General features: G+C 67.1%; 50 protein-coding genes and 2 pseudogenes (2 of these 52 only partly in view). 35 read left to right on the top strand and 17 right to left on the bottom strand.

Annotation, left to right across the window (positions count from 1 at the left end; translation table 11 throughout):
• Both IFT82_RS13925 and IFT82_RS13930 read left to right on the top strand, forming a co-directional pair.
• On the top strand, window position 1 holds a 1-nt sliver of the coding sequence (locus IFT82_RS13925) for a hypothetical protein (RefSeq protein WP_192127794.1). The gene continues 482 nt to the left of window position 1, outside the view; just 1 of its 483 coding nucleotides falls inside the window; the start codon falls outside the window, past its left edge; its stop codon straddles the left edge of the window (only 1 of its three bases is visible, at window position 1).
• 160 nt (window positions 2-161) lie between these two features.
• Window positions 162-1,325: an acyltransferase family protein gene (locus IFT82_RS13930; RefSeq protein WP_207105788.1), complete on the top strand. Its 1,164-nt coding sequence runs from the start codon at window positions 162-164 to the stop codon at window positions 1,323-1,325.
• Here the strand turns inward: IFT82_RS13930 and IFT82_RS13935 are convergent.
• A complete protein-coding gene (locus IFT82_RS13935) occupies window positions 1,297-2,664 on the bottom strand; it encodes a leucyl aminopeptidase family protein (protein WP_192127797.1) in 1,368 nt (455 codons plus the stop codon). The two genes, IFT82_RS13930 and IFT82_RS13935, sit on opposite strands and share 29 nt — an antisense overlap.
• Complete coding sequence (locus IFT82_RS13940) at window positions 2,661-4,067, bottom strand: serine hydrolase domain-containing protein (protein ID WP_192127799.1); 1,407 nt, start codon at window positions 4,065-4,067, stop codon at window positions 2,661-2,663. The genes IFT82_RS13935 and IFT82_RS13940 overlap by 4 nt, the downstream gene beginning before the upstream one ends.
• 562 nt (window positions 4,068-4,629) lie before the next feature.
• On the opposite strand from IFT82_RS13940, the gene IFT82_RS13945 reads away from it, so the two are divergent.
• Genes IFT82_RS13945 through IFT82_RS13955 form a run of 3 tightly spaced genes read left to right on the top strand, consistent with a single transcriptional unit; the run spans window position 4,630 to window position 7,071 of the window.
• A complete protein-coding gene (locus IFT82_RS13945; RefSeq protein ID WP_192127801.1) occupies window positions 4,630-5,880 on the top strand; it encodes a lipoprotein-releasing ABC transporter permease subunit in 1,251 nt (416 codons plus the stop codon).
• Window positions 5,873-6,601 carry an ABC transporter ATP-binding protein gene (locus IFT82_RS13950; RefSeq protein WP_192127804.1) on the top strand — a complete coding sequence of 243 codons (729 nt, stop codon included), beginning with the start codon at window positions 5,873-5,875 and terminating at the stop codon, window positions 6,599-6,601. Before IFT82_RS13945 ends, IFT82_RS13950 begins: the two co-directional genes overlap by 8 nt.
• Window positions 6,598-7,071: a glutathione peroxidase gene (locus IFT82_RS13955; protein ID WP_192127805.1), complete on the top strand. Its 474-nt coding sequence runs from the start codon at window positions 6,598-6,600 to the stop codon at window positions 7,069-7,071. Before IFT82_RS13950 ends, IFT82_RS13955 begins: the two co-directional genes overlap by 4 nt.
• A gap of 1 nt (window position 7,072) precedes the next feature.
• On the opposite strand, the gene IFT82_RS13960 is transcribed toward IFT82_RS13955, so the two are convergent.
• Window positions 7,073-7,657, bottom strand: coding sequence for an HdeD family acid-resistance protein (locus IFT82_RS13960; RefSeq protein ID WP_244646761.1), 585 nt, complete (start codon window positions 7,655-7,657; stop codon window positions 7,073-7,075).
• Between the two features lie 95 nt (window positions 7,658-7,752).
• Here IFT82_RS13960 and dnaE point away from each other — a divergent pair, with 95 nt between their 5' ends.
• Together dnaE and IFT82_RS13970 are read left to right on the top strand one after the other, a co-directional pair.
• Window positions 7,753-11,256, top strand: a complete 3,504-nt coding sequence (gene dnaE / locus IFT82_RS13965; protein WP_192127807.1) for a DNA polymerase III subunit alpha — start codon at window positions 7,753-7,755, stop codon at window positions 11,254-11,256.
• 35 nt (window positions 11,257-11,291) lie between these two features.
• A complete protein-coding gene (locus IFT82_RS13970) occupies window positions 11,292-12,872 on the top strand; it encodes a long-chain fatty acid--CoA ligase (protein ID WP_192127901.1) in 1,581 nt (526 codons plus the stop codon).
• A gap of 47 nt (window positions 12,873-12,919) precedes the next feature.
• Here IFT82_RS13970 and IFT82_RS13975 read toward each other — a convergent pair whose 3' ends face one another.
• Entirely contained in the window at window positions 12,920-13,135 is a 216-nt protein-coding gene (locus IFT82_RS13975; RefSeq protein ID WP_192127809.1) for a hypothetical protein, read from the bottom strand.
• Window positions 13,132-14,205 (bottom strand): PA0069 family radical SAM protein, encoded by a 1,074-nt coding sequence (locus tag IFT82_RS13980; RefSeq protein WP_192127811.1) that lies wholly within the window; start codon window positions 14,203-14,205, stop codon window positions 13,132-13,134. The genes IFT82_RS13975 and IFT82_RS13980 overlap by 4 nt, the downstream gene beginning before the upstream one ends.
• A 49-nt stretch (window positions 14,206-14,254) precedes the next feature.
• On the opposite strand from IFT82_RS13980, the gene IFT82_RS13985 reads away from it, so the two are divergent.
• Window positions 14,255-14,593: a VOC family protein gene (locus tag IFT82_RS13985; RefSeq protein WP_192127813.1), complete on the top strand. Its 339-nt coding sequence runs from the start codon at window positions 14,255-14,257 to the stop codon at window positions 14,591-14,593.
• Window positions 14,594-15,072: 479 nt separating this feature from the next.
• On the opposite strand, the gene moaB is transcribed toward IFT82_RS13985, so the two are convergent.
• The 3 genes from moaB to IFT82_RS14000 are packed head-to-tail and all read right to left on the bottom strand — an operon-like array spanning window position 15,073 to window position 18,586.
• Complete coding sequence (moaB, locus tag IFT82_RS13990; protein ID WP_192127815.1) at window positions 15,073-15,600, bottom strand: molybdenum cofactor biosynthesis protein B; 528 nt, start codon at window positions 15,598-15,600, stop codon at window positions 15,073-15,075.
• Window positions 15,600-17,786 carry a transglycosylase SLT domain-containing protein gene (locus IFT82_RS13995; protein ID WP_192127824.1) on the bottom strand — a complete coding sequence of 729 codons (2,187 nt, stop codon included), beginning with the start codon at window positions 17,784-17,786 and terminating at the stop codon, window positions 15,600-15,602. Before IFT82_RS13995 ends, moaB begins: the two co-directional genes overlap by 1 nt.
• On the bottom strand, window positions 17,783-18,586 hold the full coding sequence (locus tag IFT82_RS14000; protein WP_192127903.1) for a uracil-DNA glycosylase family protein: 804 nt from the start codon (window positions 18,584-18,586) through the stop codon (window positions 17,783-17,785). Before IFT82_RS14000 ends, IFT82_RS13995 begins: the two co-directional genes overlap by 4 nt.
• Window positions 18,587-18,684: 98 nt before the next feature.
• Here IFT82_RS14000 and IFT82_RS14005 point away from each other — a divergent pair, with 98 nt between their 5' ends.
• The 6 genes from IFT82_RS14005 (at window position 18,685) to IFT82_RS14030 (ending at window position 25,667) form a co-directional block, all read left to right on the top strand.
• Window positions 18,685-20,340: an electron transfer flavoprotein-ubiquinone oxidoreductase gene (locus tag IFT82_RS14005; protein ID WP_192127826.1), complete on the top strand. Its 1,656-nt coding sequence runs from the start codon at window positions 18,685-18,687 to the stop codon at window positions 20,338-20,340.
• Window position 20,341: 1 nt separating this feature from the next.
• Window positions 20,342-21,913, top strand: coding sequence for a tetratricopeptide repeat protein (locus IFT82_RS14010; RefSeq protein WP_342355117.1), 1,572 nt, complete (start codon window positions 20,342-20,344; stop codon window positions 21,911-21,913).
• Window positions 21,910-22,761: a 4-(cytidine 5'-diphospho)-2-C-methyl-D-erythritol kinase gene (locus IFT82_RS14015; RefSeq protein WP_192127828.1), complete on the top strand. Its 852-nt coding sequence runs from the start codon at window positions 21,910-21,912 to the stop codon at window positions 22,759-22,761. Before IFT82_RS14010 ends, IFT82_RS14015 begins: the two co-directional genes overlap by 4 nt.
• Before the next feature lie 111 nt (window positions 22,762-22,872).
• Complete coding sequence (recA, locus tag IFT82_RS14020; RefSeq protein WP_192127830.1) at window positions 22,873-23,943, top strand: recombinase RecA; 1,071 nt, start codon at window positions 22,873-22,875, stop codon at window positions 23,941-23,943.
• Window positions 23,944-24,204: 261 nt separating this feature from the next.
• Complete coding sequence (locus IFT82_RS14025; protein WP_192127833.1) at window positions 24,205-25,032, top strand: class I SAM-dependent methyltransferase; 828 nt, start codon at window positions 24,205-24,207, stop codon at window positions 25,030-25,032.
• Entirely contained in the window at window positions 25,029-25,667 is a 639-nt protein-coding gene (locus IFT82_RS14030; RefSeq protein ID WP_192127835.1) for a glutathione S-transferase family protein, read from the top strand. Before IFT82_RS14025 ends, IFT82_RS14030 begins: the two co-directional genes overlap by 4 nt.
• Before the next feature lie 4 nt (window positions 25,668-25,671).
• On the opposite strand, the gene IFT82_RS14035 is transcribed toward IFT82_RS14030, so the two are convergent.
• On the bottom strand, window positions 25,672-27,039 hold the full coding sequence (locus IFT82_RS14035) for a dicarboxylate/amino acid:cation symporter (RefSeq protein WP_192127837.1): 1,368 nt from the start codon (window positions 27,037-27,039) through the stop codon (window positions 25,672-25,674).
• A 229-nt stretch (window positions 27,040-27,268) separates the two neighbouring features.
• Here IFT82_RS14035 and IFT82_RS14040 point away from each other — a divergent pair, with 229 nt between their 5' ends.
• The gene (locus tag IFT82_RS14040) at window positions 27,269-28,510 is read left to right on the top strand and encodes a M24 family metallopeptidase (RefSeq protein WP_192127906.1); all 1,242 of its coding nucleotides are present in this window, start codon (window positions 27,269-27,271) and stop codon (window positions 28,508-28,510) included.
• A 22-nt stretch (window positions 28,511-28,532) separates the two neighbouring features.
• Here the strand turns inward: IFT82_RS14040 and IFT82_RS14045 are convergent, their stop codons facing one another.
• Entirely contained in the window at window positions 28,533-30,206 is a 1,674-nt protein-coding gene (locus IFT82_RS14045) for a hypothetical protein (protein ID WP_192127839.1), read from the bottom strand.
• A 96-nt stretch (window positions 30,207-30,302) separates the two neighbouring features.
• Between IFT82_RS14045 and alaS the strand changes: the two genes are divergently transcribed.
• Together alaS and IFT82_RS14055 are read left to right on the top strand one after the other, a co-directional pair.
• On the top strand, window positions 30,303-32,960 hold the full coding sequence (gene alaS / locus IFT82_RS14050; protein ID WP_192127841.1) for an alanine--tRNA ligase: 2,658 nt from the start codon (window positions 30,303-30,305) through the stop codon (window positions 32,958-32,960).
• Between the two features lie 88 nt (window positions 32,961-33,048).
• Window positions 33,049-33,723 carry a hypothetical protein gene (locus IFT82_RS14055; RefSeq protein WP_207105789.1) on the top strand — a complete coding sequence of 225 codons (675 nt, stop codon included), beginning with the start codon at window positions 33,049-33,051 and terminating at the stop codon, window positions 33,721-33,723.
• A gap of 3 nt (window positions 33,724-33,726) precedes the next feature.
• Here the strand turns inward: IFT82_RS14055 and IFT82_RS14060 are convergent, their stop codons facing one another.
• Window positions 33,727-35,505: a cation:proton antiporter domain-containing protein gene (locus tag IFT82_RS14060; RefSeq protein ID WP_192127846.1), complete on the bottom strand. Its 1,779-nt coding sequence runs from the start codon at window positions 35,503-35,505 to the stop codon at window positions 33,727-33,729.
• Between the two features lie 113 nt (window positions 35,506-35,618).
• Between IFT82_RS14060 and IFT82_RS14065 the strand changes: the two genes are divergently transcribed.
• Window positions 35,619-36,068 carry a c-type cytochrome gene (locus IFT82_RS14065; protein ID WP_192127847.1) on the top strand — a complete coding sequence of 150 codons (450 nt, stop codon included), beginning with the start codon at window positions 35,619-35,621 and terminating at the stop codon, window positions 36,066-36,068.
• Window positions 36,069-36,149: 81 nt separating this feature from the next.
• On the opposite strand, the gene IFT82_RS14070 is transcribed toward IFT82_RS14065, so the two are convergent.
• Window positions 36,150-37,370 carry an NADP-dependent isocitrate dehydrogenase gene (locus IFT82_RS14070; protein WP_192127849.1) on the bottom strand — a complete coding sequence of 407 codons (1,221 nt, stop codon included), beginning with the start codon at window positions 37,368-37,370 and terminating at the stop codon, window positions 36,150-36,152.
• A gap of 212 nt (window positions 37,371-37,582) precedes the next feature.
• Here IFT82_RS14070 and IFT82_RS14075 point away from each other — a divergent pair.
• The 4 genes and pseudogenes from IFT82_RS14075 to IFT82_RS14085 all read left to right on the top strand — a co-directional run.
• A pseudogene (locus tag IFT82_RS14075) lies at window positions 37,583-38,467 on the top strand (SGNH/GDSL hydrolase family protein); the annotation flags it as partial.
• Window positions 38,468-38,497: 30 nt separating this feature from the next.
• A pseudogene (locus IFT82_RS21495) lies at window positions 38,498-38,608 on the top strand (PEPxxWA-CTERM sorting domain-containing protein); the annotation flags it as partial.
• 70 nt (window positions 38,609-38,678) lie between these two features.
• A complete protein-coding gene (locus IFT82_RS14080) occupies window positions 38,679-39,416 on the top strand; it encodes a phosphatidylserine decarboxylase (RefSeq protein WP_192127910.1) in 738 nt (245 codons plus the stop codon).
• Window positions 39,417-39,496: 80 nt separating this feature from the next.
• Entirely contained in the window at window positions 39,497-40,291 is a 795-nt protein-coding gene (locus IFT82_RS14085; RefSeq protein ID WP_446740976.1) for a CDP-alcohol phosphatidyltransferase family protein, read from the top strand.
• Here IFT82_RS14085 and IFT82_RS14090 read toward each other — a convergent pair.
• Entirely contained in the window at window positions 40,236-40,466 is a 231-nt protein-coding gene (locus tag IFT82_RS14090; RefSeq protein ID WP_192127853.1) for a hypothetical protein, read from the bottom strand. The genes IFT82_RS14085 and IFT82_RS14090 overlap by 56 nt on opposite strands.
• A 343-nt stretch (window positions 40,467-40,809) precedes the next feature.
• On the opposite strand from IFT82_RS14090, the gene rpsB reads away from it, so the two are divergent.
• From rpsB to rpmE, 12 genes are all read left to right on the top strand, one after another.
• A complete protein-coding gene (rpsB, locus tag IFT82_RS14095; protein WP_192127912.1) occupies window positions 40,810-41,661 on the top strand; it encodes a 30S ribosomal protein S2 in 852 nt (283 codons plus the stop codon).
• A gap of 88 nt (window positions 41,662-41,749) precedes the next feature.
• The gene (gene tsf / locus IFT82_RS14100; RefSeq protein ID WP_192127854.1) at window positions 41,750-42,685 is read left to right on the top strand and encodes a translation elongation factor Ts; all 936 of its coding nucleotides are present in this window, start codon (window positions 41,750-41,752) and stop codon (window positions 42,683-42,685) included.
• A 293-nt stretch (window positions 42,686-42,978) separates the two neighbouring features.
• Complete coding sequence (gene pyrH, locus IFT82_RS14105; RefSeq protein ID WP_192127856.1) at window positions 42,979-43,719, top strand: UMP kinase; 741 nt, start codon at window positions 42,979-42,981, stop codon at window positions 43,717-43,719.
• Window positions 43,706-44,263 carry a ribosome recycling factor gene (frr, locus tag IFT82_RS14110; RefSeq protein WP_192127858.1) on the top strand — a complete coding sequence of 186 codons (558 nt, stop codon included), beginning with the start codon at window positions 43,706-43,708 and terminating at the stop codon, window positions 44,261-44,263. Before pyrH ends, frr begins: the two co-directional genes overlap by 14 nt.
• A 61-nt stretch (window positions 44,264-44,324) precedes the next feature.
• A complete protein-coding gene (uppS, locus tag IFT82_RS14115) occupies window positions 44,325-45,047 on the top strand; it encodes a polyprenyl diphosphate synthase (RefSeq protein WP_192127860.1) in 723 nt (240 codons plus the stop codon).
• A gap of 62 nt (window positions 45,048-45,109) precedes the next feature.
• Window positions 45,110-45,856: a phosphatidate cytidylyltransferase gene (locus IFT82_RS14120; protein ID WP_192127914.1), complete on the top strand. Its 747-nt coding sequence runs from the start codon at window positions 45,110-45,112 to the stop codon at window positions 45,854-45,856.
• Window positions 45,853-47,010, top strand: a complete 1,158-nt coding sequence (gene dxr / locus IFT82_RS14125; RefSeq protein WP_192127862.1) for a 1-deoxy-D-xylulose-5-phosphate reductoisomerase — start codon at window positions 45,853-45,855, stop codon at window positions 47,008-47,010. Before IFT82_RS14120 ends, dxr begins: the two co-directional genes overlap by 4 nt.
• Complete coding sequence (locus tag IFT82_RS14130) at window positions 47,007-48,140, top strand: M50 family metallopeptidase (RefSeq protein ID WP_192127864.1); 1,134 nt, start codon at window positions 47,007-47,009, stop codon at window positions 48,138-48,140. Before dxr ends, IFT82_RS14130 begins: the two co-directional genes overlap by 4 nt.
• A 121-nt stretch (window positions 48,141-48,261) precedes the next feature.
• On the top strand, window positions 48,262-51,000 hold the full coding sequence (gene bamA / locus IFT82_RS14135) for an outer membrane protein assembly factor BamA (RefSeq protein WP_192127916.1): 2,739 nt from the start codon (window positions 48,262-48,264) through the stop codon (window positions 50,998-51,000).
• Window positions 51,000-51,650 carry an OmpH family outer membrane protein gene (locus IFT82_RS14140; protein WP_199860502.1) on the top strand — a complete coding sequence of 217 codons (651 nt, stop codon included), beginning with the start codon at window positions 51,000-51,002 and terminating at the stop codon, window positions 51,648-51,650. Before bamA ends, IFT82_RS14140 begins: the two co-directional genes overlap by 1 nt.
• A gap of 14 nt (window positions 51,651-51,664) precedes the next feature.
• A complete protein-coding gene (gene fabZ, locus IFT82_RS14145) occupies window positions 51,665-52,147 on the top strand; it encodes a 3-hydroxyacyl-ACP dehydratase FabZ (RefSeq protein WP_192127920.1) in 483 nt (160 codons plus the stop codon).
• A gap of 111 nt (window positions 52,148-52,258) precedes the next feature.
• Window positions 52,259-52,489, top strand: coding sequence for a 50S ribosomal protein L31 (gene rpmE / locus IFT82_RS14150; protein ID WP_192127866.1), 231 nt, complete (start codon window positions 52,259-52,261; stop codon window positions 52,487-52,489).
• A gap of 56 nt (window positions 52,490-52,545) precedes the next feature.
• Here the strand turns inward: rpmE and IFT82_RS14155 are convergent, their stop codons facing one another.
• The 4 genes from IFT82_RS14155 to IFT82_RS21340 are packed head-to-tail and all read right to left on the bottom strand — an operon-like array spanning window position 52,546 to window position 56,723.
• Window positions 52,546-52,944: a ribosomal maturation YjgA family protein gene (locus IFT82_RS14155; protein ID WP_192127868.1), complete on the bottom strand. Its 399-nt coding sequence runs from the start codon at window positions 52,942-52,944 to the stop codon at window positions 52,546-52,548.
• Complete coding sequence (locus IFT82_RS14160; protein WP_192127870.1) at window positions 52,937-54,505, bottom strand: sensor histidine kinase; 1,569 nt, start codon at window positions 54,503-54,505, stop codon at window positions 52,937-52,939. The genes IFT82_RS14155 and IFT82_RS14160 overlap by 8 nt, the downstream gene beginning before the upstream one ends.
• Window positions 54,502-55,200 carry a response regulator transcription factor gene (locus tag IFT82_RS14165; protein ID WP_244646763.1) on the bottom strand — a complete coding sequence of 233 codons (699 nt, stop codon included), beginning with the start codon at window positions 55,198-55,200 and terminating at the stop codon, window positions 54,502-54,504. The genes IFT82_RS14160 and IFT82_RS14165 overlap by 4 nt, the downstream gene beginning before the upstream one ends.
• Before the next feature lie 32 nt (window positions 55,201-55,232).
• Entirely contained in the window at window positions 55,233-56,723 is a 1,491-nt protein-coding gene (locus IFT82_RS21340) for a DUF4153 domain-containing protein (protein WP_192127874.1), read from the bottom strand.
• Here IFT82_RS21340 and IFT82_RS14175 point away from each other — a divergent pair.
• Window positions 56,692-57,288: the 5' portion of an energy transducer TonB gene (locus tag IFT82_RS14175; RefSeq protein WP_244646764.1), read on the top strand. The gene runs 333 nt beyond the window's last position; only the first 597 of its 930 coding nucleotides appear in the window; it begins with the start codon at window positions 56,692-56,694; its stop codon lies off the right edge, out of view. The two genes, IFT82_RS21340 and IFT82_RS14175, sit on opposite strands and share 32 nt — an antisense overlap.

Here is a 57,288-nt window from a genome sequence, read left to right on the forward strand (position 1 = left end):
ACGGGCGCGGGCTCAACTTTCATAAGACAGCAATATCGGTTGCTGTAAGGGGCGCGGGCGGGGGATCGGCACCCTCCGCCCGTGGCCGTCGTGCCGCGCGATGCATCGAGCGGGGATATGATGGCCGTTGTAATTTTCCGAGTGGCGGACGTCCGCGCGCCGTGCCTGTCGCAAACCCCTTTGTTATCCGGGATATACGCCGCTGTACGACAGGGCGGGCGAGCATGATCGAGGCGCCAGTCCCGGTCCGGCATGATCGTGGCAACAGCCTGGGTTTTCTGCGCCTGCTGTTCGCGTCGCTCGTCATCGTCTCGCATACGACGGAGCTTTTGAGCGGGGACCGGAGCAGCGAGCCCCTGTCCATGATCTTCGGCACGCTCAGCCTCGGCGATCTGGCGGTGAACGGGTTCTTCATCATCAGCGGCTATCTGATTACCAAGAGCTATCTCGGCACGCGATCCGTTCATGATTATCTGATCAAGCGTATCGCGCGAATCCTTCCGGGCTTCGTCGTTGCCTGGCTGATCGTCGCCACGATCGTCGCGCCCCTTGCCGGCGGGCAGGAGGGAATGTCGATCCTTGCCGGGGCCGGATGGTCGTTGCTGCTGCAGGCGCCGTATTCCGCCCACGCCTTTGCCGGCACCTATCATAACAGTCTGAACGCCCCGCTATGGACGATACCATGGGAGTTCGCCTGTTATATCCTGGTCATCGGGCTGGCTTATGCCAAGGCGATATCAAAGCCGGTCGTGCTTGGATGTGCCGCCGCCTTTCTGCTGATCGTGCCTCACCTTCTGTTGCGCCTGCCGCCGTCGATGGCGCTGGGTGACAGCTATGCGTTCATGCTGAACGGCGGGCGGCTGATCGGCATGTTCCTGGCCGGCGCGACATTCATGCTGATCGAGCACGATCGGATCTATTCCCGCAGGAATGCCATCCTGGCGTCGATCATCATGATCGCGACCCTGCCATTCGCGTCGCTGGCCTCGGTCGGGGTGGCGATCGGAGGGACCTATCTGGTATTCATGGTCGGCTTCAGATCGCGCAGCACGATATTGCGTAATATCAACGCGCGAAACGACATCTCTTACGGCGTATATCTATATGCCTGGCCGATCGAGAAACTGCTGGTCATGTATGTCGGCTTCACGTCGATGTTCGTACTTGGCGCCGTGACGCTCGCACTGGCGTTCGTGGCGGGGTACCTGAGCTGGATCATCGTCGAGAAGCCGGCCGTCAACGTGGCCAGGGGCTTTATGAAACGGCAGCATCGCCTCTGGCCCCGCGCGCGGAAGGTCAGCGATAGCGCTGCCGAAGCACGGTGAAGGCGGCGCGCAGGCCATAGGCGTCGCCACCCTTCGGCCGTCCCGGCTTTGACGTCGGGCGCCACGCGAATACATCCAGATGCGCCCAGGGGATGCCGGCCGGGACGAAGCGGCGCAGGAACAGCGCGGCGGTGATCGCCCCGGCGAAGCCGCCATCCGGTGCGTTGACCATGTCCGCGATGTCCGATTTCAGCAGTTCGTCGTAACCATCCCACAACGGCAGCCGCCACAGCGGATCGTGCGTCGTCACACCCGCGGCCAGCAGATCGCGTGCCAGCGCCTCGTCGTCGCTGAACAGCGGCGGCAGATCGGGGCCGAGCGCGACCCGCGCCGCACCGGTCAGCGTGGCGAAATCGAGGATCAGTTCGGGCTTTTCCTCGACGGCGCGGGTCAGGGCGTCGGCCAGGATCAGCCGCCCCTCGGCATCGGTGTTGGTGTTCTCCACCGTCAGCCCCTTGCGGCTGCGCAGCACGTCGCCGGGGCGGAAGGCGTCGCCCGAAATCGCATTCTCCACGGCCGGGATCAACAGGTGGAGCCTGACCGGCAGTTTGGCCGCCATCACCAGTTCCGCCAGCGCCAGCGCGTGCGCCGCGCCGCCCATGTCCTTTTTCATCAGCCGCATTCCTGACGAGGGCTTGATATCCAGTCCGCCGGTATCGAAGCTCACGCCCTTGCCGACCAGCGCGATGCGCGGTGCGGCCTGATCGCCCCAGACTAGCTCGATCAGTCGCGGCGCCCGGTCCCGCGCCGCGGCATGGCCGACCGCGTGGATCATCGGATAGCCCTGTTCCAGTTCGTCGCCACGCCGTACCGTCACCGTGCCGCCATGCCGCTTCGCCAGCGCCGCCGCCGCCGCTTCCAGATCGGCGGGACCGCAGTCGGAGGCAGGGGTGTTGACCAGATCGCGGACCTGCGCCGTCGCCCCTGCCAGCGCGATCGTGTCCGCGATCCCGGCGGCATTGCGGGTCAGCAGGATGCGTGCGCCATCCTCGTCCGCGCGGCGGTACCGGTCGAACCGGTACTGCCCGAGCAGCCAGCCGAGTCCGCCACCCTCATGCCCCCCGACGCGGTAGGTGCCGGCAGGCAAGGCCGCGCTCAATCCCGCCAGCGACCACGGCGTTTCGCCATCGGCCACCGCGACCACGTGCCAGTCGTCGCCTTCACCGGGCAGGACGGCATGATGGCCGTGCTTGCCGCGAAAGCCCTGCGCCGCCACCATGCCCCGCGTTCTGGGGGACTGGCGCGCCAGCCAACCGGCATGGTCGTCAGGCGCGATCATCTCGATCGCATGGGCAGGCTGGCCGCGATCGGGCTGGAGCAGGTCGTCGAAACGGATCATTGGGCGGGGCTCACCAGGAATTGCTCGAAACGGCCATCGCGGCCGGGTTCGGAAAAGGTCGAGATCGACAGGGGGCGTCCACCGGCAACGATCCGGTAGCGGCGCAGCACGTATCCGCCACGCAGCCGTGTTGACCCGACCTGCGCGAAGCTGTCCGGCACGCCGAGCGATCCGAGGCTGCGCGCATAGTCGCCCTGCGCGACGTCGGTGAAATAGTAATTCGCATCGTCGGTCAGCAACGCCCGGTCGAGCCGGCCGCTCCGCAACTGATCGTAAACCGTGCGCGCCCGCGCCAATGCCGCCGCATCCTCCGCCTTGTTCGCGGGGGCGGCAGAAGCGGGCAGGATGATCGCGGCCACCCCGTTCGCGATCCGGTCGGTCGCATCGCCGAACCAGCTGTTGGTCAGCACGACGATCGCCGCCCTGTCATCGGGATAGACGATATTCTCCGACAGGAACCCCACCGCCTCGCCGCTATGCTCGACGATGCGGCGGCCGTCATGCTGCGTGACGGCGACGCCCAGCCCGTAACTCGTCGTACCGCCGCCGGTCAGCGTCGTCGGGGTTTCCTGCGTCGCCCAGTCGTCGGCGGGCAGCAGCGTCCGGTTCAGCCGGGCGATGTCCCACCGCGCCAGATCGGCCGCCGACATCGACAGCTCCCCCGCGGCATAGAGCCAGCCGGGTGCCGCGGGCGTCTCCACGCGCACCGGGCCGAGCGCGAAGCGCTTGTATCCTTGCGGGAACCCCGGCCCGACCGCCTTGTCCTGATCGATCGCCCGGATGCCCAGCGGCGCGAAGATCCGCTTCTGCAGGAAGTCGAGCAGCGGCACCCCCGCCACCTTCTCGACGATCAACCCGGCCACGACATAGCCGGTATTGGAATATTGCCACTGCGTGCCGGGCGCGAAGTCGAGCGGCTTCTTGCCCCAGCGATCGACGATCGCCTGCGGCGTCACCGGTGTCGCCATCGCGTGGAAACTGTAATCCTGCGGCCAGTAATCCTGCAAACCGGACGTATGGTCGAGCAACTGGCGGATCGTGATCCGGTCGCCGCCGGTGACGCCGGGAACATATCGCGCCACCACATCGTCCAGCTTCAGCTTGCCCTCGTCTTCCAGCAACAGGATCGCCGCCGCCGTGAACTGCTTGGAGATCGAGGCGATCTGATAGGGCAGGCGCGGATCGGCGGCGCCGCCCGCCTCCGATTGCCTGCCATAGGCCTTGGCCAGCACGATCCGCCCGTCACGCACGACCGCGATCGATGCCGATGGCGTGCCCGTCTCGGCCAGTGCCTGACCGACCAGCCGGTCGATCGCCGTGGCCTCTGTCGGCGACAGCGTCTGCGCGATGACGGGGGAGGGGAACGCCAGGGCCAGCGCCGACAGCAACAGGGAAAACCGCATTGGGCCGATCCAAGCAGATGCTCCGCATCGGCGCAACGTCCCGGCGCATATCGTATCGTATTCACCGGCGATCCGGTGATTCGGTCACGTATTGTTAACCAAGCGGCGGCATAACCAGCCTGTGCCGGCGGAAGCTCGAAGTCTGGAAGCTCCCGATCCTCCGCCGGTATCGCCCGCTTCGCGGATGGCGAAGAGATGGCGAGGCGGGGATTATGGCGTGGCCGGTGCCGGATAGGATACGATCCGACCGCGAACGGCAAACGCCCGGACCGTTGCCGGCCCGGGCGCCTGCGTGACGATCGCTCGTCAGCCCCCGATCTTTCCCGCTCTCGCTCCGAACCTCTGTTGGGTGGGCGTTAGAGCATCCCCGAACCCAGGCCGTTGCCTTACGTTCCAGTGGGATAATTGCTAGGCGGGCGCCGCCGCTTTGTCACGGGGTTCACAACCGGAAGGACACGATTGCCGGGCGGCTGTGGATTTCCGGCAACATGCTGGTCTCCGGTCGATCGCGCCGGGGCGATGGTTGCGTCCCACGCCAGCCCCGCCTAAGCCCGCCGACGACATGCTCCTATCTCGCTACGAACGGATGATCGCCCGCCGCTATCTGCTGCCGGGCAAGGGCGAGGCGTTCATCTTCCTCGTCGCCTCGATCAGCCTCGTCGCGGTGATGCTCGGCGTCGCCGCGCTCGTCATCGTCATGAGCGTGATGAACGGCTTCCGCGCCGAACTCTTCGACAAGATCGTCGGGCTGAACGGCCATGCCGTCGTGCAGGGCTATGGCGGCCGCCTGCCGGACTGGCGCCAGATCGTGGCTGAGGCACGGGCCACCCCCGGCGTCACCTCGGCGGTGCCGCTGATCGAACAGCCGCTCGCCGCCACCTATAACGGCCGGTCGGAGGCGGTGCTGGTCCGCGGGATGCGCGTCGCCGACATCCGCTCCAACGCCACGCTGGGGGGCAAGGTGGTCGTCGGTTCATTGGGCGGCATCGTGCCGGGCAGCGGCACGATCGCGATCGGCAGCCGTCTGGCCGAGGCACTGGGCGCGCAGGTCGGCAGCGAGGTCGCGCTGTTCAGCCCGCAGGGCCAGTCGACGCCGTTCGGCACCGTGCCGCGCATCGTCAGCTACCGCGTCGGCGCGATCTTCGAGATCGGGATCTACGACTACGACAAGGCGTATGTCGTCATGCCGATCGAGGATGCGCAGACGCTGCTCCTGATGGGCGATGCCGCCGGAATGGTCGAGGTGAAGACAGTGGATGCCGACCGGGTCGGCGAGATTCTGAAACCGCTGGCGGATAAGGTCGGGGGCGGCGCGGTCATCAGCGACTGGCGGTCGATGAACGCGCAATTGTTCGAGGCGCTGGCGGTGGAACGCGTCGCGATGTTCACCGTGCTGTCGATCATCATCCTGGTCGCGGTGTTCAACATCCTGTCCTCGCTCATCATGCTGGTCCGTGCCAAGACGCGCGACATCGCGATCCTGCGCACGATGGGGGCGACGCGCAGCGGGCTGATGAAGATCTTCATGGTCGTCGGCACCACGATCGGGGCGCTGGGCACGATCGCCGGGCTGGGGCTGGGCTTCGTGTTCCTGTTCTACCGGCAGGCGGTGGTGAACTTCGTCCAACTCGTCACCGGGCAGAATCTCTGGGACCCGTCGATCCGCTATCTCACCACGCTGCCCTCGAAGACCGATCCCGTCGAGATTTTCGTGATCGCCGCGATGGCCCTGGTGTTCAGCTTCCTCGCCACGCTCTACCCGGCATGGAAGGCGGCGAGCACGGACCCGGTACAGGTGTTGCGCTATGAATGAACCCGCAGGCATCGCCGAAGACGGCCGGCGCGGCCCTGCCGCGTCCGACGCCGCGCCGGTCCTCCAGACGACGGGGCTGGCCCGCAGCTTCACGCAGGGCGGGGAGACTATCCACGTCCTGCGCGGGGTCGACCTGTCGATCCGCCCCGGTGAGATCGTCGCGCTGCTCGGCCCCTCCGGCTCCGGCAAGTCGACCCTGCTACAGGCGGTCGGCCTGTTGGAGGGCGGGTTCGAAGGCTCGATCCGCATCGCCGGTGAGGAGGCGGCGAAGCTCGACGCGCATGGTCGCACCATCGTGCGTCGCGACCAGCTCGGCTTCGTCTATCAGTTCCACCACCTGCTGCCCGATTTCAACGCGACCGAGAATGTCGTCCTGCCACAACTCGTCCACGGCGCCACCCGCGCCGTCGCCGACGAGCGGGCCGCGTCGCTCCTGACCGTCCTCGGTCTCGGCCATCGGCTGACGCATCGGCCCAGCCAGTTGTCGGGTGGCGAGCAGCAGCGCGTCGCCGTCGCCCGCGCGCTCGCCAACCGGCCCGCGCTGGTGCTGGCGGACGAGCCGACCGGCAATCTTGACGAACATACCGCCGACCGGGTGCTGGGCGAATTCCTGCGGCTGGTGCGAGAGGAGGGGTCGGCGGCGCTGATCGCCACCCATAACGAACGTCTCGCTACCCGCATGGACCGCGTCGTCCGCCTGCACGAGGGGGTGCTGTCATGACCGTCACCGATTTCACGGTCCGCACCGCCGAGGGCGAACGGTCGCTGTCCGATCATGCCGGGCAGGTGCTGTTGATCGTCAACGTCGCATCGAAATGTGGCTTCACCCCGCAATATGCCGGGCTGGAGGCGCTGTACCGGCAATATGGACCACGTGGCTTCACGGTGTTGGGCTTTTCCTGCAACCAGTTCGGTGCGCAGGAACCCGGCGACGCGGCCGAGATCGCGAATTTCTGCACCACTAGCTACGACGTGACCTTCCCGATATTCGCCAAGGTCGAGGTCAACGGGGCGGACGCCGACCCGCTTTACGACCATTTGAAGGCCGGGGCGCCGGGCGTCCTCGGTTCGAAGGCGATCAAGTGGAACTTCACCAAGTTCCTCGTCGACAGTACCGGCCGCCCGGTCCGGCGCTACGCCCCGACCACCAAACCCGAGGAGCTGGCGGCCGAGATCGAGGCGTTGCTGTAGGTCAGGTGGCCGAAAAGGCCGGCGCGCCCTTGCGATGGGCCAGTGCGGAGGCGATCGCCGTCACGCCGCCGAACAGGAAGCTGATGCCCAGGATGTAGCCCGGCAGCGTCAGTGCTGAAAAGGGCAGCGTCGCCAGCACGACGCCCGCCAGCACGATGTTCACCACGCCCAGCACGATCATCATCGCCTTGCCCCGCCGCATCCGCGTGCCGAACGCGATCTCCATCACCCCGCGCACCGCCAGCCACGCGGTCACCATCAGCGTCAGCGAAAAGGCGCCCGACATCGGCTCCAGCGCCATGACGAGTCCGATCAGCAGCGACACGATCCCGAATCCGATCGCGTAGCCGCGCCCGTCATGCCCGCGGCCCCGGATGCCCGCCACGATCGACACGATCCCCGCCGCGGTGAAGAACGCGCCCACCACCAGGGTCGCGGCCAGCGTCGCGGCGAAGGGCCAGGCAAAGGCGGCGATCCCCAGCACCACCGACAGGATGCCATAGCCCAGCATCCATCCCCAGCCGGCGCCGGCCAGCGGCGCGGACATGGCGGGGCGTGCTCCTTCGTCCCGGAAGGTATCGGTCATCGCGGCTGCTCCTGTTGCTGCTGCGCGCCGAACGGCCCGTCGCAAGCGCGGTTCCGGTGCTGGCGAAATCATGCGGTCACGCCTAGGTTGGCCGGATGCATTCAGGGTTCGTGCCGCTTCGTATCTTTTCCTCGTTCACCATGCTCGACGGCGCGATCGAGCCGAAGGCGATCGCCGCCCAGGCCCGCAAACAGGGTTTCCCCGCCGCCGCGCTCACCGATCGCAACGGGCTGTACGCGGCGATGGCCTATTCCGACGCTGCGAAGAAAAGCGGCGTGCAGCCGATCATCGGCACGATGCTGGGCGTCTGCCGCCCCGACATGCCCGATGGCGTCACCGTCCCGCTCGACTGGATCGCGCTCTATGCGCAGGACAAGGCCGGATACGACAATCTCTGCGCGCTGGTGTCGCACGCGCATCTCGGCCGCCCGATCGAACTGGCCGCCCACGTCTCGATGGAGACGCTGGCCCGTCACACCGATGGCCTGATCGCACTGACCGCGGGTGGGGAGGGTGCGCTCGCCCGCCTGTTCGCGGAAGGCCAGCCGGACCGTGCCCGCGCCTATTGCGACCGGTTGCAGGCGATGTTCGGCGACCGGCTCTATATCGAACTCAGCCGTCGCAACGATGCGACCGAACAGGCGGCGGAGGCGGAACTGATCGACCTCGCCTATGATCGCGATCTGCCGCTGGTCGCCACCAACCCCTGCTGCTTCGCCGAGTCGGCGTTCGGCGACGCGCATGACGCGATGCTGTGCATCGCCCATTCGACCTATGTCGAAACCGAGGATCGCCCGCGCAGCTGCCCCGACGCCTGGCTGAAGCCCGCCGAGACGATGAAGGCGCTGTTCGAGGATCTGCCGGAGGCGATCGCGAACACGCTGATCGTCGCGCAACGCTGTGCGGTGATGGCGCCGTATCGCAAGCCGATCCTGCCGACGCTGGCGGGCGATCTGGCGGGCGAGGCGCAGATGCTGCGCGACGATGCCGCCGCCGGGCTGGAAGCGCGGCTGGACCGGATCGCCGAACTGCGCGTGCAGAAGGGCGAGCCGGAGGGTGAACCCGGCTGGCGCGACGTCTATCGCGAACGACTGAAGTTCGAGGTCGACGTGATCGTCCAGATGGGCTTCCCCGGCTATTTCCTGATCGTCGCCGATTTCATCAAATGGGCGAAGGATCACGATATTCCGGTCGGTCCCGGCCGTGGTTCCGGCGCCGGCTCGGTGGTCGCCTGGGCGCTGACCATCACCGATCTCGATCCGTTGAAACTGGGCCTGCTGTTCGAGCGGTTCCTGAACCCCGAACGCGTGTCGATGCCCGATTTCGACATCGACTTCTGCGAAACTCGCCGCGGCGAGGTGATCCGCTACGTGCAGGAGAAATACGGCCGCGATCAGGTCGCGCAGATCATCACCTTCGGAAAGCTGAAGGCGCGCGCCGTGCTGAAGGACACCGGCCGCGTGCTCCAGATGAGCTACGGGCAGGTCGATCGCCTCGCCAAGCTGGTGCCCAACCACCCGACCGATCCCTGGGACCTGAAGCGCGCGCTGAACGGCGTGCCCGAACTGGCCAAGGAATATTCCAACGACAATCAGGTCCGCCGCCTGTGGGATCTTGCCACCAAGCTGGAGGGGTTGCCGCGCCATTCCTCCACCCACGCCGCCGGCGTGGTGATCGGCGACCGGCCGCTGGCGCAACTGGTGCCGCTCTACCGCGATCCCCGCTCGGACATGCCCGTCACCCAGTTCGACATGAAATATGTCGAGGGCGCGGGGCTGGTGAAGTTCGACTTCCTTGGGTTGAAGACGCTGTCGGTCCTGCAGAAGGCGGTGCAACTGCTCGCCAAGCGCGGCATCACCATCGCACTCGACGCGCTCGAATGGGATGATCCGAAGGTCTACGAACTGCTCCAGCGCGGTGACACCGTCGGCGTGTTCCAGCTTGAATCGGAAGGGATGCGCCGCACGCTGTCCGCCGTCCGTCCCAGCAATTTCGGCGACATCATCGCGCTCGTCTCGCTCTACCGCCCCGGCCCGATGGACAACATTCCCTCGTTCGGCCGCCGCAAGCAGGGGACCGAGGAGATCGTCTATCCGCACGCGTTGCTGGAGCCGATCCTGTCCGAAACCTACGGCATCTTCGTCTATCAGGAACAGGTGATGCAGGCCGCCCAGGTGCTGGCCGGCTTCTCGCTGGGCGGCGCCGATCTGCTGCGCCGCGCGATGGGCAAGAAGGTGAAGGCGGAGATGGACGCGCAGCGCGCCGGCTTCGTCGAAGGCTGCCTGTCCGTCAACGGCATCAAGAAAGCCGAGGCGAACGCACTGTTCGATTTGATCGACAAGTTCGCCGGCTACGGCTTCAACAAGTCGCACGCCGCCGCCTATGCCCTGCTCGCCTACCAGACCGCATGGCTGAAGGCGCACCACCCGCACGAATTCTACGCCGCGTCGATGTGCTACGACATGGCGCTGACCGACAAGCTGGCGATCTTCGTCGACGATGCCCGCCGCGCCGGCGTCGCGTTGCTGCCACCCTGCGTGAACGCCAGTCTCGCCGATTTTGATGTTCAGGTGAATGGAGAGGAACTTGGCGTAAGATACGCATTGGGCGCGCTTAAATCGGTGGGCGAAGGCGCGATGGAAAAGCTGGTCGCCGAACGCGCCGCCGGTCGCTTCGCCTCGCTCGACGATATCGCCACCCGTGTCGATCCGCGTCTGCTCAACAAACGCCAGCTCGAAACGCTGGCGGCGGCGGGCGGGTTCGACGGCATCGATCCCAACCGGGCCGGCGTCCATGCCGTCGCCGAAACCATCCTGGCGGTCGCCGCCCGTACCCACAGCCAGAAGATCAGCGGGCAGGGTGGCCTGTTCGGTGATGCGAGCCATGCCGGCGACACGATCAAGCTGCCCGCCTCGGCGCGGTGGACGCTGTCGCAGCGGATGGATCAGGAAAAGGAGGCGTTCGGCTTCTACTTCTCCGCCCATCCGGTCGATCGTCACGCCCATCTGGCCCGCAACCACGGTGCGCTCAATTTCGGCAGCCTGACCGAGCTGACCATTCCCGACGACGGCACCCGCGCCGGCGCGACGATGGCGGTGCTGGTCGAGGATGCGCGCTGGCGCACCTCCGCACGCGGCAAGCGCTACATGATGGCGCAGCTGTCCGATCCGTCCGGGCAGTTCACGGCCACCTGTTTCGACGATGCCGTCGCCGCCGATCTGGAGGAAGCGGCGCGCGTCGGCGGCTGCGGCCTCATCACCGTCGAACTGGATCGACGGCCGGGCGAGGAGGCGCCGCGCATCTCGGTCAAGCGCATCCAGCCGTTCGAGACGCTCGCCACTACCGCGCGGTTCGTGCTGGAGGTGACGGTGGCCGATCCCGCCGCCTTCGCGCCGCTTGCCGCCCTGCTTGCCGACCATCGTGGCGCGCGGGGCGAGGTGCGCGCAACACTGACGACGCCGGACGGGGAGGCGACGATCCTGCTCGGTCGCGACTTCCTGCTCGACGCGGAGCTTGCAGGCCATGTCGAGACGTTGCACGGTATCGCCGCGGCCACGCTGAAGACCTCGGACATAACGAGGCTCGCGCTGGTCGGCTGATGGGGCCAAAGGGGAGAGGATCGTTGTTGAACACCATGCAGGACGTGGAACTGCGCGTTCCCCGTATCCTTGATCACGCAGCGCGCGAACACGCTACCCGTCCGATCGTCACGCGCTGGGCCGATGGTCGCGAGACGCGAACCGACTGGGCCGGTATCGCGCATGATGCCCGCCGGCTGGCGCAGGCGCTGGAGCGGCTGGGGATGCGGCCGGGCGACCGGATCGCCACGCTGGCGATGAACCACGCGCATCATCTGGTGGCATGGTACGGCGCGATGGGGATGGGCGGCATCATCCATACGCTCAACCCGCGCCTGTTCGAGGATCAGCTCGCCTTCATCATCGGCCATGCCGACGATCGCATCCTGCTCTACGATCGCGCGTTCCAGCCGCTGGTCGATCGCCTCCGCCCGCGTTGCCCGACGATCGAGCATTATGTCGTGATGGACGGGGAGGGGGCCGGTACCCTCCCCGACCTGATCGCGGGCGAGGATGGCGATTACGCCTGGGTGGAAGGGGGGGAGCGCGATCCCTGCATGCTCGCCTATACCAGCGGCACGACCGGCGATCCCAAGGGCGTGCTGTACACGCACCGGTCGTCGGTGATCCACGCGCTGACGGTCATCACCCCGGCGATCTTCAACCTGTCGTCGCGCGGGATCGTGTTGCCGGTGGTGCCGATGTTCCATGCCGCCGGCTGGGGTCTGCCGTTGGCGGTGCCGATCGCGGGCGCCAGCTTCGTCTTCTCTGCGGTCAACGAGCCGGCGGTGCTGTGCGATCTGATGAACCGTGAGCGGGTGACGCATTCCGCCGGGGTGCCGACCGTGTGGCTGGGCATGTTCGCGCATATCGATGCCGGCAATCCGCCGCCAGCGCATCTGCAACTCGCCAGCATCGGCGGGTCGGCCGCGCCGCGTGCGATGATCGAGCGGTTGATGGGGATGGGCATGGACGTGTCGCATCTGTGGGGCATGACCGAAACTTCCCCGGTCGGCACCGCCGGCCAGCGCCCGCCCGAATGGGACGACATGCCCCGCGCCGCGCAACTCGACCGCACCGAGAAACAGGGGCAGATCCCCTTCGGCATCGAACTGCGCATCGTCGACGATGCCGGCGTCGAACTGCCCCGTGACGGCACCAGCGCCGGCCGGCTCCAGTGCCGTGGCCCATGGGTCGTCCGCCGTTATTACCGGGCGGAAGCGGATGCGATCGATGCGGAGGGGTGGTTCGACACCGGCGACGTCGCGGTGCTCCACCCCGACGGCACCATGCAGATCACCGACCGGATCAAGGATGTCATCAAGTCGGGTGGCGAATGGATCAGTTCGGTCGATCTTGAAAATGCCGCGATCGGCTGTCCCGGCGTGGCGGAGGCGGCGGCGATCGGCATTCCCCATCCGCATTGGGACGAACGCCCGCTGCTGCTGGTCGTCCGGAAGCCCGGTGCCACCGTCGATGGCGATGCGATCCGTGACCATCTCGCCACGCAGGTCGCGAAATGGTGGCTGCCCGATGCCATCGTCTTCGTCGACGACCTGCCGCATACCGCCACCGGCAAGCTGCTCAAGACCGAACTGCGCCGTCGGTTCCGGGATCATGCGGCGGTGATCCCCTGAATGGGGGAGGGGGCGGAGCGTCGCGAACGATACCCGCCCCCAGAGGATTACTCCTCGTCCTTGCCGGCCTCGCCCTGCGTGCCGGCATTGTTGCCATAACCCGCGCCCGATTCTTCCACCGTGGCATCGTCGGCATCCGTCTTCACCGGCTGCGGCGTCTGCTCATCCTTGTCCTGATCCGGCATGATCGTCTCCATCGTCATGACCCCGGCATCGTCCGGGTCCGGCATGTCAACGCCCGCGCCCTGCGGGAATATCCTCACCCGAACAACTCTCCCTGCGGCCCGGCGGGTGGACGGAACAGGTCGCAGCGCAGCGCGATCCGTTCCCGGTTCAGCCCGTGCCGCCGGACCGCGATGGCGAAGCGGGTCCGCATCAGGTCCGCCCATGGCCCGCGCCCCTGCATCCGCGTGAAGAAGCCGGGGTCGTTGTCCCGCCCGCCCCGCAAACTCTGGATCGTCGCCATCACCTTGCCCGCGCGATCGGGAAAATGCTCGTCCAGCCACGCGCGGAACAGCGGCGCCACCTCCCACGGCAATCGCACCGGGATGAAGAACACGCGGGTCGCGCCCACCATCGCCGCCCGCTCGACCAGGTGCTCCAGTTCGTGGTCGGTGATCGCCGGGATCACCGGCGCGACCGAGACATAGGTCGGCACCCCCGCCTTGCTCAGCCGCCGCACCGCCGCCAGCCGCCGCTCGGGTGTCGGCGCACGCGGCTCCAGCGTCGCGGCGATCGTCGGATCGAGCGAGGTGATCGACACGCACACCGCCGCCAGCCCGCGCGCCGCCATCGGGGCCAACAGATCGAGATCGCGCACCACCCGGTCCGACTTGGTGGTGATCGTCACCGGATGGCCAGTTTCGGCCAGCACCTCCAGCACGGTGCGCGTGATCCGCCAGTCGCGTTCGATCGGCTGATAGGGATCGGTGTTCGTCCCCAGCGCCATCGGCCGCACCTCATATCCCGGCTTGCGCAGTTCCTCCCGCAGCAGCGCCGCCGCATCGGGCTTGGCGAACAGCCGGCTTTCGAAATCCAGCCCCGGCGACAGGTCGTGGAACGCATGGCTGGGCCGGGCGAAGCAATAGATGCAACCATGCTCGCACCCCCGATACGGATTGATCGAGCGATCGAACGGTACGTCGGGCGACGCGTTGCGGTTGATGATCGTCCTTGGCCGCTCGATCGTGACGGTGGTGCGCAGCGGTGCCGGCGCCTCGTCAAGATCGCCGCGCAGGTCCAGCCAGTCCCCATCCGCCTCGGTAACAGGCAGGTTGAACCGCCTGCTTTCTGCGTTCAGTGTAGCCCCACGCGATGATCGAATCATGGCCATTGCGAAATGCTATCCGCCGTGTCAGAACATAGCAAGAACAATGGGGGCGATGAGGGCGCGGATAAATTATCTCGAACTGCCGGTGACGGACACCGAAAGCGCCAAGCGTTTCTATGCGGCGGCGTTCGGCTGGCGCTTTACCGATTTTGGTGGGACCTACGCCGCGACGACGACCGGCAACACCGATATCGGTTTTCAGGCCGACCCGGTGGAAAAGACTGCTGCCCTGCTGCCGGTCATCGATGTCACCGACCTCAATGCGACCCTCGCCGCCGTGGCACAGGCCGGCGGCACGATCACGCTGCCCATCTTCGCCTTTCCCGGCGGCCACCGTTTCCACTTCCGTGATACTGACGGGCATGAACTGGCGGTAATGCAGGCAGGGTGAAAATTTGCCGGTGTAAGGCGGGCAGCGCCGATGAGTGCTGAAGGCGTCGGATCAAACCAGCGCCGAATGCAAAAAAATCCGCATAATATCGCGATGCGCAGGCTTTGGTGGAATGTCTTGATAGCGAATTGACCATCAGGAAAATTCGGTTCGGTATGGGCATAACCCAAGGTCAAGCCCGCTTGGACGATGTAAACTCATATGGGAAGATTGATGCTTCCTGACACAAAGCTGGAGTCAGATGGCATCAGAGTGATCCGTCATTGCGAGCGTAGCGAAGCAATCCAGTGCCAGACCAGGACGCCCTGGATTGCTTCGCTGCGCTCGCAATGACGAACATCTGGATCAACCTCATGTCATTCCGCGTTAGGTTGGCCGTTTTACAACCCATTTAATGAGGCGGCCTGTGGTAATGAACGTCTGCAACCAGCGAAGACGCAGCAACCTCAAACGTGCCCAAGTGAATGCGTCTTGTTGCTCTATCGCTCCATCAACCGCGGCATGAGTTCCACGAAATTGCAGGGGCGGTGGCGGCTGTCGAGCTGGTCCTGCAATATGCCATCCCACCCGTCCTTCACCGCGCCGGTCGATCCCGGCAACGCGAAGATATAGGTGCCGCCCGCCACCGCCGCACAGGCGCGCGACTGGACGGTGCTGGTGCCGATCTTGGCATAGGACAACCAGCGGAACAGTTCGCCGAAGCCGGGGATCATCTTGTCGGCGACCCGCTCCACCGCCTCCGGCGTCACGTCGCGGCCGGTCACGCCGGTGCCGCCGGTGGTGACGATCACATCGATCGTCGCCGACGCGATCCAGCCGCGCAGGCGGACGACGATCGTGTCGACATCGTCGCGCTCGATCGCCCGGTCCGCCAGCACATGCCCCGCCGCCGTCAGCCGTGCGACCAGCGTGTCGCCCGACCGGTCCTCGGCCAGTCCGCGCGTGTCGGATACGGTCAGCACCGCGATGTTGACCGGGCGGAACGTCCGGCTTTCGTCGATCGGCATCAGTCGATCGACGCCTGGCCGATTGCGCTGACCGCCGCACCGACGATCGCCTGCGGCTGCATCGCCATCGCCGCGCCCGCCTGCCGGAGCAGATCGGTATCGACCATCGCCCCCGCCGCCGCCGCGACCGCGCCAGGGATCGCCTTCATCATCGATGCCACGCGCTGCACGGACGTCTGGCGGGCGGCCTTCGCGACGACCGGCGCCGCCTGCGCCGTCATCGGCGGCACCGTCGTCACGGGTGCGCCCTTCATCGGCACGGGCAGGCCGATCGCGGGCATCCTGGCCGCCGCCACCTGCGTTGCCGTCGCGACCTGCGCCGCCGGTGCGACCGTGCGCGCCACCAGCGCCGCCGGCGCACGTACCCGCACCGCCGGAGTGCGCGGGATCGCCGCCAGCATCGTCGGCCCGTTGCCGCCGGTGCCCGCCGGGGTCATCCGCACCGCCGTCGCCCCGGACAGGCCGGGGAAGCGCGGCCACAGCCCCTGCGCCAGCGCGTTGCGGCTGGCCGGCGCGGCCTTGCCCGCGCGCGTTTCGTACATCCAGTAATTGCGCAGCACCGTCGTCACATAACCGCGCGTCTCCCAATAGGGGATGCTTTCGATATACAGCAGCGGATCGCCGCCATCATGGACGATCGCGTTCCATTCGCCGACCGGCTTCGGCCCGGCATTGTACGCGGCGATCACCTTGGGCAACAGCCCGCCGGTCAACCCCATGTCGCGCAGCCGCTCCAGATGGCGCTGGCCGATATCCATGTTGGTGGAGGGTCGGGACAGCGCCGCCTTGTCGATGCTGGTCCCGCGTTCGCGCGCGAAATCGGTCGCCGCGGCGGGCATGATCTGCATCAGGCCGTACGCCCCCGCCTGGCTGGTCACCTTCGATCGGAACCGCGATTCCTCCAGCGCATGGGCATAGACCAGCGCCTTGTCGACCCGCCAGCCGCTGTCCGGCGTCCAGTTCGGCGCCGGATAGCGTGCCTCGGCCGCCGTCGTCACGCCGGCGGGCGTGTTGTGGGCGAGGAAGATGGTGGTGGCCGGCAGATCGAGCGTCTCGGCCAGCCGGACGAGGCTGCCGAACTCGGCCGGATTGCCGATCTTTGCCTGTTGCCGGATCACGTCGTCGGCCAGGTCGCTTTCGCCGATTTCGGCCAGCGCCGCCGCGACGCGGATATTGGGTCGCTTGTCGAGCGTGGCCCAGTCCGCCGCGCGCAGTCGCTGCGCATGGTCGGCCCCGTCGTGCAGACCCAGTGCCTGCCGCGCGAGCTGGCCGTAGAAGCTCTCGCCGAACTGCGCCGCCGCCTTCAGCCGGCCTTCGATCCGGTCGGGCCGCGCGCACACCATGTCGGCGCGCGATGCCCAGTAGAGCCCGGCCGCGCGCAGATCGACGTCGCTCGCCCGCGCCGCCACGCCCTCGAACCCGGCTTCCGCCGCCGCGCAGTCCCGCTGCCGCCACGCCGCCAGCGAAGCCATCCAGCGGCCCTGTACCGCCCAGTCGCCGACGCCGCCTGCGGCCAGATCGCCCAGCTCGCGGGTCTTGGCGTCCTCGCCGCGCAGGAAATACATCCACGCCACCCGCGCCCGCCACTCGGTCGTCGCCTCGGCCGACAGGCCGCCGGTCGACACCAGCAGCGCCTCCGCCGATACGCCGTCGTCCGCCTTCACGAAGGGCTGCATCCGCTGCGCCAGATCGGCGGCGACCATGTCGCTGGCGGTCGCCTTGGTCCGCACCCGGCGGGGGGCGCCATCCTGCCAGATCAGCCGCTGCGCGCTCGGCAGCGGGGGCAGGCCGGTGGCGCCGCGTGCGGTCGCGATCCGGCGCAGCGCCTCCGCCTGCGGCAGTTCGGGGGCCTGGTTGATGAGGTCGGTCAGCGGTTGCAGGTCGACGCGCGGCGATCCCTTGGCGGTGTAGAGTTCGGCGCGGGCCACCGTGTGGAGCGGGCCGGGGGGCATCGCGTCCAGCCCGATCTGCGCATCCTGCCAGCGCTTTTCCCGGATCGCGGCGAACACCGCGCGATATCCGTCGCGCTGCGCGGTGTTCAACTGCGCCGGCACGCTGGCCGCCGCCGCCGCCGCGCTGCGGGTTTCGCCGGACGGTGCGGCCCCGCCGTTCACGCCCGCCGCCGCCGCCAGTGCGGGGCACGGGAGGGTGGCCAACACCGCCACGATCGCCAGAGTGCGCATCATTGCTTCCAGTCCTTCACCAGCAATTGCAGGTCGCGCCAGCTTTCCGCCTTCATCGCCGGCCGCTCGATCAACAGGCGCGGGTGCAGGCTGGCGACTACCCCCGTCGTGCCGGCCCCCGTCGTGCCGGCCCCCGTCGTGCCGGACTCATGGTTGAAGGCGCGTAAATCACCTTTTGCGGCCTGCCGGTCCATCCCCAAAACCGCCCGCGCGGTCGCATCGCCCAGCAGCAGCAGCCGTTCCGGCGCGACGAGGCCGATATGGTGCCGGGCCACCTCGCCCAGCCGTGCCTCGATCTCGCGCGGCATCCGCCCGGCGGCGGGGCGACGCGCGCAGACCGCCGCGACATGCACCGTCTCGCGCGACAGCCCGATCGCGGCCAGCATCCGGTCGAACAGCCTGCCGGTCGTGCCCGACAACAGCGCGCCGGCATCGCCGTCCTCGCGGTCCGGGCAATCGACCAGCACCATTATTTTCGCATCCGCCGGTCCGCTCGCCGCCAGCGACACGCCGCTCCATGCCGCTTCCGGCGCGTCCGCCCCCAGCCGCCATGCGGCGAAGGCTTCCAGCGTCGCAGGCAGGGCGGCCGGGGCGGTGGCGGCCGGGGCTGCGATCGTGCCGGCCGTTACGGCAACCGGGGCCGGCGGCGCGGCGAACCAGTCGCGCACCCCGTCGTCGACCAGCACGTCGACGCCCGCCTCCCGCCACCAGTCGAGCGCGCTCGCCCAGTCGTCGGCGGTCAGGCCGGTGGCATTGTCCCTGTCGAGTTTGCTGATCGCCCCCACCGCGTAGTCATGCTGCATGGTTGACGTGGCGGTCAACTTGTCGGATCGCCTTACCGGACAGGATGTTGCCGACCCGCGCCCAACCGGGACGATCGCGAGGCGGCTGGAGAGCGAGCATGAACGAACGCGAGTCGATGCCCTATGACGTGGTGATCGTCGGCGCCGGCCCGGCCGGACTGTCGGCGGCTATCCGCCTCAAACAGCTGGCGAACGAAGCGGGCAGCGAACTGGCGGTCTGCGTCCTCGAAAAGGGGTCGGAGGTCGGCGCGCATATCCTGTCGGGCGCGGTCATCGATCCCCGCGCGATGGACGAACTGCTCCCCGACTGGCGCGACACCGATTGTCCTCTCGCCGAGACGCCCGTCACCCAGAACCACCACTGGGTGCTGACCGCGACGAAGAAATACAACCTGCCGCACCTATGGACGCCGCCCTTCCTCCACAACAAGGGCACCTACACCTGTTCGCTGGGCAATCTGTGCCGCTGGCTGGCCGGCCGGGCGGAGGAACTGGGGGTCGAGATCTTCCCCGGTTTCGCCGCCGCCGAAATCCTGTTCGACGATGACGGCCGGGTGAAGGGCGTCGCCACCGGCGACATGGGCGTCGCCCGCGACGGTACGCACAAGGGCGATTACACGCCGGGGCTGGAAATCCACGCGAAATACACCTTCTTCGCGGAGGGCGTGCGTGGCCACCTGACCAAGGAGGTGATCCGCACCTTCGACTTGGCGAAAGACGCGCAGCCGCAGGTTTACGGCCTCGGCGTCAAGGAATTGTGGGATATCGAGCCAGGCAAGCACGAACCCGGCAAGGTGGTCCACACCCAGGGCTTCCCGCTCGGCGACGATGCGAATGGCGGCGGCTGGATCTATCATCAGGCCGGCGGTCAGGTGTCGATCGGCTTCGTCACGTGGCTCGGCTACACCAATCCGCATATCTCCCCCTTCCATGAGATGCAGAAGTGGAAGACGCATCCGGCGGTCGCCGATCTGCTGAAGGGCGGCAAGCGCGTGTCCTACGGCGCACGGGCGATCAACGACGGCGGGCTGCAATCCATTCCGAAGCTGGTCTTCCCCGGCGGCGCGCTGATCGGCTGTTCGGCGGGCTTCCTCAACGTGCCGCGCATCAAGGGCACGCACGGCGCGCAGAAATCGGCGATGATGGCCGCCGAGGCCGCGTTCGAGGCGATCGCCGCCGGCCGCGAGCATGATGAACTGTCCGCCTATCCGGCCGCGTTCGAGGGATCGTGGCTGCACAAGGAACTGTCGGTCGTCCGCAACGTCGTGCCGCTGGTCAAGAAGTTCGGCGACTTCCTCGGCTCCGGCCTGTCGGGCATCACCATGTGGGCGGAGCATCTCGGCCTGAAGATGCCCTTCACCATGAAGCATCATCCCGATCACGAAAGCCTGTGGCGCGCCGATCTGGTCAAGCCGCCCGTCTATCCCAAGGCGGACGGCGTGCTGACCTTCGATCGTCTGTCCTCGGTGTTCCTGTCGAACACCAATCACGAGGAGGATCAGCCCGTCCACCTGACGCTGCGCGATCCGGCGATCCCGATCGAACACAACCTGCCCTTGTACGACGAGCCCGCGCAACGCTATTGTCCGGCGGGCGTGTACGAAGTGGTGGGGGCGGAGACGGACGATCCCCGGTTCGTCATCAACGCCCAGAACTGCGTCCACTGCAAGACGTGCGATATCAAGGACCCGACCCAGAACATCAACTGGGTCGTCCCGGAAGGTGGCGGTGGCCCGAATTACCCGAACATGTAGCGTGATCGCCGCCCTGCTCGCCGCCGCCACCGCCTCGGTCGGTGTCGCGCGGGCCGATACCGGGCGGCCGGACGGCGATCTCGGCGCCTATCTGCGGGCGCGGGTCGCGGAGGATGCGGGGCAGGGGGATGATGCCGTCGCCGGCTATGCGGCCGCGCTGGCCCATGCGCCGCGCAACCCGGTGATCGCGATCCGGGCGTGGCGCGCCGCGCTGGCGGTGGGGGATGTGGCCCTGGCCCGACAGGCGGCCGCTGCGCTCACCGCCGCCGGCCTCGCGCCCGACGATGCCGCGCTGCTGCCGCTGGCCGATGCCGCCCGCGCCGGTGATCCTGCCGCCGCCACCCGCGCGCTGGCGGCGATCCAGGCGGGGCGGCTGCGCATCCTCGTCCCCGCGCTGCGTGCGTGGATCGCCGCGACGACCGGCGGCGACGGCCTCGCAGTCGAGGCACCGCAGGACGACGCCATCAGCCGCCGGCTGCTGGGCGAAACCCGTGCGCTGCTGCTGATCGCCGATGGCCGCCGGGCAGAGGGGATCGCCGCGATCGGGGCGATCGGCGGCCCCGTGCCGAACGGCCTCCACCTCGCCGCCGCCGAACTGCTCTACGGCGCGGGGCAGGACGAGGCGGCGGCGACGCTGCTCGGCCGTCGCAACGGCCAGATCGCCGCCGCGCGCGCCGGCGCCACGGGCAGGCCGACGCTGGCGTTTGCAGTATCACGTCTGTTGATGCGCCTGGCCGACGATCTGGGCGGCGACCAGCCGAGCGGCCTCGCACTGGCGCTTTCCCGCCTCTCGTTGCAGGCGGACCCCGGCTATGCCCGTGCCCGTCTGTCGCTGGCGGAACAGCTGGCGCTCGCCGACGATCGCGACCGCGCGCTGGCCGAACTGGCGCTGGTCCCGGCCGATGGCCCGCTCGGCGCGACCGCCGCGGGCCGCCGCATCGCCCTGCTCGACGACGCCGACCGGACCGACGACGCGCTGGCCGCCGCCCGCGTCCGGGCGACCTCGCCGGACGCCGTGCCGGTCGATCGTGCCCGCTATGCCGACCTGCTGGTCGCCGCCGACCGCCCCGCCGAATCGCTGCTCTTCTATGCCGCGATCCTGAAGGGGGACGAGGGCAACGGCGCGGCATGGTTCCGCTATGGCATCGCGCTGGACGAGGCGGGGCGCTGGCCGGCGGCGCGCAAGGCATTGCGCCGCGCGCTTGCGCTCGCGCCGGACCAGCCGACCACGCTCAACTATCTCGGCTATGCACAGGTTGAACGCGGCGAGGATCTCGCCGCCGCCACCCGCCTGCTCGAACGCGCCCATGCGCTCGGCCCCGACGACGCCTCGATCGCCGATTCGCTGGGCTGGGCCTATCACCGTCGCGGCGAAACCGTGCGCGCGCTGCCCCTGCTCGAACGCGCCGCCGCCGGCGAGCCGGCCAATGCCGAGATCGCCGAACATCTCGGCGACGCCTATTGGACGCTCGGTCGCCGGTACGAGGCGCGCTATGCCTGGGCCGCCGCCGCCGTCACCGCCGATCCCGCCGCCACCGCGCGCCTGACCACCAAATCCGAGAACGGCCTGTGATCGTCGAACCCGCCCCCGCCAAGATCAACCTGGCGCTTCATGTCCGCCACCGCCGGCCGGATGGCTATCACGAACTCGAAACCCTGTTCGCCTTCGCCACCGATGGCGATCTGCTGACGGTGGACCATGCCGGTGCCGATGATTTCCGGATCGACGGTCCCTTCGCCAGCGCCCTGACGTCCTCCCCTGTTCAGGGGGAAGGGGCGGTTTCCGACGACAACCTCGTGACGCAGGCCCGCGACGCCTTCCGCCGTGCCTTCGGCATCGATCGTCATTACGTCATCCGCCTGACCAAGAACCTCCCCGTCGCCGCCGGGATCGGCGGCGGATCGGCGGATGCGGCCGCCACCTTGCGCGCGCTTGCCCGGCTGGGTGGCATCGCCCTCGCCGATCCCCGCCTCCACGCGATCGCCGCCACGCTGGGGGCCGATGTGCCGCCCTGCCTGATCGGGCGGACTGCGCTCGGCACCGGCCGGGGCGACGATCTTGCGACCCTCACCGGCCTGGCCGGCACGCCGCTGCTGCTGGTCAATCCCGGCGTCGGCGTATCGACCGCGGCGGTGTTCGCGGGCTGGGACGGGGTCGATCGCGGCGCGCTGCCCGGTGGCGATCTGCTCGCGCGGGCACGGGCCGGCCGCAACGATCTGGAGGTGCCCGCCACCGCACTCGCCCCGGTCATCGCCGAAGTCCGGGCGCTGCTGGATGCCGCGCCGGGCATGATCCTGTCGCGCATGTCCGGTTCGGGCGCGACCTGTTTCGCGCTGTTCGCCGACTCCGCTGCCTGCAATGACGCCGCTTCCGCGGCCGGCGCGCGGGGGTGGTGGAAGCTGGCGACGACGATGGCCTGACCCAGCCTCGATTCCGCCGAGTTCCCCTCTTGTTCCAGAAGAACAAAGCATATACATGGAACATCGACGCGTTGCTCCGGCAATGCAGATGCTCTAGCGATGGGACCTTCGATGGCCGCTAATCTGAAAGTGATCGACTCCGTGGCAGCAGCAGCAACCGACCGGCAGAAGGCGCTCGACGCCGCGCTGGCCCAGATCGACCGTGCCTTCGGCAAGGGGTCGGCGATGAAGCTCGGCTCGAAACAGTCGATGGAGGTCGAGACAATCTCGACCGGGTCGCTCGGCCTCGATATCGCGCTCGGCGTCGGCGGCCTGCCGCGCGGCCGCGTGATCGAGGTATACGGCCCTGAATCCTCGGGCAAGACCACGCTGGCGCTGCACGTGATCGCCGAGGCGCAGAAGACCGGCGGCACCGCCGCCTTCGTCGACGCCGAACACGCGCTTGACCCGGTCTATGCCAAGAAACTGGGCGTCAATATCGACGAACTGATCGTGTCGCAGCCCGACACCGGCGAACAGGCGCTGGAGATCGTCGACACGCTGGTCCGCTCCAATGCGATCGACGTGCTGGTAGTCGATTCGGTCGCCGCACTGGTGCCGCGCGCCGAGATCGAGGGCGAGATGGGCGACAGCCATGTCGGCCTGCAGGCCCGCCTGATGTCGCAGAGCTTGCGCAAGCTGACCGGTTCGATCAGCCGTTCGCGCTGCATGGTGATCTTCATCAACCAGCTGCGCATGAAGATCGGCGTGATGTACGGCAACCCGGAGACGACGACGGGCGGCAATGCGCTGAAATTCTACGCATCGGTCCGCCTCGACATCCGCCGCACCGGCGCGATCAAGGCGGGTGAGGAGGTCACCGGCAACGCCACCCGCGTCAAGGTGGTGAAGAATAAGGTTGCGCCGCCGTTCAAGCAGGTCGAATTCGACATCATGTATGGCGAGGGCATCTCGAAGATCGGCGAGATCCTCGACCTCGGCGTCAAGGCCGGGCTGGTCGAGAAGTCGGGATCGTGGTTCTCCTACGACTCGGTTCGCATCGGGCAGGGGCGTGAGAATGCGAAGACCTATCTCCGCGACAATCGCGAGATGGCCGACCGCCTCGAACGCGCCATCCGTCAGCGCACCGAAAAGGTCGCCGAGGAACTGATGGTCGGCCCCAGCGAGGAAGACGACGTCTGATCCCGTTATCTGATGACGGTCAGTAGACCATGACGACGACGAAGGGCCTGCCGGCAACGGTGGGCCCTTCTGGTTTTGGCCCCCTGCCGAAAAGTACCTGTAGGATGCGACTTTCGTGACTTTCCACCGGGTACCCTGCATCGTCTTGCGTCATGGCAGGGAGCGAAACGATGCGGCAATCGGGAGCCTGTACCCGCCTCCGTCCGGACAGCGTGGCTACACCGGCTATGGAACCCACAGCTTCGATAAGGCCCGCATGCGATGACCCCCACCGATTGGCAGACCCGCATCGGCGATATGTGGGCGGCGGAGTGGCCCCGCACCGACCGCAGCTTCACCCACCTGTCGCCGATCCTGAACGCCGCCATCCTCGCCGCCGCCCCGGCCCATGCGGCCACCGCGCTCGATATCGGCTGCGGGGCAGGGGGCACCAGTCTGGGCGTCGTCACCGCGCGGCCCGATCTGGCCGTCACCGGTATCGACCTGTCGCCCGCCCTTGTCGCGGTCGCGCGCGACCGGGTGCCGCAGGCGCGCTTCCACGTCGCCGATGCCGCGCGTGATCCGATCCGGGGGCAACCGGACCTGATCTTTTCGCGACACGGCGTGATGTTCTTCACCGATCCCGTCGCCGCTTTCGCCCATGTGCGCATGCAGGCGCGGCCGGGCGCGTCGCTGGTCTTTTCATGCTTCCGCGATCGTCGCCATAATCATTGGGCCGGCGATCTGGTCGCCGCCGTCATCGGCGTCGCCCCTGCCGTATCCGGCGGCTATGGCCCCGGTCCCTTCGGGTTCGCCGATCCCCTGCTGGTGAAGGATATCCTGACGCGGGCGGGCTGGTCCGCCATCCGCGCCGACGTCGCCGATTTTGCCTATGTCGCGGGCGCGGGCGACGATCCCGTCGCCGATGCCATCTCCTATTTCACCCGGATCGGCCCGCTGGCCTCGACGCTGGCGGCGGCCGATCCCGCCGACCGTCTTCGCCTGCTCGATCGGCTCGCCGCCGTGCTGGCGCGCCATTCCGATGGCTCGTGCGTTCAGTTTCCCGCGTCGGCTTGGCTGTGGCGCGCTCAAGCAGGGGAATGCGCATGATCGTCGTCCATCACCTCGAAAACTCCCGGTCGCAGCGGATATTGTGGATGCTGGAGGAACTGGGCCTTCCGTACGAAATCCGTCGCTACGACCGCGACAAGGAGACGATGCTCGCCCCGCCGGAATTGCGCGCCGTCCACCCGCTCGGCAAGTCGCCGGTGATCGAGGACCTGGACGCCGCCGGCACCACCCGCACCGTCGCCGAAACCGGCGCGATCGTCGAATATCTGGTCGAGAAGGCGGATGGCCGGCTCGGTCCCCCCGCGCACCGCGACGCCGCGCTGCGCTATCGCTTCTGGCTCCATTATGCCGAAGGGTCGATGATGCCGCCCCTGTTGCTCAAGCTGGTGATCGCTCGCATCCCCGTCCTCGGCGGGCAGGTGGCGAAACGTATCCAGCCGATGATCGACCGGCATCTCGACTATGTCGAATCGGAACTGGCGCAGCGGCCGTGGTTCGCCGGCGACGCGATGACCGCCGCCGATATCATGATGAGTTTCCCGCTGGAGGCCGCACGCAGCCGTGGCGGGCTGGACGGCAGCCGTCCCGCCACGATCGCGTGGCTGGACAAGGTCCATGCCCGCCCCGCCTATCAGGCCGCGCTCGCGAAGGGCGGCCCCTACGCCTATGCCTGACGGGTCATGACGACGACTGGTGCTGGCCCTGCGCGGCGGTCTGCCCCGGCCGCACGTCGTCGAAACTGTCGACCGCCACCGCGGGCCCGTGGCCGCTCGGCGCGGTGGCGGCGATGACGTCGGGGTCCTCGCGCGGGTCCAGCCCGCCTTCCCATTTCGCCACCACCGATGCCGCGATCACGTTGCCGACGACGTTGGTCGCGGAGCGGCCCATGTCGAGGAAATGGTCCACCGCCAGGATCAGCAGCAGCCCCGCCTCCGGAATCTTGAACATCGACAGCGTGCCCGCGATCACCACCAGCGAGGCGCGCGGCACCCCGGCGATCCCCTTCGACGTCACCATCAGCACCAGCAGCATCGTGATCTGCTCGCCCAGCGACAGGTCGACGCCGTAAGCCTGCGCGATGAACAGCGACGCGAACGTCATGTACATCATCGACCCGTCGAGGTTGAATGAATAGCCCAGTGGCAGCACGAAGCTGGCGATGCGCGGCGGCACCCCGAACTTGTCGAGCGCCTCCAGCGTTCGGGGATAGGCGGCTTCCGAAGAGGCGGTGGAAAAGGCGAGGATCAGCGGATCGCGGACGTAGCGGATCAGCAACCAGGTGCGCGGCCCGATGATCGCGAAGGCGATCGCGATCAGCGCCAGCCACAGCACGCCCATGCCCAGATAGAAGCTGCCCATGAAATAGGCCAGGTCGCCCAGCACCCCCGGTCCCCGCTCCGCCAGCGTCGAGGCGACGGCGGCGAACACCGCCACGGGGGCGAAGCGCATCACGTAATTGGTGATCTGCAGCATCACCGCGACCAGCCCCTCGATCCCGCGCACCAGCGGCGCGGCCTTTTCGCCGACGGCGGTGATCGCGACGCCGACGAACAGCGAGAAGACGACGATCTGCAATATCTCGTTGGTCGCCATCGCCTCGATACCCGACGCGGGCACGATGTGGCTGATGAAGTTCTTCAGGTCGAACGCGGTCCGCGCCACGCCGCTGTCCGCCGTCGCCGCCGGGATCGCCAGCGCCAGCCCGACGCCGGGTTGCAGCAGGTTGACCAGGATCAGCCCCAGCGTCAGCGACAACAGGCTGGCCGACACGAACCACGCCAGGCTTTTCATCCCCACCCGTCCCAGCGCGGCGGTGTCGCCCATGTGCGCGATGCCGACGACCAGCGTGGAAAAGACCAGCGGCGCGATGATCATCTTGATCAGCCGCAGGAACAGCGTCGTCAGGATCGAGAAATACCCCGCGATCGTCTCCAGCCGCGCCGCCGCGGCGGGCGTGCCGTCATCGATCGATGAATTGATCGCCCAGCCGACGACGAGGCCCGCGACCAGCGCGGCGATGATCCAGTAGGTCAGACGCTTGGCCAACAGGCATTTCCTCGATCGCGAAACTATGGTCGCCCATGAACGCAACAATTGCCCGCCGGTCAAGCGATGGCGTGTTGTCGGCCCGTGCCGGCGGGATTAGCCTGCGCGTCCTATCGAAAGGGAACGGGGCAATGAACGGGTCGATGTGGCTGATCGCGCTTGCGTTTGCGACGGGGCGGGCCGATGCGGTCGAAAAACCGCCCGCGACGCCTGAGATGACGGCGCGATGATGTCGCCCAGCCGTCGCACCCTGCTCGGTGCCGCCATCGCCCTGCCGCTGTCGGGGCTGCTCCGCGCCGCCGAGCCGGACCTGTCGGCGCTGGCGGACATCACCACCGGCGCGGTGCCGATCGACGCGGCCGAGCGGGCGCGTCGCCTGTCGCGGGCGCAGGCGCTGATGCGGGCGAACGGGATCGGTGCGGTGCTGATCGAACCGGGATCGTCGCTCGTCTATTTCACCGGCATCCGCTGGGGTCGCAGCGAGCGGCTGACCGCGGCGATCCTGCCGGTGGAGGGCGAACCGTGCATCGTCACCCCCTTCTTCGAGGAACCGTCGATCCGCGAGACGCTGGCGATCCCGGCCGAGGTGCGGGTGTGGCAGGAGGATCAGGACCCGCTGGCCATCGTCGCCGGCTTTCTTACCGATCGCAAGTTGGCCGCCCGCCCGATCGGGATCGAGGAGACGCTGCGCTATTTCGCGGTCGATGCGCTCGGCCGGGCGATGCCGGGAGCGCGCCTCGTGTCCGCCAATCCGGTAGTGCGCGGTTGCCGGATGGTGAAGACCCCCGCCGAAATCGCCCTGATGCAGCTGGCGACCGACGTCACCATCGCCGCCTATCGCTGGACGCAGCCGCGCGTGGAACGGGGGATGACCGGGGCCGAGGTCGGCGCGCTGATGAACGCAGCCACCCGCAAGCTGGGTGGCGCGCCCGAATTCGCCCTCGCCCTGATCGGCCCCGCCGCCGCCCTGCCGCATGGCAGCCGCGAGGTGCACCGCGTTGCGGACGGGCAGGTGGTGCTGATGGATTGCGGCTGCACCGTGCAGGGTTATCAATCGGATGTGTCGCGCACCTGGGTCCATGGCACCGCCAGCATCGAACAGCGCCGCGTCTGGGATCAGGTCGCGCGGGGCCAGCGGATCGCACTGGCGGCGGCGCGGATCGGGGCGAGCGCGGGCAGCGTCGACGATGCGGTGCGCCGCTATTACGGGACGCTGGGCTACGGCTCCGACTACAGGCTGCCCGGCCTGTCGCACCGGACCGGCCATGGCATCGGGATGGACGGGCACGAACCCGTCAATCTCGTCCGGGGCGAGACGACGCGACTGGCCGCGGGCATGTGCTTCTCGAACGAGCCCGGTCTCTATCTGCCGGGCCGCTTCGGCGTCCGGCTGGAGGACTGTTTCCACATGACCCCCGCCGGCCCCCGCTGGTTCAGCGAACCACCACGATCGATCGACGTGCCGGTGTAGAGATTAACGGGTGGGTAGGGTATCAGCCCGCCGCCTTCAGCCATCGCGGGTCGCCATGCCATCCCGCCACCGCCGCCGCCCGCGATGCGCGCGCGGCGGCCGGTTGGCCCAGTGCCGCCTCGGCCCGTGCCTTCACCGCCAGCGCGACGGGATCGTTGGGGCGGAGCATCAACGAGGCGTTCACCTCGCGCAGGGCCCCGGCGGCATCGCCCATCGCCAGCACCGCCTCCGCCACGCTGCGGCGCACCGGATACCACCAGACCGGCGGATCGGCGATATCGGCGAAGTCGCGTTCCTCCTGCCATGCCGCCGCCCGGCGAAACGCCCTGGCCGCATCGCGCGGCCGATTTTCCAGCATCGCGGCCCGTCCATCCAGCACTGCCCGCGCGATGCGCAGCATCCGCACCGCCAGTTCCGCATCCTCACCGGCATCCGCGACGCGTGACGGGATCGCCGCCGCCTCGCGCGGCACCGCCGCCACGTTACCCGTTCGCGCCGCGGCCTCGCCACGGGCATAGTGCCAATAGCCCGCCAGAAACCGCGCCTTGGGTTCGGGCAGCGCCATCGCCTCGGCCGGCTCGGCAAAGCGGGCGATCGCGAAATAGCCGCTCGCCGCCAGCATCTGCATGAACGGCGGTGCCTTGGCCTCCGCCGCCGCCCGCGCCACCAGCGGCCGTCCCAGCGCCAGCGCCGTCGTCGCGTCGCCGGACATCAGCGCCCCGCCAAGGCCATAGACGACGTTATGGGCATGATAGGGCAACCGCCACACCCCGTCCGGCTCGGGCATTCCCAGCCGTTTGGCGTTGGCGATCCCCAGCCGGACCGCGCGCATATTGGCGTCGGCGGCGTCCTGATACCGGCCCAGCCAATACCAGGTGTGGCTGGGCATATGGACCAGATGGCTGGCGCTCGGCGCGAGGGCGGTCAACCGGTCGGCATAGGGTTCGGCGCGCTTGGGCACCTTCACGATCTCGGTCGCGTGGATGTAGAAATGGATCGCCGGGCTGTAATCCGGATCGCGCGCCAGCACCGTCTCCAGCAGTGCGACCGCGCGCCAGCCGAGGCTGGGGTCGTTCGGCTTCCACGGCGCGATCAACGCCGCGTCGGCGGCGATCGTCGCCACTTCGTCGTCGGCGGGATAACGGGCGACCAGCGCGTCCATCGCCGTCATAAAGGCGGTGTCCCCCGGCCTGTTGCCGCCGCCGTCCTTCTGGCGCAGCGCAAGTGCGGCGATCAGTGCCCGCTCGCGCGGGGTGCCGTTGCGTTCCGCCAGCATGGCCGCCCGCGCGGTCATCGCGACCAGCGGCGCGATCTCGTTGGGCTCGATGGTATAGTTGATCGTCGGGCCGGATGCCCATGCCTCGCCCCACACGCACATCGCGCAGGTCGGATCGATCGCCACCGCCCGCCTGAACGCCGCGATCGCCGCCTTGTGCGCGAACGCATGGGCAAGCTGCATCCCGTTGTCGAAGAACGCCTGCGCCTGTGGCTGGGTGGTGGTGATCGCAAAGCCGCCCTTGCCGTATCCGGTCAGGATCACCGGCGTCGCGGTGGCGACCGTATCGCCGCCGCAGATCGCATGGCCGCCATCGGCGCCGGTCGCCACCGTCCCCGTCGCGATCGGCGCGGTGGTCTCCCCTTGGTCCGCCATGCCGGGAACCATCGCCATCAACAGCGTCGCCAGCCAGCCGCGCATTTCCCGCCCCTCCACGTCCCATCGGGTTCTACCACGTTTCACGCCGCCGTGCAGTGGCGCTTGAGTGGCGCGTAAGGCTCGCCTAAGCCCGCAGCCATGATTTCGACCAACGACATCCGCCGCGGCTTTCTCGACTATTTCGGCCGGCAGGGCCATCAGGTGGTGCCATCGGCGCCGCTGGTGCCGCAGAACGACCCGACGCTGATGTTCGTGAACGCGGGAATGGTGCCGTTCAAGAACGTGTTCACCGGCCTGGAATCGCGGCCCTTCACCACCGCCGCCTCGTCGCAGAAATGCGTGCGGGCAGGGGGCAAGCATAACGATCTCGACAACGTCGGCTATACCGCACGGCATCACACTTTCTTCGAGATGCTCGGCAATTTCTCGTTCGGCGCCTATTTCAAGGAACAGGCGATCACCCATGCGTGGACGCTGCTGACGAAGGAATGGGGCATTCCCGCCGATCGTCTCACCGCCACCGTCTATCATACCGACGACGAGGCGTTCGACCTGTGGCGCAAGATCGCCGGTCTGCCCGAACACCGCATCATCCGCATCGCCACCAAGGACAATTTCTGGGTGATGGGCGAGAACGGGCCGTGCGGGCCGTGTTCGGAAATCTTCTACGATCACGGCGATCACATCCCCGGCGGCCCCCCCGGCAGCCCGGACGAGGACGGCGACCGCTTCGTCGAGATCTGGAATCTGGTGTTCATGCAGTACGAGCAGGAGGCCAACGAGATCGTCGGCAACCTGCCCAAGCCATCGATCGACACCGGCATGGGACTGGAACGGGTCGCGGCGGTGTTGCAGGGCGTCACCGACAATTACGATACCGACACCTTCAAGGCGCTGATCGCCTCCTCCACCGCGCTGACCCACACCGGGGATCAGGGGGAGTTCAAGGCATCGCATCGCGTGATCGCCGATCACCTGCGCTCGGCCGGGTTCCTGGTCGCGGACGGCGTGCTGCCCGCCAACGAGGGGCGCGGCTATGTGCTGCGCCGGATCATGCGCCGCGCGATGCGCCATGCGCATCTGCTCGGCGCGAAGGACCCGCTGATGCACCGGCTGGTCCCTGCGCTGGTCGCGGAAATGGGCGCCGCCTATCCCGAGCTGATCCGCGCGCAGCCGCTGATCGAGGCAACGTTGCAGCAGGAGGAGACGCGCTTCCGGCAGACGCTCGATCGTGGCCTGAAACTGCTCGACGAAGCGACCGCCGGTCTTGCCCCCGGTGGCACGCTGGCCGGCGAGACCGCGTTCCGGCTCTACGACACGTTCGGCTTCCCCTACGACCTGACCGAGGATGCGCTCCGCGCGCAGGGTCTGCATGTCGACCGGGCTGGCTTCGACACCGCGATGGCCGAGCAGAAGCGCGCCGCCCGTGGCGCGTGGAAGGGGTCGGGCGCCAAGGCGTCGGACGATCTGTGGTTCGATATCGCCGAACAGTCCGGCTCGACCGAGTTCACCGGCTACGCGCAGGATACCGGCGAGGCAGAGGTCGTCGCGTTGATCCGTGACGGCGCGCGTGTCGATCATGCCACTGCCGGCGAAACGGTGGCGATCGTCGTCAACCAGACGCCCTTCTATGCCGAAAGCGGGGGACAGGTCGGCGATGCCGGGACGATCTCCTCGGATGGCGGATTGCGTGCGACCGTCACCGATACCTCGAAGCAACTCGGGCGCCTGTTCGTCCACCATGCTCAGGTCGAGGCGGGAGAGATCAGGGTCGGCGATCCGGTGAAGCTGGCGATCGACGTGGGTCGCCGCGCCGCGATCCGCGCCAACCATTCCGCCACCCATCTGCTGCACGAGGCGCTGCGCCAGCGGCTCGGCACGCATGTCGCGCAGAAGGGGTCGATGGTCGCGCCGGAACGGTTGCGCTTCGATTTCTCGCAACCCGTCGGACTGACCCCTGCGGACATCGCCGAGGTGGAGGCACAGGTGAACGCGCAGGTGCGCAGCAACGGCCCCGTCACCACGCGGCTGATGACGCCGGATGCGGCGATTGAGATGGGCGCGATGGCGTTGTTCGGGGAAAAATATGGCGACGAGGTCCGCGTCGTCTCGATGGGTATGGACGGCCCCGATAACGGCAAGGGCGGGACCTACTCGATCGAATTGTGCGGCGGCACGCATGTGTCCGCGCTGGGCGATATCGGCCTGTTCAAGGTAGTGGGCGAGGGCGCGGTGTCGTCCGGCGTCCGCCGGGTCGAGGCGCTGACCGGCGAAGGTGCGCTGGCGTATCTCAACGCCCGCGACGATCGCCTTCGCGAGGCGGCGGCGACGCTGCGCGCCACGCCGGACGAGGTGCCCGCCCGCGTCGCCGCGCTGGTCGAGGATCGCCGCCGGCTGGAACGCGAACTGGCGGAGGCGAAGAAGGCGCTGGCACTGGGCGGCGGCACCGGTGGCCCCGCCGGACCGGAGGATATCGGCGGCGTCGCCTTTGTCGGGCAACTGCTGGACGGGTTCGAGGCGAAGGGGCTGCGCGGCGCGGTGGACGAGGCGCGGCAGCGGATCGGCTCCGGCGTCGTTGCGATCGTCGCGGTCAATGATGGCCGCGCCTCGATCGCGGTCGGCGTGACCCCGGATCTTGCCGGACGCTTCGACGCGGTCGCACTGCTGCGGATCGCGGTGGCGGTGCTGGGCGGGCAGGGCGGCGGTGGCCGGCCCGATATGGCGCAGGGCGGCGGTCCCGACGGCAGCAAGGGTGCCGAAGCGATCGACGCGATCCGCGCCGCGCTGGCCGGTTGATCGCCGGCATGGCGCCAAGATCCGCTGCCCTGCGTAGACCTGTTGCACATCAATGGGGTGACGGCGGATGAATCGAACCGCAGGACCGATGGCCATCGTCGCGATCATGGCAGCGGTGGCGGTGCCATTGCCCGCCATCGCCCAGACCGCGCGTGAATTGCTGACACAGGCCGCGTTTCAGGATCGCAGCCAACCGGCCGCGCTGGCGCGGGTCGATCGCGCCCGTGCCCTGGCGCTCGCCGCGGTTCAGCGGATGCCCGACGATCAGGATGCGGCCGTCATCGCCGCCGGCGCGCTCGCCTATCGTGCCAAGCTGACCGGTAGCCGGGCCGAGGCGATCGAGGCACGCAAGCAATTGCAGGCGGTCGCCGCCCGCTTCCCGCGTAACGCGGAGGCGCAGATCGGGCTTGGCGGCTGGCATCTCGGCGTCATCGCCAAGGTCGGGCGGATCGTCGCCCGCGCCATGGCGGGGGCGCAGAAGGGGGCAGGGCTCGCCGCGACCGATCGTGCCGTGACGCTCGGTGGCAACCGGGCCTTCTTCGCCGGTCTTGCCGGGCTGCTGCGGATCGAAGCCGATCCTGCCGATCCACGCGGCCGTGCCCTGCTGGATCAGGCGACCCAAGCACCCACCCCCACCGTGCTCGACCGCATCATCCAACGCAATGCCGGTGCGGTCCTCGCCTCGTTGAAACAGGGTGATGCGAAGACTGCCCGCGCATTGGCGGATCGTCTGCTGCCTTTCGGCTGGTACGACGATCAATAACGGCTAGGCGGGTATTTCACCCTGCCGCCTGACCCGCCTGATCCGTGGCTCGCGGTCCAGTGCCGCCTCGCGCCGGATCAGTTGGCGCAGTTCGTCGCGCTTTTCGTGGATCGACGCGATCACCGGCCCCATCGCGACCCCCAGATCGACCAGCACCGCTTCGGATAGCTGCAACGAACTTTCCAGCGTCTCGGGCACCGCATCGGTCACGCCGGCACGGTAGAGTTCGGCGGCATGGCCGGCATCGCGGGCACGGGCGATGATCGGCAGGTCGGGGGCCACCGCGCGCATCCGTCGCGCCAGCCGCACCGTCAGCACCGGATCGTCCATCGTCAGGATCAGCGCCCGCGCCGAAGCCAGCCCGAGCCGGTCGACCAGTTCCGCGCGCGCCACATCTCCGAACAGCACCGGATAGCCCGCCGCCCGCGCCTCCGACACCACGTCGATATCGGCCTCCACCGCCAGATAGGACTGGCCATGATGGGCCAGCATGTCCGCCACCATCCGCCCGACCCGGCCGAAGCCGATCAGCACCGTGCCCGGCACGGCACCCGGCTCGATCACCGGCGCGGCTTCCACCATCCGCGCCTCGATCCGTTTCGATACCTGCCGCCCCGCCTTGGCGAGCAGCGGCGTGATCGTCATCCCGATCGCGGTCACCGTCTGCCAGAAGGTGGCGGTGGAGGGCAGGATCAACTGCGCCTGTGCGGCGGTGGCCAGCACGATCAGCGTCGTCTCGGACGGGCTGCCCATCAGCAGCCCCGTCTCCGCCGCGATCGCAGGCCGCGCCTGCGTCACGCGGAGCAGCAGATAGGTGACGACGGTCTTCACCGCGACCACGCCGACCACCGCCAGCAGCAGCGATCCCCAATTCGCGGCGATCAGTCGCAGGTCGAGGCTCATTCCCACGGTGATGAGGAAAACGCCCAGCGCCAGTCCCTTGAAGGGCGCGGTGATCACTTCGACTTCGGAATGATATTCGGTTTCGGCGATCAACAGCCCTGCCAGCAGCGCGCCGACGATCGGCGACAGTCCCGCCGCCGTCGTCGCCACCGAGGCGACGATCACCACCAGCAGCGACGCCGCCAGAAACAGCTCGGGACTCTTCGTCCGCGCGGCTTGGGCGAACAGGCGCGGCAGCACCAGTCGTCCGCCGACGTACAGCGCCACCACGGTCAGCCCGCCGCGCAGCGCGACCCCGGCCAGCCCGGCCCAGCCCTCGTCGCTCGCCGTCGGCGCCATCGCGCCGAGTGCGAAGATGATCGGCACCAGCGCAAGATCCTCGAACAGCAGCATCGCGAACGCGCCGCGCCCGACCGCGCTGGTGGTGCCGACCAAAGGCAGCACCAGCGCCGTCGACGACAGGGCGAGGGCCAGGCCCAGCCCCGCCGCCCCCGCCCAGCCCTGGCCGATCATGTGCAGCGCGATGCCGATCAATGCCGCCGATCCGATCAGCTCGGCCGCCCCGGTGCCGAACACCAGCCGCCGCATCCCCCATAGTCGCTTGAACGACAGTTCGAGCCCGATCGAGAACAGCAGCAGGATGATGCCGAACTCGGCGAACGGCTCGATCGAATGCGGGTCGGATATGGTGATGTAATAGAGCCACGGGAAACGGTCGCTCAGCGCGCCCAGCCCCGCCGGCCCGACCAGCAATCCGACCAGGATGAACCCGATCACCGGACTGATCCGGAAACGGGCGAAGGCCGGGATCACCAGTCCCGCCGCCCCCAATATCACCAGCGCATCGCTGAAACCTTCATTATCGAGCCCGATCGCCATGGCGGCAGCTTAACCCGATCGAACGTCGCTTGTCAGGCCCGTTCGGCATCGAATCGCGATCCGGGACGATCCGTCCGCTGTCCGTGACCGTTCCCCATGGATAGGGATCATGCATGTCATTCGATCGTCTCCCCATCCCGTTTCTGGTCCTTGGTCTTGCGGCGGGTCTTGCGGCCTGTGGCAATGCCGACCGCGATGCGCGACGGGCCGCCGCCGGCCCCGATCCCGACCTGCCGGCGCTGTTGCGGGTCGCCGACGCAGGGGCCGGGGGCCATGCCGCGCGGCAGTGCCTTGCCTGCCATACCTTCGTGAAGAACGGCGGCGATCGCGCCGGTCCCAATCTTCATGCCGTCATGGGCCGGCCGATCGCCGGCGGCAGCGCGCGCTATGGCTATACCGACGCGCTCAGTCGTGTCGGTGGGCGGTGGAACCCCGCGACGATGGATCGCTGGCTGGCCAACCCGGCCCGGTTCGCCCCCGGCACGACGATGCGTTTCGCCGGAATCGCCGATCCGCTCGAACGCGCCGATATCATCGCCTATCTGGAAACACTGTCGGACTGACGGCAAAAAGGGTCCGGAAGCGATTGCTCCCGAACCCTTTCTCGCGAAGACCGACGTCGCCTGCGCGACGCCGGTGATCGATCAGGCCCAGCTGGCCATCTTGGTTTCGAGGTTCTTGCGCACCTGCTCGAAGAACTGCTCGGTCGTCATCCAGGGCTGGTCCGGGCCGATCAGGATCGCGAGATCCTTGGTCATGTGGCCGTTCTCGACCGTCTCGATGCAGACGCGCTCCAGCGTCTCGGCGAACTTCGTCACCTCGGGAGTGTCGTCGAACTTGCCGCGATACTTCAGGCCACCGGTCCAGGCGAAGATCGACGCGATCGGGTTGGTCGAGGTCGCCTTGCCCTGCTGGTGCTGGCGATAGTGGCGGGTGACGGTGCCGTGCGCCGCTTCCGCCTCGATCGTCTTGCCGTCCGGGGTCATCAGCACCGACGTCATCAGGCCGAGCGAGCCGAAGCCCTGCGCGACCTGATCCGATTGCACGTCGCCGTCATAGTTCTTGCAGGCCCACACGAACTCGCCGTTCCACTTCAGCGCGGAGGCGACCATGTCGTCGATCAGGCGATGCTCGTACACGATGCCCGCATCGGCGAACTTCTGCTTGAACTCGGCCTCGAAGATCTCGGCGAACAGATCCTTGAAGCGGCCGTCATAGGCCTTCAGGATGGTGTTCTTCGTGCTGAGGTACAGCGGCCAGCCGCGGTTCAGCGAATAGTTCATGCTGGCGCGCGCGAAATCGCGGATCGACTGGTCGAGATTGTACATGCCCATGGCGACGCCCGCCTCGGGGAAATCGAACACCTCATATTCCAGGACCTGACCGTCCTTGCCTTCCCACTTCATGGTCAGCTTGCCGGCGCCGGGGACCAGGAAATCGGTCGCCTTGTACTGGTCACCGAACGCGTGGCGGCCGACGACGATCGGGTGCGTCCAGCCCGGGATCAGGCGCGGCACGTTCTGGATGACGATCGGCTCGCGGAAGATCACGCCGCCCAGGATGTTGCGGATCGTGCCGTTGGGCGACTTCCACATCTTCTTCAGGCCGAATTCCTCGACGCGCTGCTCGTCCGGGGTGATCGTCGCGCACTTCACCGCAACACCGTACTTCTGCGTGGCGTGCGCGCTGTCGATCGTCACCTGATCGCCCGTCGCATCGCGGTTTTCGACGCTGAGGTCGAAATAGGCCAGTTCGATGTCGAGATAGGGCTTGATGAGGCGTTCGCGAATCCATTCCCAGATGATCCGCGTCATCTCGTCGCCGTCGATCTCCACGACGGGCGTCTTCACCTTGATCTTCGCCATCTTCACGTTCCTTGGCAGGGGAGGGGATGCGCCTGCGTCTAGGATGCACGTCACGGGCTGGCAACCGCGCGGGTGATGCAGATTTCGGTTCCGTCGAGCCGTGCGACGCGTCATGGTGTGGTTAACGACATATAAATGTCAGGGAGAGAGTGATGAAAGCGACCGATCGCGCGCTGGCCCTTGTCGCCATGGCTACCGCTTCGCTGCTGCTGATGGCGACGCCTGCCGTCGCCCAGCAGCGTTACAGCAACCTGTTCGTGTTCGGCGACAGCCTAGTCGATGCCGGCAACGCGCAGGAAGGGCAGCGTCTGGCCGGCAGGACCGATCCCGCGCCCGCCGCGGCCGGTTATTTCCAGGGGCGCTTCTCCAACGGCGATACGTTCGCCGATTACCTGTCGATGTCGATCGGCGGCACGCGCACCCAGGCGTCACTGCTCGGGGGCCTGAACTTCTCGGTCGGCGGCGCGCAGGCCCGCGAGATGGCGGGCGACGCCAGCCCCAGTTTCGCGGAGCAGATCGGGCAGTTCGCCCTGTCGGGCAAGACGATCGACGGGAACTCGCTGGTACTGCTGACGTTCGGCGGCAATGATGTCCGTAGCGAACTGACCCGGTTCGGCGGGTTCCTCGCCGCTGGCAGGCCGCAGGATTTCGTGGCCGATTTCAGCGCATCGCTTGCCGCGCTATCGTCCGGGCTCGACGCGCTCTACACCAGCGGCGCGCGCAATTTCATCGTCACCGGTCTGCCCGATATCGGCAAGATTCCCAACGTGACACGGCGCGGATCGGCCGTTCTGAACGACAAGGGCGAAGACCTGTCGCGGATGCTCAATTCAGGGTACGATCCCGCGACGGATACCGACGATCTGCAGGGCATCGACGATGTCGTGGCCGCCTTTGCGGGACGCAGCGGCGCCGATGCCCGGTTCTTCGACCTGTTCGACTATCAGCGGCGGCTAGGCGCCGATCCGCAGGCGTTCGGCCTGCCGGGTACGCTCAACCAGCGCGACATCTGCCTGGCCACGCCCGGACGGGCCCCCGGTTGCGAAGGCTTCGTCTATTTCGATGACATCCATCCGACCACGCAACTCCACCAAGCGATCGCGAACGGCCTGACCACGCAGTTCGGCATCGCCGCCATTCCCGAACCGGCAAGCTGGCTGATGATGATCGCCGGCTTCGCGCTGGTCGCGTCGACGATCCGTCGCCGTCGCTATGCGTTACGGGTCGTCTATGCCTGAGCCGGAGACGGATGTGGCCGCCGGGGACGCGCGATTGTCACCGGCGGCCCATGCCGGTACACCGGTTGCCATGACCTCACTCGACAAGCCGCCCCTTACGACCACGACCGTGAAATGGCGCTTTCCCGCCGTCCATCCCGAAGGGCGCAAATATGTCGCGATCTCGGCCGGGATCACGCTGCTGCTCACCATCATATCGAACGTGCTGTTCTGGCCCATGGTGGGCGTCACCCTGTGGGTGGCGACGTTCTTCCGTGATCCCATCCGCACCACGCCCCAGGGTGACGGACTGATCGTCGCGCCGGCCGATGGTCTCGTCACCATGATCCAGCGCGTGCCGGTGCCACGTGAGCTTGTCGGCGAACTGGGGGAGGCGCCGCTGACCCGCGTGTCGATCTTCATGTCGGTGTTCGACGTCCACATCAACCGCACCCCGATCGCCGGTACGATCCGTCAGGTCGTCTACATCTCCGGCAAGTTCCTCAACGCCGATCTCGACAAGGCGTCGGACGAGAACGAGCGCCAGCATATCGTCGTCGAAAGCCGGCCGCAGCCGGACGGCACCGTCCGCCGCATCGGATTTACCCAGATCGCCGGGCTGGTGGCGCGCCGCATCGTACCGTTCGTGAAGGCGGGCGACATGGTCGCGACCGGCCAGCGGATCGGGCTGATCCGCTTCGGTAGCCGCGTCGATGTGTTCCTGCCTGACGACATCGCACCGCAGGTCACGCTGGGCCAGCGCTCGATCGCGGGCGAGACGGTGATCGGCCGCCTTGGCGCCACCCCCGTCACCGGCATCGCGCAGTGATGGCACCGCAGGACGACGACCATCCGGTCGAACCGGGCGACGGCACGCTGCCGCTGCGCGAGCGCCGGGCACGCGATCAGTTGCGCGCCCGGCGGTTCGCCCGCCCCCCCCGTGGCCTTCCGCTGCGCGCGGTCGCGCCCAACGCCGTCACGGCGCTGGCCTTGTGCTCGGGATTGTCGGGCGTGCGTTTCGCGATCTCGGGCGAGTGGGAGCGCGCGGTGACGATGATCATGATCGCGGGGGCGCTGGATGGGATCGACGGCCGGATAGCCCGGATGCTGCGCGGCGAAAGCCGGTTCGGGGCCGAACTCGATTCGCTGTCGGATGCGATCTCGTTCGGCGTGGCGCCAGCGCTGATCCTGTATCTCTGGTCGCTTTCCGCATTGCCCCGGCTCGGCTGGGCGGCCGCGCTGGTATTGGCGGTGTTTTGCGCCCTTCGTCTTGCCCGGTTCAACGCCAATATCGACGAGGTCGAGCAACCTCATAAATCCGCCGGCTTCATGACCGGGGTGCCGGCGCCCGCCGGTGCGGGTCTTGCCCTGCTGCCCTTGATCCTGTGGCTGTGGACCGATCTGCCGATCCTCAACTCGCCCTATCTGGTCGCGCCATGGGTGGTGTTCGTGGCGATGCTGATGGTGTCGAGCCTCGCCACCTTTTCGTGGAAATCGTTGCGTCTGCGTCGCACCGTCCGGTTCGAGGCACTGGCGGTGGTTGTTCTGGTGGGCGCTGCTCTGGTTACCGCTCCGTGGCATGCGCTCAGCGCGATCATCATCGCCTATCTGGCGGCATTGCCCTTCAGCATCGCCAGCTACGCCCGGGTCAGGCGACTTCGCGCAACCGCTGCGCCGGCACCGGCAGTGACGCCCGCCGCCTGACCGCGATCCGCCGCTCGGCACGGGCAAGCTGCTCAAGGGGTGCGAAACCACGATCGGCATGCCCAGCAGCCACGCGGACGATCCGCAACCAGTGCGGGCCCACGGCAAAGGCGATTACGGCGATGGCAGTGACCAGCGCACCTGCGAACACCACGATACTGACGACTGCCATCATCTACGCCTCCCTGTTCGCAAGCGCCAAATCCTGTCGCCTGCGCCAACCCTCGACTCAGCCGGCCAGTTCCCGGCAATACTGCAACCATCATAGCGACTAACGGCAACTCTCCGTGCCGAACCCGCATAAATGGCAAGCCGTACGTCTGTTGAACCTGTTATGTTCCTATCACGTTCCAATCGTCAAGCCGATTCGACGCCGGAACGGAACAGTTGCGCGCGCCCGGCAGGTGCTGTAGGTGGCGCGCCTCTCAACCCCACATGGGAAGCATCATAGCCCGGTGCGCAGGCCTTCAGGCCACGCGTCATCCGCTTCCCAGAGGCTCAACCGGAAGGAATTATCTATGGCGGCACCTGTCGTCTCCATGCAGCAGCTCATCGAAACCGGTGCGCACTTCGGTCACCAGACGCATCGCTGGAATCCGAAGATGAAACCCTACATCTTCGGCGACCGCAACGGCGTCCACATCCTCGACCTGTCACAGACCGTGCCGCTGTTCGCGCGCGCGCTGGAATTCGTGTCGTCGTCGGTTGCGGGTGGCGGCAAGGTGCTGTTCGTCGGCACCAAGCGCCAGGCGCAGGAGCCGATCGCCGATTCGGCGCGTCGCGCCGGCCAGCACTTCGTCAACCATCGCTGGCTGGGCGGGATGCTCACCAACTGGAAGACGATCAGCAACTCGATCAAGCGCATGAAGACGCTGGAAGAGCAGCTGTCGGGTGACACCCACGGCCTGACCAAGAAGGAAGTGCTGCAACTGACCCGTGAAAAGGACAAGCTGGAACTGTCGCTGGGCGGCATCCGTGACATGGGCGGCATTCCCGACGTGATGTTCGTGATCGACGCGAACAAGGAAGAACTGGCGATCAAGGAAGCCAACACGCTCGGCATTCCCGTCGTTGCGATCCTCGACTCGAACGTGTCGCCGGACGGCATCGCGTTCCCGGTTCCCGCCAATGACGACGCCGCCCGCGCCATCCGCCTGTATTGCGAGGCGATCGCGATCGCCGCGACGCGTGGCGGCCAGGAGCAGCAGCGCCGTTCGGGTGCCGACATGGGCGCGATGGCCGAGCCGGTTGCCGAAGAGACGCTGACCGTCGAAACGCCGGCCGCGCAGCCTGGTGACGAGCCGGAAGATGCCGCGACCGCCACGGTTGAGGGTGCCGGCGCCGAGACCGAGCGCCAGATCGACGCATAACCTTCACGGGTTCGTCATGCGGGCGGGGCAGGGCGCGGAAACGCCCGGCCTCGCCCGCAACCACATTCAGAACAGAAGGACGACAGACATGGCCGATATCACGGCAGCGATGGTCAAGGACCTGCGCGAGAAGAGCGGCGCGGGCATGATGGATTGCAAGAAGGCGCTGAACGAGACCTCCGGCGACATGGACGCCGCGCTCGACTGGCTGCGGACCAAGGGCCTTGCGGCCGCGCAGAAGAAGTCGAGCCGCACCGCCGCCGAGGGTCTGGTCGGCGTCGCGACGTCGGGCAACAAGGGTGCCGCGGTCGAGGTGAACTCCGAAACCGACTTCGTCGCCAAGAACGACCAGTTCCAGGCGTTCGTCCGCGAAGTCACGCAGATCGCGCTGGCGGCCGGCGACGACATCGAGACGATCAAGGCGGCGGCGATGCCGTCGGGTACGACCGTCGCCGAGGTGCTGACGAACAACATCGCCACGATCGGCGAGAACCAGTCCCTACGTCGCGCCAAGCGCCTTGAAGTGAGCAAGGGCGCGGTCGTGTCCTATGTCCACAACGCGCAGTCCCCGGGCATGGGCAAGATCGGCGTGCTGGTCGCGCTCGAATCCGACGCGTCGGACGAGGTGCTGCAGGGTCTGGGCAAGCAGCTGGCGATGCACATCGCCGCCGCCTTCCCCAAGGCGCTGAACGAGGCCGACCTCGACGAAACCGAGATCGAGCGCGAGCGCGCGATCGCTGCCGAAAAGGCCGGCGAGTCGGGCAAGCCCGCCGACATCATCGCCAAGATGGTTGAAGGATCGATCGCCAAGTACCGCAAGGAACACGCGCTGGTCAGCCAGCTGTTCGTGATGGACGGCAAGACCAAGATCAGCGACGTGGTGGCCAAGGCGGGCAAGGATGCCGGCACGACCATCGTGCTGAAGGACTATGTCCGCTTCCAGCTCGGTGAGGGCATCGAGAAGGAAACGTCGGACTTCGCGGCTGAAGTCGCTGCCGTATCGGGCGTGCCGCAGGGCAACTGATACCGGGCGCCCGGTCCTTCACCGGACCGGGCGATCCGCCTTTCGCACCCCCATACGGTATGGGGACCAGAGGCGTGAGGTAGCGGCTGTCCGTTGCCATGCACGCATCTGTCCTTCCACCCGTTTTGGGGGTGATGCTTGTCCGGCGCGTCTCATCGGTTCTGATGCGGGATCTGCCCGATGGTCCAGGTTGCGGACGTACGACATTTCGCATCGGACCGGCTACCACGGTTGCCCCGCCAGTCCCCCGCGTCTAGGGTTTGTCCCGCTTTCCCCCAACATAACCGAGACGCATGACCGAACCCCGCTTCAAACGCATTCTGCTGAAACTTTCCGGCGAAGTCCTGATGGGTGAGGGTGGTCTGGCGATCGATCCCGTCGTCACCGCCCGTGTCGCGCAGGAGATCGCCGATGTTCGGGCGCAGGGGTATGAACTGTGCATCGTCGTCGGCGGCGGCAACATCTTTCGTGGCCTGTCCGCCGCGGCCAAGGGGATCGAGCGCGCGACCGCGGATTACATGGGGATGCTCGCCACGGTGATGAACGCGCTGGCGGTGCAGAATGCGCTGGAACAGATCGGCGTCGACACCCGCGTCCAGTCGGCGATCCCGATGGCCAGCGTGTGCGAACCCTTCATCCGTCGTCGGGCCGAACGGCATCTGGAAAAGGGCCGCGTCGTGATCTTCGCCGCCGGTGTCGGCTCGCCCTTCTTCACCACCGATTCCGGTGCCGCACTGCGGGCCGCCGAGATGAAGTGCGACGCGCTGTTCAAGGGTACCTCGGTCGATGGCGTCTATGATGCCGATCCCAAGAAGGTGCCGAGCGCCACCCGTTACGATACCGTCACTTATTCAAAGGTGCTGTCCGATGACCTGAAGGTCATGGATGCCAGTGCCATTGCCTTGTGCCGTGACAACGCCATTCCGATCGTGGTCTTCAACATCCGCGAACACGGCAATTTCGCCGCGGTTCTCGCCGGTGAAGGCATTTGCACGATCGTGCAAAATCAGGAGAACATCGATGCCCGCCTATGACAAGGCCGATATCCAGCGCCGCATGTCCGGCGCGATCGACGCGTTGAAGCACGATCTGGGCGGACTGCGCACCGGTCGCGCCTCCACGACGCTGCTCGATCCCGTCAACGTCGAGGTCTATGGCAGCCACATGCCGCTGTCGCAGGTGGCGACCGTCTCCGCGCCCGAGCCGCGGATGCTGTCGGTACAGGTGTGGGACAAGTCGAACGTCAGTTCGGTAGAGAAGGCGATCCGCTCCGCCGGCCTCGGTCTCAATCCGATCAACGATGGCCAGACGCTGCGTCTGCCAATCCCCGACCTGACCGAGGAGCGTCGCAAGGAACTGGCCAAGCTCGCCAGCCAATATGCGGAAAAGGCGCGTATCGCCGCACGCAACGTGCGCCGCGACGGCATGGACAACCTGAAGGTCGACGAGAAGAAGAACGTCTTCGGCGAGGACGAGCGCAAGCGTCACGAAACCGAACTCCAGAAGATCACCGACAAGACCATCGCCGATATCGATGCCGCGTCGACCGCCAAGGAAAAGGAAATCCTCGGCAAGTGAGCGACGGGGTGTCCCCTATCGTCCATCCCGTCACCGGTGCGATGCGTAGCCGGGGTGCGGCATGAATACCGCCTCGATCCTCGCGACGGATGAGGCGACAGGCGCGATCCCGCGACACGTCGCGATCATCATGGACGGTAATGGCCGCTGGGCCCGCCAGCGCCATTTGCCTCGCCTCGCCGGGCACAAGGCGGGGGTGGAGGCGGTACGCCGCGTTACCCGCGCCGCCCGCGCGATGGGGATCGAGGCGCTGACGCTCTACGCCTTTTCGTCAGAAAACTGGCGGCGTCCGGCTGAGGAAGTCGGCGACCTGATGGGTCTGCTGCGGCTCTTCATCCGTTCCGACCTCGCCGAGTTGACGCGGGAGAATGTGCGGCTGCGGGTGATCGGTGACTATCGTGCCTTTTCCGCCGATCTGATCGCGCTGATCGACAACGCCATTGCCCGCACCGCCGGCAACGACGGGCCGCTGCTGGCGATCGCGCTCAATTACGGGGCGCAGGCGGAACTGGCCGCGGCTGCCCGCCGCCTTGCCGCGCGCCTGCCTGCCGACGAGATCGACGAGGCCGCGATCGAGGCCGAACTGGACACCGCCGGTCTGCCGCCGCTCGATCTGGTCGTCCGCACCTCGGGCGAGCAGCGATTGTCGAATTTCCTCCTGTGGCAGGCGGCCTATGCCGAGTTGCTGTTCGTCGACACGCTCTGGCCCGATTTCGATGGCGATGCGCTGGCGGAGGCGGTTGCGGCGTTCGGTCGGCGCCAGCGTCGCTACGGCGGCCTGTGACGGAAGACTTTCCTCCGACGCCCGATGCCAAGCTGCGTACGCCGTCCAACCTGCGGTTGCGGATGATCGCCAGCGTGGCGATGATCGCCGTCGCGCTGGTCGCGCTCTATGCGGGCGGATTCGTGTTCTGGCTGCTGGCGGTGATCGCGGCGCTGTTCATGATGGCGGAATGGTCGGCCCTGCACGGCGCGGATGCGAAGACCAAACGGACCGCGCAGTTCGCGCTGTCGGTGCCGTTGGCGATCATGGCGCCGGTTGCGGCGGGGCCGCATTTTTTCGTGCTCGGGCTGCTCGGCGCGGCGTTCTTCTTCCTCGCGATCGTCAAGCGCGATACCGGCCTTGCCCTTGGGGCCGCCTATGTCGGATTGCCGGTATTCGCGTTGCTGCTGATCCGTGGGCAAGCGGACGGGCTGGTGCTGACGCTGTGGACGCTGTCGCTGGTCTGGGCCACCGATATCGGCGCGTTCTTCACCGGCCGCACGCTGGGCGGGCCGAAGCTGGCCCCCCGGATCAGCCCGGCCAAGACCTGGTCGGGCCTGATCGGCGGCGTGATCCTCGCCACACTCGTCGCCTTCGCACTTCATGTCGGTTACGGCCTGCCGTTCCGCCTCGTCATCGCCACCCCTTTCCTCGGTGTGCTCGCGCAGGGCGGCGATCTGTATGAAAGCGCGTTGAAACGTCGTGCCGGCGTGAAGGATTCGGGGAACGTCCTGCCCGGTCATGGCGGCGTACTCGACCGGCTCGACGGGGTCGTGCCGGTGGCGCCGGTCGCGGCGCTGCTCGTGATCCTGCCGCAGCTGTTCGCATGAGGACGGTGACCATTCTCGGTGCGACCGGATCGGTCGGCACCTCGACGCTCGACCTGATCGAACGGGAACCAGACCTTTACCGGGTACGGGCGCTCACCGCCAACTGCGATGTGGTGAAGCTCGCCGCCGCCGCCCGCCGCACCAATGCGGAACTGGCGGTCGTCGCCGACGAAGCCTGTCTGCCTGCATTGCGCGACGCGTTGGCCGGCACCACCATCCGTGCTGCCGGTGGCCGGGCGGCGGTGATCGATGCTGCCGCGTCCGACGCGGACTGGACGATGGGGGCGATCGTCGGCTGTGCCGGGCTGGAGCCGGTGATGGCGGCGATCGGGCGGGGGCGTACCGTCGTCCTGGCCAACAAGGAACCGCTGGTGTCGGCGGGCGAGGTCATCCTCGCCGCCGCCGCCGCATCGGGCGCGACGCTGCTGCCGGCGGACAGCGAGCATAACGCGATCTTCCAGTGCTTCGACCCCGCACAGGTTGCGCAGGTCCGTCGCATCGTCCTGACCGCCAGCGGTGGTCCGTTCCGCGACTGGTCGCTGGCGGACATGGCGCACGTTACCCCCGCACAGGCGGTGGCGCATCCCAACTGGTCGATGGGCGCCAAGATTTCGGTCGATTCGGCGACGATGATGAACAAGGGGCTGGAGCTGATCGAGGCTGCCCGTCTGTTCCCGGTCGATCCCGACCGGATCGAGATCGTCATCCATCCGCAATCGGTGATTCATTCTGCGGTCGATTATGTCGATGGATCGATGCTGGCGCAGCTCGGCCCGTCCGACATGCGGGTGCCGATCGCGCACTGCCTGGCATGGCCGCAGCGGATGGCGACACCGATGGCCCCGCTCGACCTGATCGCGCTTGGCCGGCTCGATTTCGCGGCGCCCGATCCCATCCGCTTTCCGGCGTTGCGGCTGGCGCGAGAGGTGCTGCGGGCCGGTGGTGCGAGACCCGCCATTCTGAATGCCGCCAACGAAGTCGCCGTCGCCGCCTTTCTGGCCGGGCGCATCGGCTTCCTCGAAATTGCCGCAATCGTGGAACATACGCTCGATCATTACGACCCGCCCGCTCCCGAAACGCTCGACGCGGTCATCGCCGTCGATGCCCGGGCGCGGATAGTGGCGGGCGCGCGCACAGAGGATCGTACCGCTTGATCGAAACCCCCGGCTTCCCGCTGACATTGCTGGCTTTCATCGCGATGATCGGCCCGCTCGTCTTCGTGCACGAGATGGGCCATTATCTCGCCGGCCGCTGGTTCGGGATCGGTGCCGATGCCTTTTCGATCGGATTCGGACGTGAGATTGCCGGCTTTACCGACCGGCACGGCACGCGCTGGAAATTCGGCTGGCTGCCGCTGGGCGGGTATGTCCGCTTCGCCGGTGATATGAATCCCGCCAGTCAGCCGAGCGCGGAGTGGCTGGCGTTGCCCGCTGCGGAGCGTGCGCGGACCTTCCAGTCGAAACCCGTCTGGCAGCGCGCCATCGTCGTGGCGGCTGGCCCCGTCGTGAATTTCCTGGTCGCGATCCTGATCCTGGCCGGGTTCGCGCATTTCTACGGCACCCGCCATGCGCCGGCCACGGTCGGCTCGGTAGTGGCGGGAAGTCCGGCGGCAAAGGCCGGCCTGCGCGAAGGCGACCGGTTGCTGACGCTGGGTGGTCGGTCGGTCGATGATTTTGCCGGCATCGCCGAATATGCGATGTTGCGTCCGGGTGAGACGATCGGTGTTACCGGCGAACGCGCCGGCCGCCCGATCGCCACGACGTTGACGATCGGCACCGTCGAACAGCGCGACCGGTTCGGGAACGCCTATCGCATCGGCCGCGTCGGCATCGGCAGCCCGCCGGTCGAGTATCGTCCGGTATCGTTATGGCGGGCGCCGGTCGAAGGCACGATCCAGGTCGTCGCGATCGTGCGCGGTTCGCTCGACGCGCTTGGCCAAATTTTCACGGGCCGTCGCTCCGTCGACGAACTGGGCGGACCGCTCCGCATCGCCAAAATCTCGGGCGAGCAGATGACGCTGGGGTGGCCCGCCTTCATCGGACTGATCGCGCTGGTGTCCATCAATCTGGGGTTCATCAACCTGCTGCCAGTGCCGATGCTCGATGGCGGCCACCTGTTCTTCTATGCGATCGAAGCGGTCCGGCGCCGGCCGGTCGAGCCCCATGTGCAGGAATGGGCGTTTCGCGGCGGATTGGCCGCGATCCTGGCGTTGATGTTGCTCGTGACGTTCAATGATCTGGGCCAACTTGGGCTGTGGCGTAATCTGGCCGGCTTGATCGGTTGACGAAGCTGGGGCAGGGCGACCGCGCAGGGGTCGGCTACTCGTTTTCCTGGGGTGGGTTTTTAGCGTGAACAATAACCGTCAAAAGGTCGCTGTCATCGGCACGGCATTGCTGGCGAGCACGATGCTCGCAGGCATCCCCGTGTCGGCACAGACCGCGCCCGCCTCTACTACGCCCGCCGCCGCGCAGGGTTCCAGGCTGGTGCCCGTTCCTGCCGGGCAGGGGGCTGCTCCTGCTGCCCCGTCACCGGTTGCGCCGCTTGCCGGCGGTACGATTCGCACCTTGCGTGTCGAGGGATCGCAGCGGATCGAGCCGGAAACGGTGCTGTCCTACACGAAGCTGCGTGTCGGCATTCCCTATACCACCGCCACGCTCGATCAGGCGCTGGTCGATCTCCAGGTATCCGAGCTGTTCGCAGATTACTCGATCTCCGGTGTCGAGAGCGGCGATATCGTCCTGCGCATCCGCGAGAACCCGATCATCAACCGGGTGATCCTGGAGGGTAACAAGGCGATCAAGAGCGACAAGATCCAGAAGGAACTGAAGCTCGCCCCCCGCCAGATCTTCACCCGTACCGGGGTACGCGCCGATGTCGGCCGGATCGTCGAACTGTACCGCCGGCAGGGCCGCTTCGCCGCGGTGGTCGACCCCAAGATGGTCAGCCTCGACCAGAACAGGGTCGATATCGTGTTCGAGATCACCGAGGGGTCGAAGTCCAAGGTCCGCCAGATCAACATCCTCGGCAACGAAAAATTCTCCGATGACGCGTTGCGCGGCCAGATGGCGACCAAGCAGTCGCGCTGGTTCCGGGTGCTGTCGTCGGGTACCAGCTACGATCAGGATCGGCTGAATTACGACCAGCAGAAGCTGCGGCAATTCTACCTGACCGAGGGCTATGCCGATTTCCGCGTCACCAGCGCGGTGGCGGAACTGACACCGGACAAGCGCGACTTCATCATCACCTACGTCGTCGAGGAAGGGCCGCGCTACAAGTTCGGCGACGTCACCGTCGACAGCGAGATTCGCGATTTCGACAATACCCGTCTCGCCGCATCGCTGCCGATGAAGAAGGGCGACTGGTACAACGCCAAGTTGACCGAAGACGCCATCGAGAACCTGGAACAGACCGCCGGTCTGTTCGGCTACGCCTTCACCAACGTCGATCCCGAATATCAGCGTGATCGTGAAACGCTGACGATGGGGCTCAACTTCCACATCGCGCAGGCGCAGCGCACCTATGTCGAGCGGATCGACATCAACGGCAACACGCAGACGCAGGACAAGGTCGTCCGCCGCGAAATGCGACTGGCCGAGGGCGATGCGTTCAACGATTTCCAGATCAAGCGGTCGCAGGACCGGATCAACTCGCTGGGCTTCTTCCAAGACAAGTTCGAGATCAAGCGGACGCCCGGCACCACGCCCGACCGCATCCTGCTGGAAGCACCCGTCGAAGAGAAGTCGACCGGCGAACTCCAGCTGTCGGCCGGCTATTCGTCGTTGGAACGCTTCATCATCCAAGCGAACATCACCCAGCGCAATTTTCGCGGCAAGGGGCAGGAATTGCGCGCCGGCGTCAACTATTCCAGTTATCAGAAATCGGTCGAGCTGGGCTTCACCGAACCCTATCTGCTCGACAAGAACGTCGCGATCGGCGTCGACCTGTTCCGTCGCGATCTGAACCAGTTCAACTTCACCACCAACGGTGATCGCAACCAGCTCTACAATCAGGTCTCGACCGGGTTCCAGATTCGCACCGGCGTCCCGCTGACCGAATACTGGTCGCTGTCGGGCCGCTATGGCCTGTCTTATGACGAGGTCGGGCTGGACGACAGCCTGCTGGTCAATGGCCAGTGCAGCACCGCGACGGTCGGCCGTTACCTGTGCGAAGCGCTCGGCAATCGCTGGACGTCGTCGGTCGGCTATTCGCTGATCTACAACAGCCTCAATTCCGGCCTGCGTCCCACGGCGGGCACACGCTTTTCGTTCAGTCAGGATTTCGCCGGGCTGGGCGGCGATGTGAAGTATATCCGTACTCGCGCGGAAGTAGCGAAATATTACGGGCTTGGCAGCGGCTTCGTCCTCTCGTTCCTGGGCGAGGGCGGCTATATCAAGTCGCTGGAAAAGAGCCGTGGCGCCGGCATCGACGAAGTCCGGATCATCGACCGTTTCTATCTCGGCGAGCCGAACTTCCGTGGCTTCGATATCCGCGGCGTCGGCCCCCGTGTGCAGCGCACGCCGCTGGTCACCGATCCGGTCACCGGCATCCAGTCGCTCGTCACCGACCGCAATCAGATCGTAGACGACCCCTTGGGCGGCAAGGCCTATTATCTCGGCCGGGTCGAATTGGAGATTCCGCTCGGTTCGGGCGCGCGCGAACTGGGGCTGCGTCCGTCCATCTACGTGCAGGCCGGTAGCCTGTTCAGTCTGAAACAACCGCTCAAGACCACCGATTTCGTGCAAGCGAAGAACGCGACAACCGGTGCGCTGCTCTTCAATCCGGATGGTTCGCCGACGCTGCTGGGTACACCGATCACGACGATCGTGAACAACCAGACGCTGGCTCTCTATTCGGTCGGCCAGACCGATACGGTCAATGCCGGGCTGGCCACAACATGCGCCGTGGGATATTCGGCAACGCCTGGGGGTGCCTGCACCGGAAACTCCGTCAATATAGCCCAGGTCAGCCAGCCCTTCTTCGAGCAGTTTCTCGGCAATTCAGCACGTCCGCGTCTGACCGTCGGTATCGGCGTCAACTGGAATTCGCCCTTCGGCCCCTTGCGCATCGATCTTGCCAGGGCGCTCATCAAGCAGAAGGGCGACGACGACAAACTCATTACCTTCAACGTAGGAACACAGTTCTGATGACTATCAAGACGCTCCTCCTCGCTGCCGCCCTCGTCGCGCCGGCTTTGGCTGCCACCCCAGCCGCCGCGCAGGCGATCGCCGTCGCCAATCCCGAAGGTGCGGTCGCCAATTCGAAGGCATGGTCCGCTGCCCGCGCCCAGATCGAGACGACCTACAAGGCACAGCTCGATCAGGCGAATGCGCGCCGCGAAGCGGTCGGCCGCGAACTCCAGCCGCTGGTGACCGCGTTCAACACCGCACGCGCGGCGCCCAATGCCAACCAGGCGGCGCTGCAGACGCAGGCACAGGCGATCCAGACTCGCGAGCAGGCGGCACAAGCCGAACTGTCGCGCCTGACCGCCCCGGCACAGCGGGCGCAGGCCTATGCGATCGAGCAGATCTCCGGTCGGTTGTCCGACGCGGTGCAGGCGGTCGTCCGCGCCCGCAACGTCACCATGCTGGTCCGTCCCGATGCCGTGCTGTTTGCCAATCCCACCGCGGACGTGACCGCCGCGATCACCACCGAACTGGATCGTCTGGTACCGAGCGTCGGCATCACCCCGCCCGCGAACTGGCAGCCCGGCCAGCAGCAGCAGGGTGCGGCACCTGCCGCCGCCGCGCCTGCCACGACCGCACCCACCCGCCCGGCACAGCCCTCCGGCCGGTGAGCGACATCGTGACCATGCCCGATACCGGGGAGACCGAAACGGTGATCGGCCCGCTCGATATCGGGCGGGTCATGGCCGCACTGCCGCATCGTTATCCCATGCTGCTCGTCGACCGCGTCGAGGAACTGGTGATCGACAAGCGGATCGCCGCGATCAAGGCGGTGACGATCAACGAGGGCTTTTTTCAAGGCCACTTCCCCGGCCGGCCGATCATGCCCGGCGTCCTCATCATCGAGGCGCTGGCGCAGGCTGCCGGGATCCTCGCGGTCGAAAGCCTCGGCCTCGCTGGCTCGGGCAAGCTCGTCTATTTCATGGCGATCGACGGAGCCAAGTTCCGCAAGCCGGTCGAACCAGGAGTGCTGTTGCGGCTGGAAGCCAGCTTCGTGCAAAAGCGCGCCAGCGTCTGCAAGTTTGCGGGCATTGCCAGGATTGATGGCCAAGTGGTGGCAGAAGCGAACTTCACCGCCATGATCGCCGATCCGCCCAAACCTGCCTGACGGCGGCCGTCGGGTACTGGGGCTATGCACTTTGACTTATGGAGCCGGGGCCGCTAAGCGCCCCGGCTTGTCCTTCGGCTGGTCGGAACCAGCCATATCAGGAGCGTTTCGATGAAGACCGATACCCACCCCGACTATCACACCATCCGCGTCCAGATGACCGATGGCACCGTGTTCGAGACCCGCTCGACCTGGGGTAAGGAAGGCGATCTCATGACGCTCGACATCGATCCGCTGGCGCACCCGGCATGGACCGGTGGTCGTGGCACCATGCTCGACACCGGCGGTCAGGTCGCTCGCTTCAACAAGCGCTTCGGTGGCGGTCTCACCCTCCGCAAGTAATCGTTCAGTCGGTTCGGGAAGGGGCTGGTTCGCGGAATGCCGCGGACCAGCCTTTTTCATGTGCGACGACGAAGCATATGTTCGACAAGCGCCCCGATCGTGATCGCAAGTGCGTAGACGACCAGATCGACGATCGAGAACACCCGTCCGAACAACAGGGCGCCCAGCCAGTTCGCCCGCACGGCATCGAGCGCGGCTCGATGGTAAAGCTGGGACAACTCGATCCCGCAGGCGATGATCGTCGCAACGGTGCCACTTCGGCCCGGCGACCAATGCGGACGGATCATGATGACGATCGCATGGATCATCATTGCCCAGAGGACCGACCCGCCATGCTTTACCACCGCGCCGGGCAGACCCATCGGCACCAGCCGAAGCATCAGGCCGGCGACGATCATACCGACGATGGCCAGCAACGATCGGGGCAGGGTGCGAGGTGGCGCGGGGTCAGTCATCGGTCTGAACGGGCAACGTAATCCGGAATACAGCACCGTCCTTGCCGTTACCCAGCAGGGTGATGGTTCCGCGATGCGCGGCAAGCAGCGAGCGCGCGATCGGCAGCCCCAGTCCGGTTCCTCCTGTCGTCCGGCGACTGGTGAAAAACGGTTCGAAGACGCGGGCGCGATCGCCCGGCGGAATACCGGGACCGTCGTCGCTCACCGTCAGTGCGATCGACCGGCCATGGTGTCGGCCGTCGATCGTCAGGTGCGACGCACCCGCCTGACCGCTGTTCTCGATCAGGCAACTCAAAACGGATGCGATGGCGGCGGCCGGCACCGCCACCGCGGGTAAATCCGGAGGCAGTCGAAGCGTAACGGTGAAGCCCCTCCGAGTATCGGCGTCCGCCACCTGTTTCGCGACGTCGGCGACATCGCACGTCCCGCCGCCCATTGCCGCCGCCATATCGGCGCGGGCCAGATCGAGCAGTCGGCTGACGAGCAGGGTCAGCCGTGCGGCGTCCGATGCGATGTTGGTCAGGAACCGTTCGCGGTCCACCACGCCCATGTCGGGGTGGTCCTGCAGCAGTTCGACCGCCCCGCCGATCCCGGACAGGGGTGTCTTGAACTCGTGACTGACCGCATGGGCGAAGTCGCGCAGATAGCGGGAGCGATGCTCGATCGCTTCCGCCATGCTGCCGAAGTCGCGGTAGAGCGCCTGGATTTCGATCGCGGCGGTGGTGGGCGCGTCGGGCACCGTGCCGCCACCGCTGGCGACGATGCGGGTGGCGGCCCCTAGCGCCTCGACCGGACGAACGATGCCGCGTGACAGCAGGCCGCTCAATATGACGAGTGTCATGAAGATCAGCAGAATGCCGATCGCGATCTTGCCCCGATCGGCATCCAGCCCGGCAAACAGTGCACGGGGCGGTTGGGATAACAGGATGACGCCGACGATCCGCCCGTCGACGACGATGGGCCGGGTATGATGGATGCAAAGGTCGGCGGCGCGGCTCAACCATTCGCCTATATAGGCGGGACGATGGGAGCGGTTCCGCCGCACCGTCGTCGCGGCATGGCCCGCCAGCGCCATCCGGACCTCCGGCAGATCGGCATGGTTGCCGCGTCCGGTTAGGCCCACAAGGATGTTGCCGCGGCGATCAAGCACGAGGATGGCGGCGCCGGTCGCTCGCCCGGTCAGGCGGACGACCGGCGCTACTCGCTCGGCCCATGCCAGCATCCGTCGATCCTCTATCCGGGTGCCGGGATGGGGGGCAGGGCGGTCGGGCAGGATCGGTGTCAGCCGCAGGTCGATGGATGGCGCTTCCGCCACCGGCAGGGACGAAGATGCAATCGGCTGGCCGGGTTGCCATTCCACGGCGGCGGCCGCGGCCAATGCGGCACCCTGCGCGACCAGTGCCGCCTCGGTCTGGCGGACCAGGGCATTCTCGTAGACGCGCAGGAACAGCGCACCGACACCCGGCAACGCCGCGACGAAGGTGAACGTCAGCAACAGGATCGTGCGCAACCGCAGGCGTGGCCAATGCCGCCGGACGATACGCTTGACGCGCTCGATCATCCGCCGACGCAGACGCCGAGGCGATAGCCGATGCCCGCGCGCGTCTCGATCACGTCGTAGGCGCCGACCCGCGCGAACTTGCCACGCAGGTTGCGGATATGGCTGTCGATCGTGCGGTCGGTCACCGCGAATCCAGGCCCGCGCAGCCGGTCGATGATCGCATCACGGCTGAATACCTTGGAGGGCATCGTCGCCAGCGTCCGCAAGATACCGAATTCCGTGACGCTCAGCACCACGGCCTGCCCACCCCAATCGGCCTGCCAGCCTTCGGTATCGAGCGTGAGCAGACCGCAACGGACCGTTGCCGTGGCCGCCACCACCGGTGGCCGGATCGCCATCCGCCGCAGGATCGCCATCACCCGTGCCACCACCTCACGCGGGGAAAAGGGCTTGGTGACGTAGTCGTCCGCACCCAGTTCGATCCCCAAGACCCGGTCGATTTCGTCGTCGCGGCTCGACAGGAACAGGATCGGCACGTCGCTCTTGGCACGCAGGCGTCGGCAGACCTCGATTCCGTCCATGCGCGGCATGTTGATGTCCAGGATCACGAGATCCGGTGCAGCGGTATCGGCCATGGCCAGCCCCGCCTCGCCATCCTCGGCCTCGATCGTATCGAGGCCGGCCTTGGCCAGCGCGAAGGCGAGCAACTGGCGGATGTGCGGATCGTCGTCGATGATCAGGATCGTACGGGGCATGGGGCATTGGATCATGGCAGCAGGCCACGCGGTCAAGGGCGGGGCGCCGGAGTCGAAGCCCCGCCGACCGATCCGTCGCAATTCCACCAAGCGCCATCGGGCAGCGCCGAGGGGTGTGCGGGATCAGGGCCAAGCATCGCGTTCGCCGTCACCAGTCGTCGTGCTCCCCGCGCCGTCCAATGCGTCCAGCTTTCCTGTCGGGCCGACAGATCGGTGTAGGTCTGCGCGCGGACATGCCGGATGCGATCACGCGTGGCGGCGTCCATTGTCCGGTGTTCAAGATCGATCAGAGGAAGCAGGGCCGCGTCCCCCAGCCCGGCAAGGTAACAGAGATCGACCCGATGCGGCGACTGATGCCGGACGTTCCACGCGGCGGCGATCGCCCCCAGATCGATGAAGCTGCAGACGGCCAGCACCACGAAAGCGGCCAGTGCGTTCCGGTTGATGAGCCACCGCGCACTGCGTCCCGCCAGGATGCGCCAGCAGATCAGTATCAGTCCCAATGCAACCAGTGCCATCCAGGCGAGTGCGGCAAGGCGCAACCCGGTCATCATCTCCGTACTGATGTAGTCGATCGTCCGCCATGCGCTGGACGCGACGAGGATCAGGTTCTGCACCACCCACAGCACGACCATCCGTCGTGCCCATGGATGGCGTTCGCTCGCGCTGCCCGGACGCAGCATCGCAAGCGCCATGACGCCGGCGATCAGCGCGGTGACGATCAGGGGATAGGCACCGCGATGGACATATTCGGTCTGGGTCATACCCGCCGGCAAAGGTCCTCCACTCCATAGCACCACGATGTCGAGGGCGTTCTGAACAGCGAAGATCCCATTGAACAACGCCAGCGCGATCAGCACCGAGGGCAGCGACGTGCCCGGCAGGATAGGCTCGGGATCGGGCAATCGTGCGGCCAGCCGCGTCACCAGCGAATGCGGGCGCAGACTTGGCCACAGACAGGTGGCGACCAATGCCCACACCAGCATCTGCACGATCGACGGCAACTGGATTGCCGCGAGTACCTGTGCGATCACCGGATTGGCGGCAGCGAACAGCGCGATGAACAGGCCGCCACCGATCAGCGGCAACGCCAGTATTGCCGCCACCGCGCCCGGGCTGTGCCGCACACCACGCCGGGCGCGCAGGCTTCGCGAGACATCGGCGATCGGCGTAACGATACCGCTTACGGCATGCAGCCCGAGCCGCGCGGCCCAATGCCATGCATCGTCGAACCTTCCCGTCCGCGGCATCAGTGCCGCGATCGACAACGCACACCAGAACAGGGCCCAGCTCAACGAACCGGGATCGTCGATCAACGCCACTGAGAATACCCCGGCCAGCGCCAGTGCGTACCATGCACGCCGATCGCGCCGGACATCGGCGCGGCCCAGCACCACACCCACCAGCCACGCCCCCGCGAACCCGCCGATCACCGCACCGGAAAAACCGTACGGAAACAACCGGTCGAACAGTCCGACAAGGACTATGGTGATGGCCGCTTTGCGAACGAAACTGAACCGCACGGAGATGCTCCTCTTGCCAAGAGCGATCTGTTTGCAGGACGCCCGTGGAGCCATCGTCCGGCACATGCGGATATTCCGGGCAGCGAATGTGCAGATCATGTGCAGAAGAGCGGGGCCGGCGTTGCCAAAGCCATCCCGCCGCATCATCTCTTCGGTTGTGACGGCATCGACACCCATGCGCGACCGGATCGGGGCGGCGGCGTCGACCGCGGTGATCGTCGGCGCGTTGGGTTATGGGCTGATCCTGGGGCTCGCCCTCCACGGGGCGATGCCTACGGCACAGGAAGCATTGGCGACGTTCGATGTGGTGCCAGTCGTCCCGCCGGCCGTACGCTTGATCCCACCGCCCCGTAAGGTCAGCAGGCCCAGCGGCAGGGCGTCACCGCCCAATCTTCGTGCCAGGGCCACCGAGGCGACGGCACCGGTGCCGATCATCCAGATCGCCCCGCCTCCGCCGATCGTCCTTGCGCCATTACCTGATATCGGCGCGCGAACCATGTCGGGAGCGTCGGATCGGGCGGGGCCGGGTACCGGTGCTGGTGGGATCGGTGACGGCCACGGTGCG

This window comes from Sphingomonas sp. CFBP 8760 (assembly GCF_014841615.1).
Lineage (GTDB): Bacteria > Pseudomonadota > Alphaproteobacteria > Sphingomonadales > Sphingomonadaceae > Sphingomonas.

What these genes read in the sequence shown, in the direction of transcription:
- IFT82_RS13985 (WP_192127813.1), top strand. Translation starts at nt 14,255, where the DNA reads ATGAGGGCGCGGATAAATTATCTCGAACTGCCGGTGACGGACACCGAA.
- dnaE (WP_192127807.1), top strand. Translation starts at nt 7,753, where the DNA reads ATGCATTCAGGGTTCGTGCCGCTTCGTATCTTTTCCTCGTTCACCATG.
- IFT82_RS13940 (WP_192127799.1), bottom strand. Translation starts at nt 4,067, where the DNA reads ATGCGGTTTTCCCTGTTGCTGTCGGCGCTGGCCCTGGCGTTCCCCTCC.
- IFT82_RS14090 (WP_192127853.1), bottom strand. Translation starts at nt 40,466, where the DNA reads ATGATGGCAGTCGTCAGTATCGTGGTGTTCGCAGGTGCGCTGGTCACT.
- bamA (WP_192127916.1), top strand. Translation starts at nt 48,262, where the DNA reads ATGCTCGCAGGCATCCCCGTGTCGGCACAGACCGCGCCCGCCTCTACT.
- IFT82_RS13935 (WP_192127797.1), bottom strand. Translation starts at nt 2,664, where the DNA reads ATGATCCGTTTCGACGACCTGCTCCAGCCCGATCGCGGCCAGCCTGCC.
- rpsB (WP_192127912.1), top strand. Translation starts at nt 40,810, where the DNA reads ATGGCGGCACCTGTCGTCTCCATGCAGCAGCTCATCGAAACCGGTGCG.
- IFT82_RS13995 (WP_192127824.1), bottom strand. Translation starts at nt 17,786, where the DNA reads ATGATGCGCACTCTGGCGATCGTGGCGGTGTTGGCCACCCTCCCGTGC.
- IFT82_RS14040 (WP_192127906.1), top strand. Translation starts at nt 27,269, where the DNA reads ATGTCGCCCAGCCGTCGCACCCTGCTCGGTGCCGCCATCGCCCTGCCG.
- IFT82_RS14155 (WP_192127868.1), bottom strand. Translation starts at nt 52,944, where the DNA reads ATGACTGACCCCGCGCCACCTCGCACCCTGCCCCGATCGTTGCTGGCC.
- pyrH (WP_192127856.1), top strand. Translation starts at nt 42,979, where the DNA reads ATGACCGAACCCCGCTTCAAACGCATTCTGCTGAAACTTTCCGGCGAA.
- IFT82_RS14160 (WP_192127870.1), bottom strand. Translation starts at nt 54,505, where the DNA reads ATGATCGAGCGCGTCAAGCGTATCGTCCGGCGGCATTGGCCACGCCTG.
- fabZ (WP_192127920.1), top strand. Translation starts at nt 51,665, where the DNA reads ATGCCCGATACCGGGGAGACCGAAACGGTGATCGGCCCGCTCGATATC.
- IFT82_RS14060 (WP_192127846.1), bottom strand. Translation starts at nt 35,505, where the DNA reads ATGGCGATCGGGCTCGATAATGAAGGTTTCAGCGATGCGCTGGTGATA.
- IFT82_RS14055 (WP_207105789.1), top strand. Translation starts at nt 33,049, where the DNA reads ATGGCCATCGTCGCGATCATGGCAGCGGTGGCGGTGCCATTGCCCGCC.
- IFT82_RS14045 (WP_192127839.1), bottom strand. Translation starts at nt 30,206, where the DNA reads ATGCGCGGCTGGCTGGCGACGCTGTTGATGGCGATGGTTCCCGGCATG.
- IFT82_RS14080 (WP_192127910.1), top strand. Translation starts at nt 38,679, where the DNA reads ATGACCTCACTCGACAAGCCGCCCCTTACGACCACGACCGTGAAATGG.
- IFT82_RS14140 (WP_199860502.1), top strand. Translation starts at nt 51,000, where the DNA reads ATGACTATCAAGACGCTCCTCCTCGCTGCCGCCCTCGTCGCGCCGGCT.
- IFT82_RS14005 (WP_192127826.1), top strand. Translation starts at nt 18,685, where the DNA reads ATGAACGAACGCGAGTCGATGCCCTATGACGTGGTGATCGTCGGCGCC.
- rpmE (WP_192127866.1), top strand. Translation starts at nt 52,259, where the DNA reads ATGAAGACCGATACCCACCCCGACTATCACACCATCCGCGTCCAGATG.
- tsf (WP_192127854.1), top strand. Translation starts at nt 41,750, where the DNA reads ATGGCCGATATCACGGCAGCGATGGTCAAGGACCTGCGCGAGAAGAGC.
- IFT82_RS13970 (WP_192127901.1), top strand. Translation starts at nt 11,292, where the DNA reads ATGCAGGACGTGGAACTGCGCGTTCCCCGTATCCTTGATCACGCAGCG.
- IFT82_RS13980 (WP_192127811.1), bottom strand. Translation starts at nt 14,205, where the DNA reads ATGGCCATGATTCGATCATCGCGTGGGGCTACACTGAACGCAGAAAGC.
- IFT82_RS14120 (WP_192127914.1), top strand. Translation starts at nt 45,110, where the DNA reads ATGATCGCCAGCGTGGCGATGATCGCCGTCGCGCTGGTCGCGCTCTAT.
- recA (WP_192127830.1), top strand. Translation starts at nt 22,873, where the DNA reads ATGGCCGCTAATCTGAAAGTGATCGACTCCGTGGCAGCAGCAGCAACC.
- moaB (WP_192127815.1), bottom strand. Translation starts at nt 15,600, where the DNA reads ATGCCGATCGACGAAAGCCGGACGTTCCGCCCGGTCAACATCGCGGTG.
- uppS (WP_192127860.1), top strand. Translation starts at nt 44,325, where the DNA reads ATGAATACCGCCTCGATCCTCGCGACGGATGAGGCGACAGGCGCGATC.
- IFT82_RS14065 (WP_192127847.1), top strand. Translation starts at nt 35,619, where the DNA reads ATGTCATTCGATCGTCTCCCCATCCCGTTTCTGGTCCTTGGTCTTGCG.
- IFT82_RS14165 (WP_244646763.1), bottom strand. Translation starts at nt 55,200, where the DNA reads ATGCCCCGTACGATCCTGATCATCGACGACGATCCGCACATCCGCCAG.
- dxr (WP_192127862.1), top strand. Translation starts at nt 45,853, where the DNA reads ATGAGGACGGTGACCATTCTCGGTGCGACCGGATCGGTCGGCACCTCG.
- IFT82_RS14025 (WP_192127833.1), top strand. Translation starts at nt 24,205, where the DNA reads ATGACCCCCACCGATTGGCAGACCCGCATCGGCGATATGTGGGCGGCG.
- IFT82_RS13945 (WP_192127801.1), top strand. Translation starts at nt 4,630, where the DNA reads ATGCTCCTATCTCGCTACGAACGGATGATCGCCCGCCGCTATCTGCTG.
- IFT82_RS14070 (WP_192127849.1), bottom strand. Translation starts at nt 37,370, where the DNA reads ATGGCGAAGATCAAGGTGAAGACGCCCGTCGTGGAGATCGACGGCGAC.
- IFT82_RS13960 (WP_244646761.1), bottom strand. Translation starts at nt 7,657, where the DNA reads ATGACCGATACCTTCCGGGACGAAGGAGCACGCCCCGCCATGTCCGCG.
- IFT82_RS14000 (WP_192127903.1), bottom strand. Translation starts at nt 18,586, where the DNA reads ATGCAGCATGACTACGCGGTGGGGGCGATCAGCAAACTCGACAGGGAC.
- frr (WP_192127858.1), top strand. Translation starts at nt 43,706, where the DNA reads ATGCCCGCCTATGACAAGGCCGATATCCAGCGCCGCATGTCCGGCGCG.
- IFT82_RS13950 (WP_192127804.1), top strand. Translation starts at nt 5,873, where the DNA reads ATGAATGAACCCGCAGGCATCGCCGAAGACGGCCGGCGCGGCCCTGCC.
- IFT82_RS14030 (WP_192127835.1), top strand. Translation starts at nt 25,029, where the DNA reads ATGATCGTCGTCCATCACCTCGAAAACTCCCGGTCGCAGCGGATATTG.
- IFT82_RS13955 (WP_192127805.1), top strand. Translation starts at nt 6,598, where the DNA reads ATGACCGTCACCGATTTCACGGTCCGCACCGCCGAGGGCGAACGGTCG.
- alaS (WP_192127841.1), top strand. Translation starts at nt 30,303, where the DNA reads ATGATTTCGACCAACGACATCCGCCGCGGCTTTCTCGACTATTTCGGC.